The sequence below is a fragment of the Kribbella sp. NPDC004875 genome, from assembly GCF_042873375.1.
Lineage (GTDB): Bacteria > Actinomycetota > Actinomycetes > Propionibacteriales > Kribbellaceae > Kribbella.
Genome location: NZ_JBIALI010000001.1, coordinates 1,796,343 through 1,838,445 on the forward strand (window position 1 = coordinate 1,796,343; position 42,103 = coordinate 1,838,445).

Here is a 42,103-nt window from a genome sequence, read left to right on the forward strand (position 1 = left end):
GCGCGTGTCCTTCAGCGCCAGGCCCGCCGCCTGGATGGTCTCCCGGGCGCGGGCGAGCAGGACCTGCCCGGCCGGGGTGAGGTCGACGCCGCGGCTGTGCCGGATCAGCAGCGTGGTACCGATCTCGCGTTCGAGCTGCTTGATCTGCTGGCTGAGCGTCGGGGTGGAGATGTAGAGGCGTTCCGCGGCACGGCCGAAATGCAGTTCCTCGGCGACGCCGACGAAGTACCGCAACTGCCGAAGCTCCACGCGGCAATTATCCGCGACCGCCGCCCGAGCGGTGACTACGGTACGGCGATCAGCCGGCCGAGGTTGGCGCGGGCGTCGAGCGTCTCGTGGATCCGCGCGACGTCGGCGAGCGGATGGGTGGCGTGCACGACCGGACGCAGCTCGCCGGACTGCCAGCGGCGGATGACCTCGGCGATGTCGGCGCGGGCCTCGTCGGGCCGGGCCTGCTGCCAGCCGTAGAACGAGACGCCGGTGAGCGAGCGCAGGCCGAGGCCGAGCACCGGGACCGACGGGACCTCGGTGGTGATGGCGCCGTACGAGACGATCGTGCCGAGTGGTTTGACCAGGTCGAGGCCTTGGGTGAACACGGTGCCGCCGACCGCGTCCAGGACGGTGTCGACGCCGTCGGGCGCCAGTTCGCGGACCTTGGCCGGCCAGTCGGGATCGGTGAGGTCGACGGGCTCGGCGCCGAGTTCGCGGATGAAGTCGAGGCGCTGCGCGGAGGACGCCGTACCGATGATCGTCTTGGGGTCGTGGGAGCGGGCGAGCTGGACCGCGAGGTGGCCGATCGTGCCGGCGGCCGACTGGATCAGGACGGTGCCGCCGGCCGGGACGTGACCGGCCTCGAGGATGCGGAGGGCGAGCGGCGCGGTCAGCGACATCATCGTGGCCTCGCCCGCGTCGGCGTCCTCGGAGATCGTCGCCAGGAATCCGGCGTCGGCGACGGCGTACTCCGCGAAGGCGTCCACCGTGAGCGCGGAGACGCGCTGCCCGACGGCGACGCCTGGTGGTGTGTCGGGGCCGAGCGCGACGATTCGGCCGGCGACGTCGCCGGTCAGGGTGCCCGGGAGCGGGCGGTCCCACGGCGAGCCGCCGCGGCGGAGGACGGCGTCGATCGCGTTCGCGCCGATCGCCTCGGCCTGGATCAGGACGTGGCCGGGCCCGGGTTCGGGGACGTCGACCTCGTCGAGCTGCAGGACCTCGGGGCCGCCGTGGCGGTGGAAGCGCACTGCGCGCATGATGGGTGCTCCATATCGTGGGTGCTAAAAATAATGGGAGATTCCCACGATATAACCGAGAGTCGGCGTTGCCAATAGAGTTACGGGGTGAAGAAGGGCTCGACGCATCGGCTGTCCGACCGGGTGCTCTGGGCGCTGGGCCGGGCCAGCCAGCAGTCCCAGCGGCTGATCCGGCAGCACATGGCGCAGGCCGGTGTCCGGACGCAGCACTATCACGTGCTCGCCAGCCTGGCCGACGACGGCGAGGCGGCGCAGGCCACGGTCGCGGACCGGATCGGGCTCGACCGCAGTGATCTCGTCACCTTGCTGGACGAGCTGGAGCAGCTGGAGTTCCTGGCCCGCCGGGTCGATCCGGCGGACCGGCGGCGGAAGATCATCGCCATCACGCCGGCAGGCGAGAAGCAGCTGGAATCGATGGACCAGCTGATCTACGCCGCCGAGGCGGACCTGCTGGAGCCGCTGACGGCGGCGGAGCGAAAGACCCTGTTGTCCCTGCTCCGCCGGCTGTCGGGCGACTGAGCGGTCAGGGGATCAGTGCCCCTCGGCCTTCAGGCGGTTGAAGGAGGCCGTGATCTCGGCCTCGGCTTCGGCGCGGCCGACCCAGGTCGCGCCCTCGACGGACTTGCCGGGCTCGAGGTCCTTGTAGACCTCGAAGAAGTGCTGGATCTCGAGCCGGTCGAACTCCGGCACGTGGTGGATGTCGCGCAGGTGCTCCTGGCGCGGGTCACCGGCCGGGACGCAGAGGACCTTGTCGTCGGGGCCCTTCTCGTCGGTCATCCGGAACATGCCGATCGCGCGGGAGCGGATCAGGCAGCCGGGGAAGGTCGGCTCCGGCAGCAGGACCAGCGCGTCCAGCGGGTCGCCGTCCTGGCCCAGGGTGTCCTCGATGAACCCGTAGTCGGACGGATACTGGGTCGCGGTGAACAGGGTCCGATCCAGCCGCAGACGGTTCGTCTTGTGGTCCAGCTCGTACTTGTTGCGGGTGCCCTTGGGGATCTCGATGAAGACGTCGAACTCCATACGGCAGATACTGTCACGGTTCCGACCGACCGAATGACAGGAGCAGCCCGGTGGCCCGACCTGCCCGTGCGGCATTCGTCACGCTGCTGACCACGGCGCTGTGCTGCGGCGGCCTGGTGAGCAGTGCGCGCGCCGTACCCGCATCTGTGCAGACCACCCAGCAGGCGCCCGCCGTCCTCGCACCCGCCACGACGGAGGGGGCAGCGCCGACGGCCGCAGGCGTCGCCAAGGTGCTCGCGGGCGTTCTCAAGGATCCGTCGCTCGGCACGCACCACGGTGTCTACGTGTGGGACGCGTCGCGGAACAAGCCCGTGTTCTCGGTCGGGGCGGCCACGCCGTACACGCCGGCCTCGACGCTGAAACTCCTCACCACGGTGTCGGCGCTGTCGACGCTCGGACCGGACCACACCTTCGCCACCAAGGTCGTGAGCGCGGGCAAGGGCTCGATCGTGCTCGTCGGCGGCGGTGACCCGCTGCTCGCCGTCAAACCGTCCGCAGGCGACGGCTTCCCGGCCCGCGCGACACTCCAGACCCTGGCCGCGAGTACGGCGAAGGCCCTCAAGGCGCAGGGCGTCGCCTCGGTCACCCTGGGGTACGACGCTTCGCTGTTCACCGGACCGGCTGTCAACACGCGCTGGGAAGCCAACTACGTGCCCGAAGGCATCGCGGCTCCTACGTCCGCGTTGTGGGTCAACGAGGGCCGCATCGCGCCCGGTATGGCCAAGCGGTCGACTGCGCCGGCTCAGGCCGCGGCGGTGGCGTTCCAGAAGCTGCTGGTGCAGTACGGGATCAAGGTGGCCGCAACAAAGCCCGCGGTGGCAGCGGCCGCTGCCACGCCGCTCGCGCAGGTGAAGTCGCCGACGCTCGGGCAGATCGTCGAGTACATCAACTTGCACAGCGACAACGACGGCGCCGAGGTGCTGCTCCGGCACGTCGGCATCGCGACCAGCAACGGCGGCTCGTACGTCGGTGGCGTCAAGGGTGTCCGCGCCACGCTCACCAAACTCGGTCTGGACGTCTCCAAGGCCACTATCTACGACGGCAGCGGTCTGACACGGGCCAACAAGGTCCCGCTCGATTTGCTGGCCGGTGCGGTCCGGGTGGCCGTTTCGAAGAGCCATCCGGAGCTGCGGCACCTGTTGACCGGCCTGCCGATCGCCGGGTTCGACGGCAGTCTCAGGGAGCGTTTCACGACTGCAGGAACCAGCACGGGGCTCGGACTGGTCCATGCGAAGACAGGGACGCTCACCGGCGTCCACAGCCTCGCTGGGTACGCCCGGGACCGCACCGGCACGCTGCTGGTGTTCGCCGTCGCCAGCGACAGCGTTCCGGTTCCGAAGACCCTCGACGCCCGCGCCGCCCTCGACCGCACCACCGCGGCCCTGGCCACTTGCGGCTGCTGACAGGCAGCACTTGTTGGTCCATGCCACTAGGGTCGTTGTATGAGTACGGCGGAGGGCGGGACCACGACCGAGATGGTCGACTGGCAGCTGGCGACCGGCGTGGCGCGGAAGCTGCTGCGCCCGGGCCCGGCGGTCAGCCGCGCGGAGGCGGACCAGGTGGTCGCCGAGCTGCGCCGGTTCGCGGCCGAGTCCGAGGGGCATGTGCGCGAGTTCACCGGGCTGCAGGCCACGTCGGCCACAGCGCCGGTGGTGATCGTGGACCGGCCGGGCTGGGTGCAGGCGAACGCGGACGGCTTCCGGACCGTGCTGCAGCCGCTGGCAGACAAGCTCCGCGAGAAGGCGAACGGCGCTGCCGGACTGTCTTCCGCGGTCGGCTCCCGGGTGACGGGGATCGAGGCGGGTGCGCTGCTGGCGTTCCTGTCCTCCCGGGTGCTCGGGCAGTTCGACCCCTTCTACCCGGCGCAGCCCGACCCGGACCGTCCCGGTCTGACCGGCCGCCTGCTGCTGGTGGCGCCCAACGTGGTGCATGTCGAGTCCGAGCTGGGCGTCGTACCGCGGGACTTCCGGTTGTGGGTGTGTCTGCACGAGGAGACGCACCGGGTGCAGTTCACAGCGGTGCCGTGGCTCCGGGACCACCTGCGGTCGGAGATCGCGCTGTTCCTCGACCAGGCCGAGCTGGACGCTTCGGCGTACGCCGCGATGTTCCGGGAGGCAGTGCAGCGGCTGGGACGGTCGGTGCGCGGTGAGGCCGAGCTGAGTCTGGTGGACCTGATGCAGTCCCCGGAGCAGCGTGCCGTGCTGGACCGGCTGACCGCGGTGATGTCGCTGCTGGAGGGCCACGCGGACTTCGTGATGGACGGCGTCGGGCCGTCGGTGATTCCGACGGTGGACACGATCCGGTCGAAGTTCACGTCCCGCCGGCAGAGCGGCAACCCGGTGGACCAGTTGCTGAAGCGGCTGCTCGGGCTGGACGCGAAACTGCGGCAGTACAAGGACGGAGCGGCGTTCGTACGCCGAGTGGTGGACCGCGTCGGCATGGAGGGCTTCAACCGCGTCTGGACCGGACCGAACACGCTGCCGACCAAGAACGAGATCGCGAACCCGGATGCCTGGGTCACCCGACTCCACGGCTGAGCCGCCTGCCGAGTCCGCGGTGGAAGAGCTGGTCGAACGGCGGCGTGGCAAGCTGCACCCCGCTGTCGCCCGGACGCGCGAGGCGGTCCGCGCGACGCTGGCCGAGCTGCCGCAGGGCACGACCGTCCTGGTCGCCTGCTCCGGCGGCACCGATTCACTCGCCCTGGCAGCGGCGACGGCCTTTGAAGCCCCGAAGCTCGGTTTGCGGGCCGGTGCGGTCATCGTGGACCACGGTCTGCAGCCCGACTCGGCCCACGTCGCCGAGACGGCCGCGGACCAGTGCAGGACGCTCGGATTGGACCCGGTCCACGTGCGGCAGGTGACAGTCGGCGCCGAGGGCGGTCCGGAAGCCGCTGCGCGGACAGCGCGGTACGACGCCCTTCGCGACGCCGCCGATGAGCTGGGCGCAGACGTCGTACTGCTGGCCCACACGCGGGACGACCAGGCAGAGACCGTGTTGCTCGGGCTGGGACGTGGGTCCGGGGCGCGATCGCTGGCCGGGATGGCTCCAGTGGCCGGTCTGCTGCGCCGGCCGTTCCTGGAGGTGCCGCGGGCCACTACGGCCGCTGCGTGCATCGCGGGCGGGCTCCGGCCGTGGCATGACCCACACAACGACGATCCGCAGTACACGCGGGTCCGCGTGCGGCACGAAGTACTGCCGGTGCTGGAAGAGGCGCTCGGGCCTGGCGTGGTCGAGGCACTGGCGCGTACGGCGGGACTGCTGCGCGCGGACGCGGATGCTCTCGATCAGCTCGCCGCGGACGTTGCCGAGACCGCGCTGAGCCGTGGAGAAGGCGAAGTGCGCAGCGAGGTCGCAGTGCTCACGGACGAGCCGGCGGCGATCAGGACGCGCGTACTGCGGCAGGCCGCGCTGGAGGCGGGATGCCGGGCCACCGACCTCACCGCGGGGCACGTGGCGTCCGTCGACGCGCTGGTGACCGGGTGGCGTGGGCAGCGCTGGATCGATCTGCCCCAAGGGATCCGCGCGATCCGCAAGGGCGGATTCATCATCCTCGGGCGAGGCACTGGCCGGATTACCGGCCAGGGCCTGGATGTGACAGGCTGAGCGCCGTGGATGCGGCGGACATCGAGAAGGACCTGACCAAGATCCATTACACCGAGGAGCAGATCCTCGCGAAGCTGCGGGAGCTCGCGGCGCGGATCGAGGCCGACTACGAAGGCAAGGACCTGCTGCTGGTCGGAGTCCTGCGCGGCGCGGTGATGGTGATGGCCGACCTGGCCCGGTCGTTCAGCCGGCACATCGAGATGGACTGGATGGCCATCTCGTCGTACGGCTCCGGGACCAAGTCGTCCGGTGTGGTGCGGATCCAGAAGGACCTGGACACCGACATCACCAACCGGCACGTGCTGATCGTCGAGGACATCATCGACACCGGCCTCACGCTCAGCTGGCTGGTCAGTAACCTGGAGTCACGCAAGCCCGCCTCGCTGGAGCTGTGCACGGCGTTCGTGAAGCCGGACGCGGCCAAGATGCAGGTCCCGGTGAAGTACGTCGGCCTGGAACTGCCGGACGAGTTCGTCGTCGGGTACGGCCTGGACTACGCCGAGAAGTACCGGAATCTGCGCTGCGTCGCGACGCTGGCGCCGCACGTCTACTCCTGACCCGGCCTCTCAAGGCAGACTTGGTGACAGCCTGTACAACAGGTCGTACCGTCGTTCGGTGACCCTCGTGGTCGGCAGGCTTGCCCGGCACGAGACACTTGGACTGGTGTTACCGTCACAAGCCCGTATACCCGGGCCTGCCGAGCTAGGAGGGACGGGGCCTCGGCCTCGATCATGGACGTGAAGCGCATCTTCCGCGGACCCCTGTTCTGGATCGTCGTCGCCTTCCTTGGCGTGCTGGTGATCGGGCAGCTCCTGACCGGCTCGACCGGGTACAAGTCCGAACCGACCGGCCAGGTCGTGCAGCTGATCCAGCAGGCCAAGTCGTCGAGCGACAAGACGATCAAGTCGGTGACGCTGATCGACCCCGACCAGGAGATCCGGGTCGAGAAGTCCGACGGGACCAAGATCAAGGCCAACTGGGTGGACGGTCAGGCCGACTCGCTCGGCAAGGACCTGCAGGGGCTCTTCCAGGACGGCAAGATCCAGACCTACAACGTCGAGAACCCGAAGCCGAGCTTCATCGGCCAGGTGTTCTCCACGCTGATCCCGTTCCTGCTGATCGCGGTCGTGTTCATCTTCTTGATGAACTCGATGCAGGGCGGCGGCTCGCGGGTGATGAGCTTCGCCAAGTCCAAGGCCAAGCTGATCACCAAGGACACCCCGAAGACGACGTTCGCGGACGTCGCCGGGTGTGACGAGGCGGTCGAGGAGCTCGGCGAGATCAAGGAGTTCCTGCAGGAGCCGGGCAAGTTCCAGGCGGTCGGGGCGAAGATCCCGAAGGGCGTGCTGCTCTACGGCCAGCCCGGTACCGGTAAGACCCTGCTGGCCCGCGCGGTCGCCGGTGAGGCCGGCGTGCCGTTCTACTCGATCTCCGGTTCGGACTTCGTCGAGATGTTCGTCGGTGTCGGCGCCTCCCGGGTCCGCGACCTGTTCGAGCAGGCCAAGACGAACGCGCCGGCGATCGTGTTCATCGACGAGATCGACGCCGTCGGCCGGCACCGGGGCGCGGGCCTCGGCGGTGGTCACGACGAGCGTGAGCAGACGCTGAACCAGCTGCTGGTCGAGATGGACGGCTTCGACGTCCGCGGCGGTGTGATCCTGATCGCGGCCACCAACCGGCCGGACGTGCTCGACCCGGCGCTGCTGCGCCCGGGCCGCTTCGACCGGCAGATCGCCGTCGACGCCCCGGACCTGCCGGGCCGGACGCAGATCCTCAAGGTGCACTCGCGGGGCAAGCCGATGGCGCAGGACGTCGACCTGGCCGCCGTCGCCCGCCGCACTCCCGGGATGACCGGTGCCGACCTGGCCAACGTGCTGAACGAGGCGGCCCTGCTGACCGCCCGCTCGAACGCACAGCTGATCGACAACCGCGCGCTGGACGAGGCCATCGACCGCGTGATCGCCGGCCCGCAGCGGCGTACCCGCCTGATGTCGGACAAGGAGAAGGTGCTCACCGCGTACCACGAGGGTGGGCACGCGCTGGTCGCCGCGGCCCTGCCGCACTCCGACCCGGTGCAGAAGGTGACGATCCTGCCGCGTGGCCGAGCGCTCGGCTACACGATGGTGATGCCGGACGAGGACAAGTACTCGACCACCCGGTCGGAGATGCTGGACAAGCTGGCCTACATGCTCGGCGGCCGCGCGGCCGAGGAGATGGTCTTCCACGACCCGACCACGGGCGCCAGCAACGACATCGAGAAGGCCAGCGCGCTGGCCCGGGCGATGGTCACGCAGTACGGCATGACCGAGCGGCTGGGTGCGATCAAGTTCGGGCAGGACAGCAGCGAGCCGTTCCTGGGACGGGACTTCGGCAGCCAGCGGAACTACTCCGAAGAGATCGCGGCCGCGGTCGACGAGGAGGTCGGCAAGCTGATCCTGAACGCGCATCAGGAGGCCTTCGACATCCTGGTCGAGAACCGGTCGGTCCTGGACCACCTGGTCGAGGAGCTGCTGGAGAAGGAGACCCTGGACAAGCACCAGATCGCCCGGATCTTCGAGCCGGTCATCATGCGTGAGCGGCGGCCGGCCTGGACCGGCTCGTCCACCCGGGTCCCGTCCGACCAGCCGCCGGTGATGCCGATCCCGACCCGCGCCGAGCAGAACGGCTCGCTGTCCGACGTCCTGCCGGGAGGTTCGGTCGGCCCGGACGAGGCGATCCGCCCGCCGGACTACGGCAGCGGCCCGACCCCGCCGAACAAGCAGTGAGCTGAGGCTCGCAGGAATCGCCGTCACCCGGCCGGGTGGCGGCGATTTCGTTTTCCGGCCGGGTAGCGTGCCAGTGCCGCTGTCGGGAGGAGATCCGGGAATGACGTCACCGAAGTTCGATCACGCACGGGCCGAGAACGCGGTCCGCGAGCTGTTACTGGCGATCGGCGAGGACCCGGACCGCGAGGGCCTGCTGGACACGCCCGCCCGGGTGGCCCGGATGTACGCCGAGATCACCGCCGGACTGGGGCAGCGGGCGGAGGACGTGCTGACGACCACGTTCGCGCTCGAGCACGACGAGATGGTGCTGGTGAAGGACATCGAGGTCTGGAGCGTCTGCGAGCACCACCTGGTCCCGTTCACCGGGGTCGCGCACGTCGGCTACATTCCGAGCCGGGACGGCCGGATCACCGGGCTGTCGAAGCTCGCCCGGCTGGTCGACGTGTACGCGAAACGGCCGCAGGTCCAGGAGCGGCTGACCACGCAGATCGCCGAGTCCCTGGTCGAGATCCTCCAGCCGCGCGGCGTGATCGTGGTGATCGAGTGCGAGCACCTGTGCATGACCATGCGCGGCGTCCGGAAACCGGGCGCCAAGACGATCACGTCGGCGGTCCGCGGCCAGCTCCGGAACCCGGTCACCCGCGCGGAGGCGATGAGCCTGATCGTCGGGTGAGCCGTAGCCCGTGGGTGCCTGCGGTCGTTGAGTTTAAAAGACCAGCCCTATGGACATTCTGTCGCTGAGCGTTTACTTTCCGTAGTGGTGCTTGGCCAACGGGGACCAAGGGCCGGTGTGAGGAGGACAGATGTCAGGGCGTTTCCGGGTCGGCGCCGCACTCGCCGGGGTCGTCGTCCTGACGACCGCCGGGCTGGTCGCGGCGAACTGGGCCACCGCCGACACGCGAGCCAGGAACGGCCCCCAGACGACCACCAAGGCGGACGGAAAACCGCTGGTCCCGGACACCCTCGAAGCGCAGCTCGGGTCCGATTCGGGTGTCGTCGGCAGCTACTACGACGATGCCGGTGAACTGGTGGTCGCGGTGTCCGACCTGTCCACGGCCGCGCTGGTCCGGCAGATCGGTGCGGTCCCGCGGCTGGTCAAGTTCACCGCGAAACAGCTGAACGCCGTCCAGAACCAGCTGAACAAGCTGGCGATGACGTCCAGCGCCGGCAAGGTCCGGTCCTGGTACGTCGACCCGATCTCCGGGACCGTGGTGGTCACCGTGCCGAAGAACGCGCGCGACTCGATCACCGAGCGGTTCCTGTCCCGCGCGCTGGCCAACGGCGGCCGCGTCACGGTGCGCCCGGCGGCCGGCACGATCCGCCCGACCGCGGACGACTTCGGCCTCCGCGGCGGCGTGCAGGTCGACAAGAACACCGGCTACGTCTGCTCGCTCGGGTTCAACGCCCGGACCCGCAAGGGCAACCGGATCTTCCTGACCGCCGGCCATTGCACCTCGGGCAAGCCGTCGTTCTCGCGGAACGGGTACGTCCTCGGCAACACCTACACGTCGAGCTTCCCGGGCCACGACTTCGGTTCCGTCGGCGTCATCGAGGGCTGGGACCAGCAGGGGTATGTCGAGGGCTGGGGCTCCGGCAACGTCGCGGTCAAGGGGATCGCGGACGCCACCATCGGGTCGACCCTGTGCAAGTCCGGGAAGAGCACCGGCTGGACCTGCGGCCGGATCGTCGCCCGGAACGTGACCGTGAACTACGGCAACAACCGCGTGGTCCGCGGCCTGTTCCAGCACACCGCGTGCGTCGAGGCGGGTGACTCCGGCGGCGCGAACATGACCGGGAACTACGCCCAGGGCATCACCAGCGGCGCGGCGCTGATCGACGGTCAGTGCCTGGAGAAGTCCGGCCGCACCAACGAGTCGTACTCGCAGCCGATCGCCGAGGTACTGCGCTCCACCGAGTCCCGGCTGATCCTCGCGAACTGACGCCCCAGTCCCTCGACCGGCCGCCCAATCGGCGGCTGGTTGCCCGGCTGGGGGCGGGGGCTACTACGGTGTGTGGGTGAGAACTCAGTCGTGGAGTCACGTGGACGGGCTGCCGGTGCTGGACCGGTGCCTCGTCATGGGTGTCGTGAACGTGACGCCGGACTCGTTCTCGGACGGCGGCGAATGGTTCGAGCCGAACGCCGCGATCAAGCACGGCCGGGAACTGCTGGCCGAAGGCGCCGACCTGCTCGACGTGGGTGGTGAGTCGACCCGCCCGGGGGCCGAGCGGCCGTCGCCGGAGGAAGAGCTCCGCCGGGTGATCCCGGTGGTCGAAGCGCTGGCCGCCGAAGGCGCGATCATCTCCGTCGACACGATGCGGTCGCAGGTCGCCGCGCTGGCCCTCGACGCCGGCGCCACGATGATCAACGACGTGTCCGGCGGGCAGGCCGATCCGGACATGCTCCCGTTGGTCGCCGAGCGCAGGACGCCGTACCTGTGTATGCACTGGCGGGGTCACTCGATCGACATGCAGAACCGCGCGGAGTACACCGACGTGGTCGCCGAGGTGATCGCCGAACTGGCCGAGCGCCTCGAGGTGATCAGCCAGGCGGGTATCGATCTGAACCGGGTGGCCGTCGACCCCGGGCTCGGTTTCGCGAAGAACGCGGACCACAACTGGGAGATTCTGCGCCGGTTGCGGGAATTCGCCGTACTGGACAGACCGTTGCTGATCGGTGCGTCCCGGAAGACGTTCCTCGGTAGGCTGCTCGCCGACGAGCAGACCGGAGAACTTCGGCCGGCCGTACGACGAGACGACGCGAGTGTGGCTGTTTCCGCCCTGGCCGCCGCAGCGGGTGCCTGGTGTGTCCGGGCGCACGTGGTGGCGCCGAACGCGGACGCGGTCCGGGTGGCGAAGAGATGGGGAACCGTATGACGGACGGACCGCGGCAGGGCGCGGGGGCCGGGTCGGCCGGCGACGGCACGCCCAAGGGCCGCGCCGGTGCCACGGTGGAGGACGTCGTACTGAACGCGAACACCACGTTCTACAACGCCTTCGAGGCCGGCGACCTGGACCTGATGGCGGCGGTCTGGCTGCCGGAGCCCGATCCGGTCTGCATCCACCCCGGCAACGCCGCGATCTCCGGGTACGCCGAGATGATGCGGGCCTGGGCGATGATCTTCGCGAACACGCCGTACATCCAGTTCTTCCTGACCGACGTGCAGGTACGGGTGGACGACGACGTGGCCTACGTCACGTGTACGGAGAATGTCCTGTCGTCCGGCGAGGGTGCACCCGAAGAGGGATTCGCGGGGGGCAAGGCGCTGGCGACGAACGTTTTCCGCCGAACTTCTACCGGCTGGCGGTTGTGGATCCACCATGCCTCACCGGTACTGTCGTCTGGGGGCCGACAGGAGGAGGCGGAATGAGCGGTCCCAGCACGATTCCTCCTGATGTGATCGAGATCCGGGGCATCCGCGGGTTCGGGCGCCACGGGGTGTTCGATCACGAGCGGGCCGACGGGCAGGAGTTCGTCGTGGACGTCCGGCTGGAGCTGGACACCCGGCCCGCGGCGGCGTCCGACGACCTGGCCGACACCGTGAACTACGGGGTGGTGGCCGAGCAGGTGCACAAGGCGATCGAGACCGATCCCGTGGACCTGATCGAGACCCTCGCCCAGCGCATCGCCGATCTCTGTCTCGCCGACGAGCGGGTGACAGCGACGGCCGTGACCATCCACAAACCCTCGGCGCCGATCTCGGTGCCGTTCGACGACGTTGTCCTGACCGTGCAGCGCAGATCCGGAGATTCCCGTGACTGAGACCCCTAGTCCCCACGTCATCGACGCGGACACCCTGAGCGGTGGCCTGAAGCCGATCCGCCAGGTGATCCTGTCGATCGGCAGTAATCTCGGCGACCGTGAGGCGAACCTGCAGGGCGCGGTCGACGCGCTGCGGGACACCCCGGACGTCGTCGTGGTCGAGGTCTCGCCGGTGTACGAGACCCAGCCGGTCGGCGGCCCGGAGGAGTCCGGCCCCTACCTGAACATCGTGCTGCTCGCCGACACCACGCTGGCGGTCGACCTGCTGCTCGAGCGCGCGCACGCGGTCGAGGAGGCGTTCGGCCGGGAGCGCAGCGTGCCGGGCGCGCCGCGGACCCTGGACATCGACCTGATCACCTACGGGCAGAAGACGATCGAGTCCGAGGAGCTGACCATTCCGCACCCGCGGGCACACGAGCGCGCGTTCGTGCTGGCGCCGTGGCTGGACATCGAGCGGGACGCCGTACTGGTGGGCCACGGCCCGGTCGCGGAGCTGCTCGCGAAGGTCGGCACCGACGGCGTGACCAAGCTCGACGTCGAGCTGCAGTAGTGGTGTCCGGCGGTACCGAGCCCGGCCGGGCGCCCGGGGACAAGCAGGAGCCGCCCCGCCCGGGCTCGGTGCGGCCGACGTCGCGCCGGCTGCTGGTCGCGATCGCCGTTCTCGGCGTCGCGGTCGGCGTGACGATCGTCAAGGTGATCGAGTCCGGTGGCGGCGTCGCGCCGACGGTGTCCTGGCTGTCGCTGGTGGCCTGGGCGTTCCTGGCCGCGCTGCTGTTCGCCGCGGCCCGCAACACCCACCAGCGGATCCAGGTACGCCGGGAACGCGTCGAGGCGTCCCGCGCGGTGTTCTTGTTGATGATCGGAAAAGCCAGCGCTTTCGTCGGCGCGTTGTGCACCGGTGTTTACGCAGGGTTCGCGTTAAGCTTCCTGCGAGCGATGGGGTCCAGCGGGCCTCGTAACCGTGTGATCATGGCCGGTGCCGCGGCGGTGGTCTCGGTGTTGGTCGTCACGGCCGGATTGTTGCTCGAACGTGCGTGTCGGATTCCCGAGGACCCCGACGAGACCCCTTAACATGACGACCCATGGGGTCAAGGGGTAGCCGCCGTCGAACCAGGACCACAGTTCTCACCGTTGCCAACGCATCGCTGATCGTTGTCTGCCTGGGCGTGAGTATCGCGCTCTTCTCGCAGAATGCCTGGATTCTCCGGGCGGCAGCAGTGGGCGCCGCACTCGTCGCGATCGCCGGCGCCGTGCTCTTCCGGCACCAGCTCCTGGTCGAGCGGCTGGCGCACTCCGACGAGCGCGCCCAGGTCGCGCAGGAGTACTCGCGGATCACCAGCGCGCGCGTCGTCGAGAACGCCGAGTTCGTCGACCTGATGCAGCGCCGGCTGGACAAGATCGACCAGCGCCTCGACAAGATCGACCAGGAGGTCGCGACCGTGGTCGCGGCCGGCGACAAACACTCCCAGGCCGACGCGCCGACCGTCGTGGACCTCAAGCTCCGCGGCCTGGCTGCCTCCTGACACAACGCCGTACACAACACAGAGCGCCGACGATCCGGGACAGGATCGTCGGCGCTCTGCGCGTTCCCGGACAGCTACTGGCCGTAGGCCTTCGCGGTCCAGCCCAGCGAGCCGAGCGACGCGCCCTTCATGTCGGTCGCGACACCGTCGGACTTGTCGGCGTCGAAGTGCGCCGACGCCCGGCCGTCCGCCGTGATCGCGAGCAGCGGCCGTCCGTTCGGGTGGTCCTCACAGAAGCCGGTGCTGAGGCTGGTGAACGACGCCCACCCGCTCGATCGCAGCGTCTTCCCGGTGATCTTCCCGGTGGCACGGTTGATCGTCCATTCCCTGAGCTCGCCGTTCGTCTTGGTACCGATCAGGACGTCGGCGGTGTTGCTGCCGGTGCCACGGGTGCCCTCATGGACCAGCGTGTTGACGGAACTCCACCCGACGGTGGCGAGCTTCGTCGGCGCCGAGTACGTGAACACACCGTCGACGTACTTCTCCTTGTACCGGTAGAGCGTGGTGCCGGTCACGCGGAACAGGTACGGCGAGCCCGTGGCGAGAATTCGGGTACCGGCGAAGCCGTCGATGAGCTGACTGGCGCTCATCGTCCGAATCATCCAGACGCCGTCCTCGGCCTTGTACAGTTCACGGCTCACCTTGAACAACCATCCATTGGTCGGGTGCGCCGCGATCTCGGTGGTGCGGATAGTCGTGTCGTCGCCGGACGCGCCGAGTTGCTGGTATGCCGAGGGCACCCAGGGGAGCGTGTCGCCGAAGTACTCCGTGGTGCTCGTCTCGCCACCGTCGTACCCGTAGCTGAGCCGTTGTCCGTCAGTGCGGTACGCCGTGGTGTACACGCTGCAGTCCGCCGGGACGTCACCGACCGCCGCGGTGGCGGGGCGGGCGGTTCCGGTGATCGCTGCCGCGGCGAGGCCGGTCGCGGCGACGGCCAGCGCGGTGGCGCCGGCCAGGATGGGTCTACGCATCGAGTGATTCCTCCAGAAGGGTGGGGGCCGGCGGCCGGTTTGGCTTTTGCAACAGGCGCCCCGACCGCGAGCCGAGCGTAGGAACGGCGACCGCCGCGGCTCTGCCCGTACGCGACCCGTACCCGCGGGCCGCGCGAGCCAGGGAGCGCGAGCCGAGGAGAAGGCGAGCTCTGGCCGCGTCCTGGCTCCCGCCCCATACTGCGAGGTGGGAGGGACGAGGTGGGGAGGGATCACGCATGGGGCTGAGCGCGAACTATCCGGCCGTGACGATGAACAACCCGAGCGGGCACGTCACGGTCTACAACGAGGACCATCTACCGATCGGGCAGCTCGGGCCGGCGCCGTTCGAATCGCCGTCGGTGAACGTCACCTGCAAGCGCCGGGCCTGGGACGACCTGTACTGGTACCGGCTGCTGAACCCCGAGGGCTTCCCGTTCCCGGCCGACGAGGCGTACGTGTCCGCCGACGAGACCCACGAGCTCAACCCGGAGCAGCCGTACCCGATCCCGGAGTGCGCGAGCGGCTGTCCGATCAAGATCGGGCAGGCGGTGGGGGCGGGTGTGCTGGCGATCGGCTCCGTCGCCGCGGCGGCCGCCTGGCGGCGCAGGCGCCGTACCTTGGGCACCGCCTGATCAGCCTGCGGGAGGTCGCGTAGGTTCGGGGGTGTGGATCTCGCGAAGCTGCTGAAGGTTGCCGGTGCCGCTGTCGAGCGTGGGCGGGAGGTGACGCGGACGCGTGCCCCGGGGGAGCTGACGTCCAAGGGTGATCGGGACATGGCCTCCGAGGTGGATTTCGCCGTGGAGCGCGAGGTACGGGCGTTCCTCGAGCGCGAGACCCCCGAGATCGGGGTGCTCGGCGAGGAGGAGGGCGGCGCGACCGACGGCACGCGCTGGGTGCTCGACCCGGTCGACGGGACGGTGAACTTCATCCACGGCGTACCGCTGTGGGGCATCTCGCTCGGGCTGATCCACGAGGGTCGCGCGGTCGCGGGCGTGATCGACCACCCGGCGCTGGGTACGACGTACGCCGCCGCCGAGGGCCTCGGCGCGACCTGCAACGGGAAGGCGATCCGGGGCAGCGAGTGCACCGACCTGACCGAGGCATTGGTGGCCGTCGGCGACTATGCGGTCGGTCCCGACGCCGAGCGCGTCAACACCGAGCGACTGGCGTTGACCCAGCGCCTCTACCCGCGTGTTCAACGGCTCCGCATGATCGGGACCGCCGCCACCGCACTGACCTGGACCGCGAACGGCTACTTCGACGCGATGATCATGTTCTCGAACAAGCCCTGGGACACCATGGCCGGCGTAGCCATCTGCCGCGCCGCGGGCGTCACCGTCCTGGACCTCGACGGCACCACCCACACCCCCGACTCCCGAGGCGTCTTCGCAGTCGCCACCGCCATCCGCGAACCCCTACAGGAACTCCTCGACTGAGCTACTTGCCGGCTACTTGTCGATGTCGCCGACGACGAAGAACATGCTGCCGAGGATGGCGATCATGTCGGGGATCATGGTGCCGGGGAGCAGGGCCGGGAGGGCGGAGATGTTGTTGAAGCTGGCCGAGCGGAGTTTCAGGCGCCACGGGGTCTTGTCGCCGCGGGACACCAGGTAGTAGCCGTTGATGCCGAGCGGGCTCTCGGTCCAGGCGTAGGTCTGGCCCTCGGGGACCTTGAGGATCTTCGGCAGCCGCACGTTGACCGGGCCGGCCGGCAGCGTGGCGAGCTTGTCGAGGCAGGCGTCGACCAGGTCGAGCGAGACCTTCACCTGCTCGAGCAGTACGGCGAAGCGCGCGAAGCAGTCGCCCTCGGGGCGGGTCACGACGCGGAGCGCGTCCTGCAGGTCGCCGTACGCGAGGTAGGGCTCGTCGCGGCGGAGGTCGGCGTCCACACCCGAGGCGCGGGCGATCGGGCCGGAGACACCGTACTGGGCGATCAGTTCGGGAGACAGCCGGCCGACGCCGACCGTGCGGGCCCGGAAGATCTCGTTGCCGAGGACGATCTCCTCGATGTCGGGCAGCCGGTTGCGGACCGCGCCGGAGGCGGCGGCCGCACGGCCGAGCCAGCCGTACGGCAGGTCCTCCTTCAGCCCGCCGACCCGGTTGAACATGTAGTGCATCCGGCCGCCGGACAGCTCCTCCATCACCGCCTGGATCGTCTCGCGCTCGCGGAACGCGTAGAAGACCGGCGTGATCGCGCCGAGCTCGAGCGGGTACGAGCCGAGGAACATCAGGTGGTTCAGCACCCGGTTCAGCTCGGCGAGCAGGGTGCGCAGCCAGACGGCGCGCTCCGGGACCTCCAGGTTCATCATCCGCTCGACCGCGAGGACGACGCCGAGCTCGTTCGCGAACGCGGACAGCCAGTCGTGCCGGTTCGCCAGCACGATGATCTGCCGGTAGTCGCGGACCTCGAAGAGCTTCTCGGCGCCGCGGTGCATGTAGCCGATGATCGGCTCGCAGCTGACGATCCGCTCACCGTCCAGCGTCAGCCGCAACCGCAGTACGCCGTGCGTCGCCGGGTGCTGTGGTCCGATATTGAGCACCATGTCGGTCGTCGGCAGGTCCGATCCGGCCCCACCCCGCTCGTAAGCAGGATCGAATCCGGCAGCTCCCGCCCCGACTCCCACCACTTTTTCGGTACTCATGACTCCTATCGTGACAGGCTGGGGGCGTGGACGACCTCTTCGCACCCTCGGATGTCAGCTGGACGCCGGTTTCGCCGAAGCTGGCCACGTTGCGGCGGCTGAACGCGGCGATCGTGGCCGGGATCGCCGGGATCGTGGCGCTGATCGTGCTCGGGCTGACGGTGGGCTGGCTGTACGGCGTCCTCGCGCTGGTCGTCGCGGCGCTCTGTCTCGGCTGGTCGTGGGTCCTGATCGGCCGGAACCAGCGGTCCTGGAAGTACGCCGAGCGCGAGGACGAGCTCCTGGTCACGCACGGGATCATGTTCCGCGAGCTGGTCGTCGTACCGTACGGCCGGATGCAGTTCGTGGACGTGACCGCCGGGCCGCTGGAGCGGGCGTACGGGATGGCCACCGTCGAGCTGCACACCGCGACACCGGCGACCGACGCGAAGATCCCGGGGCTGCATCCGGACGAGGCCGGCCGGCTGCGGGACCGGTTGTCCGCCCTCGGTCAGGCGCAGGCGTGGGGCCTGTGACCGACCAGGCCGTGGAGACCGGCGGTCAGCGGCTCCACCCGCTCACGCCCTTCGTCAAGGGCTGGGGGTACTTCGTCGTCGCGGCCGTCGCCCTGGTCAACAACGAGGGCCTGCGGAGCAACCTGACGTTCGCCGGGATCGGACTGGCGGCGGTACTCGTCGGCGGCATCCTGCTCGGGGCTCTGTCCTGGTGGTTCACGAAGTGGCAGCTGACTGCCGAGGCGATCCGGGTGGACAGCGGGTTCCTGTTCCGCCGGACCCGGATCATCCGGTTCGACCGGATCCAGGCGATCGACGTCGCTCAGCCCTTCGTCGCGCGGATCTTCGGCATGGCCGAGCTGCGGATGGACGTGGCCGGCGGCGGCAAGAGCGACGGCAAGCTGAGCTACTTCAAGTACGACGAGGCGGTCGGCCTCCGCACCACCCTGCTGGTCCGCGCCAAGGGCGAGAAGGCCGCTGAGCAGCAGGAACACGAGCAACAGGTGGAGTCCGAGGCGCCGCCGCTGCTGACCGTCCCGACCGATCGGTTGCTCGGCGCGACGCTGCTGTCGTCCACCGTCGTCGCCAGCGCGGGCGCACTGGTCTGGGTGATCGTCGCGACCATGGTCCTGAACTTCCACATCGGGCTGTTCGCGGCGGTGCCGCTGCTGCTCGGTGTGGTGCAGCCGATCTGGAAGCAGGTCGTCGGCAACCACGGATTCACGCTGTCGGAGTCCAACCACGGTCTGCGGACCAAGCGCGGGCTGTTCGACGTCCAGCGGCAGACCATCCCGCCCGGCCGGGTGCAGGGCCTGCTGATCACCGAGCCGTTGATCTGGCGGCTGATCGGCTGGGCCCGGGTCGAGCTGGACATCGCCGGTGTGGCGGGCCAGAAGGAGGACGGTGACGACCTGCTGGAGGGCGCACAGTTGCTCCCGGTGGGCGACCGGACCGAGATGGCCTACGTCCTCGGCAGAGTCCTGCCGGGACTCGATCTGGCCCGCATCCAGATGCATGTGGCACCGCAGCGCGCGAAGTGGCTGCGTCCGATCGGCTGGCGCTACCTGGCGTACGGCGTCGATGACCAGGTCATGGTCACCACGCGCGGCTGGGTGAGCCGCCGTACGTCGATCGTGCTGCACCACAAGACGCAGTCGGTCCGGTTGGTGCAGGGGCCGCTCCAGCGTCGGCTGGGACTCGCCAACGTGCACGTGGACACCCCAGTGGGGCCGACCAACGCCGTCGCGTTGCATCGCGACCAGGCGGAAGCCGCGGCGCTGCTGGAGGGTCAGGCCGAGAGGGCGCGCGAGGCACGCCGTACCGTGGCGGCGTCGTTCGCTGTCCAGACCCAGCCGAACCCGCCGAGCCCGGACGGGTCCAGCAGCTCGCCTGCCTCGCCCGCTGACGACAACTCCGACAGATAGCGCCGTGCGTCCGTCTGAGCGAGCTCTAGGCTCGGACGGGCGCCAGTAACGCCCAGCGCGCGCAGTGCGTCGCGTTGGCTCACGATGGTGCCGCCGAGCGAGTCGAGCGCCACGTGCGCGGTCACGTCGCACGAACCGTCCAGGACCGGCTCACACTCCCGCCCGTCGCGGAAACCCGTCACCGTCCCGTACGGCGGTCTGTTGTCACGGACATGTCCGTAGTCGATGGCGATCGCCACCGCGCCGCCGGTCAACCGCCGTACGACGTCCTGCCAGGCCTCGTCGCGGGCCAACCCGACCTCGGCGCGATCACCCGGTTCACCAGGCCACCACTCCCGCAGCCAGGCGAGATCGTTGCCTTCGGCAACCGCACCTGGTGTCAGGCCGGCGGTCAGATAACGCGGTACGCCGTCCGCGTCCCACTCGACGAGCTCACAGGGCACGTTGTCGAGCCACTCGTTGGCGATCACCAGTCCGGTCAGGCGATCGGGGAGCTGGTCGTCCAGTTCGATGTCGAGGACCGAGAGGCCGGCGGACCGCAGTACCTGCCCCAGCTCGCCGGAGCCGGCGCCGATGTCGACGACCTGGTCCAGACCGAGCTCATCGGCCAGTCGGGCGATCGCCTGTCCGAACAGCGGAGACACATGCACCGACGTCCGGAAATGCGCTGCCGGGCGCTCGCGGCGGTAGAACCCGTCGGGACCGTAGAGAGCGTGCTGCCAGGCCTGCCGGAAGGTCTCGGTCATCGCCCTACCCATGCGGTTGCTGTGGACCGGACTAATTCTAGGATCAGGCAGCGTGGCGTATCTTCCGGAGCAGCTCGCGGTCCTGTTCGAGGGCGACCCGGCGTTCGACGTGGTCGGAGCGGAACCGCCGTATGTCGTCACTCCCGCGTGGCTCGCGGCGCGGAAGGCCGACATCGCGGAGCTGGTCGACCGGCCGATCCTGGGCCGGGTGTCGGCGAGCAACAAGTTCTTCGTCGAGGGATCGCCGCTGCTGGTCGACACCTTCTACTACATCTTCCGGAGTCTGTGGCCGCCGATCGGCATTCTGGCCGGTGGCGCGCGGAACCTGCACTTCCTGCTGCTGAACGAGTGGCGCGCGGAGAAGCAGGAGGTCGACACCGAGATCGCGAACTGGCGGGAGACCCCGGGGAAGTTCGACATCCCGTTCCCGCTGCGCCAGGACCACGCGTCGCAGGTGGAGGTGATCCAGGGCTCCCGCCGGCTGTTGGACCTGCTGGCCGGGATCCCGGGGCTGGAGGTCCGCCGGAAGGCGATGGCCACCATGCTGGACCGCATCCTGGGTGACCCGGCGCTGCTCGACTTCCACGTCGCCGAGGACCGGCCGGCGGTGACGAAGCGCTGGATCGAGGAGTTCGGCGACGACGACATCCGGCAGGCGTTCCCACACCTGTCCGGCAACCCGCTGGACCTGCTGGTGTACGGGCTGAACCGGCTGCAGGCGGCGTACGACGGAATCGCGGCGGTGACGCCGGAGGCGGAGCGGCCGTTCACCGACGAGGTGGCGTCGCTGCTGCAGCAGATCGGGCGGACCGATCTTCCGGCCGGGCTGTCGTTCTCGGTGCTCGGCCCGTCCGGGACGGCCGAGGTGCAGAAGGCTCTGGATGCGTCCAAGGCCCGGATGGAGCCGGCCGAGTGGCGGCGCCGGCGGCAGGCCTGGATGATCCGGGCGGTCGAGGCAGGGGCGCACGCCGAGGCACGTGAGTACCTGGCCGCGACGTACCAGGTCGGCGCCAGCCTGAACGGGATGCCGGACAAGGCGAAGCCCTCCGACCAGCTGTACCTGGTCTCCGGCTTCTACAAGGGCCTGCGGGACCTGTACGCGTTCCGGCCGCCGAAGCCGGTGGTGGAGGCTGAGGCCGCCGCACCGGACAAGCAGCGCGCGGATGCGCCCGCCTCCGGCGACCCGATCGCCGAGCTGAACGAGATGACCGGCCTGGGGCCGGTGAAGACCCGGGTGCACGAGCTGGTGGCGGAGGCGAAGCTGGCCAAGCTGCGGACCGAGGCCGGGCTGCGGCTGCCGAAGCCGATGGGTCACCTGGTCTTCAGCGGCAACCCGGGCACCGGCAAGACCACGGTGGCCCGGATCCTCGCCGAGGTCTACCGGGACCTCGGCATGCTGTCGTCCGGTCATCTGGTCGAGGTGGGACGGGCCGACCTGGTCGCGTCGTTCACCGGTCAGACCGCGTCGCGCGTCACCGAGGTGGTCGAGCGAGCGCTGGGTGGCGTGCTGTTCATCGACGAGGCGTACTCGCTGTTCACCGGCTCGGACCGGGACTTCGGCCGGGAGGCCGTCGCCACGCTGATCCAGCTGATGGAGACGCATCGCGACAACCTGGTCGTGGTGATGGCCGGCTACCCCAAGGAGATGTACTCGCTGGTCGACAGCAACCCGGGGATCAGGTCGCGGGTCCGGACGTTCGTGAACTTCCCGGACTACACCGACGCCGAGCTGCACCAGATCTTCCTGCAGGCTGCCGAGCAGGCCGGATTCGTCCTCGGTGAGGGCGTGTCCGAGCTGGTGCTCGCCGACCTGCGCAAGGTGCCGCGGGCGCCGGGGTTCGGCAACGCGCGGACGGTCCGGACCATGCTGGAGCGGATCGCGACGCTACAGGCCGTTCGGCTGGCCGCGCTCGAGTCACCGACCATGGAACAGGTCCGGACCATCGAGCGGGACGATGTCGCCGACCTGGCCGAGGAGAGCATCGGCGACCTGCCGAGGCACGAGGACCCGCGCTCCGAGCTGCAGGCAATGACCGGGCTGGCCGGGGTCAAGGAGACCGTCGAGCGGCTGGCCGCGGAGGCACAGGCCGACATGCTGCGGGCCAAGGCCGGGATGCCGCCGGCCGAGCGGTCCCGGCACATGGTGTTCACCGGCAACCCGGGCACCGGGAAGACGACGGTGGCCCGGCTGCTCGCGGAGATCTACCGGGACCTCGGGCTGCTCGGCGTCGGTCAGCTGGTCGAGACCAGTGGCAACGAGTTGATGGGCAAGTACATCGGCCAGACCGCGCCCAAGGTGCAGCGGGCGGTGGACCAGGCGCTCGGTGGCGTGCTGTTCATCGACGAGGCGTACACGCTGGCGGACCGGCACTCGTACGGCGCCGACGCGCTCGCCACGCTGATCCAGTTGATGGAGGAGCACCGCGACGACCTGGTCGTCGTACTCGCCGGATACACCGAGCAGATGGAGGGGCTGTTCCTGCAGAACCCGGGTCTGCGCTCGCGGCTGCCGACGACGGTGGAGTTCCCGGACTACTCGCTGCCGGAGCTGCAGGAGATCTTCGAGTTCCAGAGCCAGAAGGCGGGCTACCTGCTCGGCGACGGTGTGGTGGAGCGGGTCGGCTCGTTGCTGGAGCGGGTCCGGAGGGCTCCCGAGTTCGGCAACGGGCGGGACGTCCGCAACCTGTTCGAGGCCACGGTGTCGCAGCAGTCCGTGCGGATCAACGCGTTGACGGACCCCAGCATCGACCAGCTACGTGAACTGACCGCGGCCGACGTACCGGGGGAGTGGCAGGGCAAGAAGGCGTCGAAGGCCGTGGGTTTCCAGGCCAGGAGCTGACCGAGCTAGCCGAGCGGTACGGCGCCGAACTGGCGCCAGACGCCCTCGGCGTTCTCGCGCCACAAACCCAGCTCGGACAGCTTGACGGTCGGGGCCGGTGCGGCGGCCAGCGCGGCGTTCGCCTCGGCGACGACGTCCGGACCTCCCTGCGCGGACGACGAGATCGTCAGGTGCGGATGCGGGTCGGGAAACTCACCGCCGTACGGCGGACACTCGGGGAAGGCCGCGAACACGGCCTGTAGCAGCGAGCGCACCGTGCCGAACGGCTCCGGCCGCAGCCAGGCGGTGCCGTTCGGGAACTGACCGGCGGTCGGAAAGCTGAGATCGAACGGCTCGACGGACGAGACGGCGGACCGCAACCGGGCGATGTCGGCGTCGGTCGGTTCGGCAACCCAGGGAACCAGCACAGTGACGTGCGGTGGGATGAGCTCCGTCAACGGGACCTGTGGTCTCGCCGTCGACCGGGACACCGAGCGCCAGCGGTCCGTGTACGCCGCCAGCTCGGGCACTGTGATCAGAATCGCCGTCAATTCGCTCCCGGCCGCCCACGCATCACTCACCGCACCATGCTCTCATCACTGAGGGCATGGCTGATGGTTCCGCGCCTACTGCGCGGCACTCGGCACGGCACCTCGCTGCACGTGAGCAAAGGCCACGATGCTCCGCATCGAGACCTTCGCTCCCGCGCACCGAGCTACCGCACCGAGCACCTGCTCGCTACGGCGCGGAACCATCAGCCATGCCCTACGCTGACAAGGAGATCGTCTGGTACCCGGTAGCGGGACTGGAACGAGAAGAGAGTGAGTGATGGAACGGATCGGCTTGATCGGAGCCGGCCGGGCCGGGACCGCCGTGGGAGCAGCCTTGGCGGTAGCCGGACATCCCCTGGTCGGAGTGACCGCGCGGTCGGAGGCGTCCAAGGAACGCGCCGCCCGGCTTCTGCCTGCTGTACCGGTGCTGACCGCTGACGAGGTCACCACCCGCGCCGACGTCGTCCTGGTCGCCGTACCGGACGACCGCATCGGTGAGGTCGCGCGGACGCTGCCGCTGACCAGTGCGCAGTACGTCGTCCACCTGTCCGGAGCACACGGTCTGGCGCCCTTTGCCGGGCTGGCCGCGACGCCGATCGCACTGCATCCCCCGATGACCTTCACAGGCGGACCGGTCAGCCTCGACGGCGTGCTGTTCACCGCCACCGCCCCGGACTCCGCCAGGTACGTCGTCGAGCGCCTGGTGAAGGCGATGAACGCACGGGTCCAGTGGGTCGCCGACGACCAGCGGGCGCGGTACCACGCGGGTATCGTGCACGGCGCGAACCATCTGACCACGCTGGTCGCCCAAGCGATCGACGTACTGCGGGAAGCGGGCGTGGCGGACCCGGCGGCGACACTCCGGCCGCTGCTCACCGCAACCCTCGACAACACGCTGCGATCCGGTCATCATGCGCTCACCGGGCCGATCGCCCGGGGCGATGTCGACACGGTGGCAGCACATCTGACAGCACTGCGAGTACTGCGGGACCGGACGGCGACGACGTACGCCGAACTGGCCCGCGCGACGGTGGAGATGGCAGCGGAGGACGGCCGGCTGGACGCGGAGACAGCCGCTCGGTTCGCCGACGTACTGGCCGAAGCCCGCGACGGGCAGCGGCCGGACCGGACAGGGGAGGCACCGCGATGAGACTCACCCAGACCAAGGCCGAGCTGCGCGCCGCGACCGCGATCCGGCCCCGGGCGGTCGTGATGACGATGGGCGCCCTGCACGAGGGCCATGCCGCGCTCCTCGGCGAGGCCCGCGAACGGGTCGGGCCGGACGGCAGCGTCGTCCTGACGATCTTCGTGAACCCACTGCAGTTCGGGCCGTCCGAGGACTTCGACCGGTACCCGCGGACGCTGGCCAGCGACCTGGCGATCGCGAAGAACGAGGGGGTCGACCTGGTCTTCAACCCGTCGCGGGACGAGCTGTACCCGAACGAGCCGTCGATCACCGTGCACCCGGGGCCGCTCGCCGACGAGCTCGAGGGCGTTTTCCGGCCGGGGCACTTCTCCGGCGTGCTGACCGTGGTGTCGAAATTGCTGCATCTGACCGCGCCGGATCTGGCGCTGTTCGGCGAGAAGGACTACCAGCAGCTGACGCTGATCCGCGAGATGGTGTGCGACCTCGACATGGACGTCGACATCGTGCCGGTGCCGACCGTGCGGGAGCCGGACGGGCTGGCGATGTCCTCACGCAACCGGTACCTGAGCGAGACCGAGCGTGACGAGGCCCTGGTGCTGTACCGCGCGCTGAGCGCCGGCGCGAAGGCCGGGATGAACGGACCGGACGCCGTACTGGCGGCTGCGCAGGCCGAACTCGAGGCGGTGCCGTCGGTGAAGATCGACTATCTGGCGCTCCGGGCACCCGATCTCGGCCCGGTGATCGGCCCCGGCGAGGCCCGGATGCTGATCGCCGCCCGGGTCGGTCAGACCCGTCTCATTGACAACATTTCCATCACCCTTCGATGAAATCGGTTGATACGGTCCCTGAATGACTGTGCTCATGCCACGCCTCCGGCGCGGCGGGTCACGGGGCCTTGGCTCCCGCCCTTCCCTCGTCGCTCCAGTCGCAGTGCTCGATGCCGCGCTGGCGCGCGGCAGGTCGCGGGGTCTGATTCCCGGTCTTCCCTCGTCGCTCCAGTCGCTGCGCTCCCTGCGCTCCTCAGTCCAGACCGGGGACCCCGCGACCAGGCTCCCTCCGCTCCTCAGTCCAGGGCGGGAGGCCCCGTGACCGCACCTGCTGTCCCGGAGCGGCTGGCCGCTTCGGAGCCTGGTTGGACCGACTCTGCCGATGTGGTGGTGATCGGGTCCGGCGTTGCCGGGCTGACTGCCGCGCTCAGGGCCCGCGAGCTGGGCTCCGTGCTGGTGGTGACGAAGGATGTCGTCGCGTCCGGCTCCACGCAGTGGGCGCAGGGTGGCGTCGCCGCCGCCCTCGACCCGGAGGACTCGCCCGAGGAGCACCTGCAGGACACGCTCGTCGCCGGCGCCGGCCTGAGCGACCCGGACGCCGTCCGGGTGCTCGTCACCGAAGGCCCCGACGCGGTGCGCGACCTGATCGACCTGGGTGCCCGCTTCGACACGATGGCCGACGGCGAGATCTCGCTCGGCCGCGAAGGCGGGCACCACCGGAACCGGATCGCCCACGCCGGCGGTGACGCGACCGGCGCCGAGATCGAGCGCGCCCTGGTCGCCGCGGTCAAGCGCGCCAAGGACATCCGGCTGATCGAGCACGCACTGGTCCTCGACCTGCTGACCGCCGAGGACGGCGCGATCGCCGGCGTCACCCTGCACGTGATGGGCGAAGGCCAGCTCGACGGCGTCGGCGCGATCCGTGCGCGGGTGGTGATCCTGGCCTCCGGCGGTCTCGGACAGTTGTACGCGGCAACGACCAATCCGAGTGTGTCGACCGGCGACGGGATGGCGCTCGCGTTGCGGGCCGGCGCGCAGGTCCGCGACCTGGAGTTCGTGCAGTTCCACCCGACCGTGCTGTGGCTCGGCAAGGGCGCGAAAGGCCAGCAGCCGTTGGTGTCCGAGGCCGTCCGCGGCGAGGGTGCGTTCCTGGTCGACCACACCGGCAAGCGGTTCATGCAGGGCCAGCACGAGCTCGCCGACCTCGCACCGCGGGACATCGTCGCGAAGGCGATCACCCGTCAGATGATTGCCACCGGCAAGGACCATGTGTACCTGGACGCCCGGCACTTCGGCGACGAGAAGTGGCGCGTGCGGTTCCCGACCATCCTGGCGTCCTGCCGCTCGCACGGTATCGACCCGGTGCGCGAGCTGATCCCGGTCGCGCCGGCCTGCCACTACTCGTCCGGCGGCGTCCGGACCGACCTGAACGGTCAGACCTCGGTGCCGGGCCTGTACGCGTGCGGTGAGGTCGCCTGTACCGGCGTGCACGGTGCCAACCGCCTGGCCTCGAACTCGTTGCTCGAGGGCCTGGTCTTCGCCCGCCGGATCGCCGCGCACCTCGCCGAGGGGCTGCCCGAGCAGCGGGAGCCGGCCGCGGACCGCCGTACCCCGGGACTGGTCGACGCGGACGTCGTACCGGAGCTGCAGCGGGCGATGACCATCGGCGCCGGCGTGATCCGGAGCGCGTCGGGGCTCGCGGAGGCGGGGGCGACGATCGGCAAGCTGATCGAGCTGCCGTACGACGAGCCCGGGACGCCCGGCTGGGAGGCGACGAATCTGGTGACCGTGGCCTCCGCGCTGATCGCGGCCGCGACCGCGCGCGAGGAAAGTCGCGGCGCGCACTGGCGGGAGGACCACCCGGACCGCGATGATCTGCACTGGTCCGGCAGCCTGGACCTGACACTCGACCGGAACGCTGTGCCGCAGGCCACGTTTGTTCCGCACGAATCCGAGGAGAATGACCGGCATGGATGAGACAGTCGACCGGCAGTGGGTCGGTGACCTCGTGCGGGCGACCATCGAGGAGGACCTGGCCGGTGGCGTCGACGTGACCACCACGGCCACGGTCGACCCGGACCAGGTGTCGGTCGCCGAGCTGGTCGCCCGCGCCGACGGCGTGGTGGCCGGTCTGGAGATCGCCGAGCTGGTACTGCGCCAGGTCGCCGCACCGGACGAGATCGAGATCGAGTACGGCGTCCGCGACGGCGCGTCCGTCCGTCAGGGCGACGTGCTGATGACGGTCCGCGGCAAGACCCGGCAGCTGCTGACCGCTGAGCGCACCACACTGAACCTGCTCTGCCACCTCTCCGGCGTGGCCACGCTCACCCGGCGCTGGGTGGACGCGGTCGAGGGCACCGGCGCGGTCATCCGGGACACCCGCAAGACGATGCCGCTGCTCCGCTCGCTGGAGAAGTACGCCGTCCGCTGCGGCGGTGGGAAGAACCACCGGATGGGACTGTCCGACGCCGCGCTGATCAAGGACAACCACGTGGTCGCGGCCGGTGGCGTCGCCGAGACGTACCGCCTGGTGCGCAAGGCGTACCCGGAGATCGGGATCGAGGTCGAGGTCGACTCGGTCGAGGACGCGCTGATCGCGGTCGAGTCCGGCGCCGAGCTGATCCTGCTCGACAACATGGACGTCCCGCTGCTGCGCGAGGCGGTCGAGAAGGTGGCCGGCCGCGCGAAGCTCGAGGCGTCCGGCGGCCTGACGCTGGACGTGGCACATGCAGTCGCCGAGACCGGTGTCGACTACCTCGCCGTCGGTGCACTGACGCACTCCGCGCCGGTGCTCGACATAGCGCTGGATCTCCAGGAGTCCTGATGTTACTGGCCGTTGCCGTCGAGAACACCAGGTCGTTGGTCGGCCTGGTGTTCGAGGGCACGGTCAAACGGCACTGGTGGGTCGGCACCGATCCACGCCGGACGGCGGACGAGTGGGCCGTGTTGCTGCAGGGGCTGCTCGTCGGTGAGTCGCCGGTGTCCGGGATCGCGGTGTGTTCCGCCGTACCGCATGTGTTGCACGAGTTGCGGGACGTGGTCTCGCGGTACTACCGGGACGTGCCGAGCGTGGTGGTGGAGCCCGGTGTGAAGACGGGCCTGCCGGTGCTGGTGGACAACCCGCGCGAGGTCGGCACCGACCGGATCGCGAACGCGCTCGCGGCGGTGCACACCTACGGCGCGCCCTGTCTGGTCGTCGACGTCGGGACGGCGATCACCATCGACGTGGTCAACCCGGCCGGCGCGTTCGTCGGCGGAGTGATTGCCCCAGGCATCGAAACCGCGACCGACGCGCTCGGGTCCGCGGCCGCGCAGCTGCGCCGGGTCGAGCTGGTCAGGCCGCGCTCGGTGGTCGCGAAGAACACGGTGGAAGCCCTGCAGTCCGGGGCGATCCACGGCTTCGCCGCACTCGTCGACGGACTGGTCGCGCGGATCCGGACCGAACAGTCTCTCGACCCGGACACCCCGGTCGTCGTCACCGGTGCCCTCGCGCCGCTGCTCGCCGGCCAGCTGGGTACGCCGGTGCGCGACGAGCCGTTGCTGACCTTGCACGGTCTGTATCAGGCGTTCGCGCGCAACCACAGCTGAGGGTGATATTCCCCTTGTGCGCCTGAGGGATCAGGCTCACGATGAAGGCAGCTACTTTGGGGGGAAGCCATGAGAGCTGCTTATCGGATCCTCGCCGGCCTGATCGCGGTCGGCGTGCTGGTCCAGGCGATGGCCATCGCGGTCGGCTGGTTCATCGCGCTGAAGGACGTCGACGGCGGCCTGGTGATCGACAAGAACTACGACGGCAACTGGGGCCACAGCGTGCACAGTATCGTCGGGTCGACCATCATTCCGCTGCTCGCGTTGCTGTTGCTGATCGTGTCGTTCTTCGCGCACGTCCAGGGTGGCGTGAGGTGGGCGCTGTACGTCTTCGGCCTGGTGGTGCTGCAGATCGCGTTCGCATTCCTGGCCTTCGCGGTACCGGTGATCGGTGCCTTGCACGGTGCGAACGCCTTGGCCCTGCTGGCGGTCGCCGGAATGGCCTCCAGACGCGCCGCCGGTACGCCGGAGACGGCGGGTCAGCAGTCCAGCCAAGCGCCCGCATAGATGCCTTGGGCCCCTGAACGGCGGCGGCCGTGACGATACGGCCGCCGTCGCGACGTGTCCTGATCGCGGTGCTGGCGACGCTCGTCGTGCTGGCTCCGATCGGGTTCTTCTGGCAACGCAGCCTGGTCCCCGACAACCTGTCGCCGATGACGATGGGGTACGCCGACTTCGGCGGCGGCACCGTCCCCGATCACCTCCACCACGGTGCCGACGTGAGCGAACTGACCGGACCGCCCGTCCAGAAGCCCGATGTCGTCATGGATCTCGTCGCGCGCGAGGAACGCTTCGACGTCCCCGGTCGCGGTTCGATGGACGGCATCACCTTGAACCACACCTCACCCGGTCCCCGGATCGTCGCGAAACAAGGCGATCTGGTGCAGGTCACGCTGCACAACGACAACGTGAGCGACGGCATCACGCTGCATTGGCACGGTGTCGACGTACCGAACGCGGAGGACGGTGTCGCGGGCGTGACCCAGGACGCCGTACTCCCTGGTGCCTCGCACGTGTACCGCTTCGTCGCGAAGGACGCCGGCACGTACTGGTACCACTCGCACCAGATCTCCCACGAGCAGGTGCGGAAGGGCCTGTACGGCGTACTGATCGTGCAGCCCACGTCGACGGACGTGATCGCCGCGATCCACACGTACGACAAGGTCCGCACGGTGAACGGCGAGTACGGCGAACGCCGTGTGGCGGCGCCGGGTCCGGTGACGCGGGTGCGGTTGATCAACACCGACAACGGACCGATGGCGGTCTGGATCGACGGGGCGTCGTACACGGTGGTCGCGGTCGACGGGCAGGACGTGAACGCTCCGACGGTGGTGAGCGGGAGGAAGGTGATCGTCACCGCGGGCGGCCGGATCGATCTCGTCGTACCGACGGTGCGGGCGGTGCGGATCGGGCTCGGGGGTGGGCCGACGACGCTGGTGATCGGGGACGGCGACGCGCCGGCCGGGACCGAGCCGGCGGACCGCGTCGACCTGCTGACCTACGGGTCGCCGAAGCCGCTCGGGTTCGATCCCGCGACGGCGGACCGGTCGTTCCGGTACGACATCGGCCGGCGGTTCGGGTTCTTCGACGGGAAGCCCGGGCTCTGGTGGACCATCAACGGCCACCAGTTTCCCGACGTGCCGATGTTCGTGGTCAGCGCGGGTGACATCGTCCGGATGACGATCAAGAACACCTCGGGTCAGGTGCACCCGATGCACCTGCACGGTCACCACGTCGTCGTGCTGAGCCGGAACGGGGTCAAGGCGACGGGGAGTCCGTGGTGGACGGACTCCTTGAACGTCGAGGACGGCGAGACCTACGAGGTCGCGTTCGTGGCCGACAACCCAGGCATCTGGATGGACCACTGCCACAACCTGCCGCATGCCGCGCAGGGGCTGGTCACCCACCTGATGTACGCGGGTGTCAGTACGAAGTTCCGTCTCGGGGGCGGTCCAGGCATTCAGCCCGAATGAATCGGGCGGCCGACCGTGAGCGCCGTACGCAGGGACTCCGGCAACCCGTTGAACGCCGAGTCGGGCTGTGTGCCGGTGGCGTCGAGGGTCTTGGAGAAGAACGACCGCGCCGCGGCGGCCAGCGCGACATCGAGTACGTCGTCGTCGGTGAGCCCGAGCGACTTCAACTCGTCGACATCGGTCTGGGTGACGCTGTCGGCACCGAGGGCAACCTTGCGCGCGAAGGCCATCACCGCGCGGTCGACCGGGTCGTTCGGCGGCTCGGCGACAAGTGCCTCGACCTCCTCCGCGGTGTAGAACTTGTCGGCCAGCACCTGCCCGTGGGCGAGACAGCAATAGCTCGACCTGAGCGCGCTCGCGGCCGCCAGCGTGGCGAGCTCGTAGCGGCGCAGGTCCATCGACTCCTTGATCGCGCCGTTCAGCTGCTTCCACGCCTCGTACACGGCCGGTCGGGCAGCGAACGTGGTGACGAAGTTCGGCACATGGCCGGCGGCGGCCCGGTTCGCCGCGAAGAACTCCGGGTTGCTGGGCGTACTGATGAAAGCCATCTGGCCCCCCTTTGTGGCTTCTCTCACGGTAGGGGCGCGATACCGATCCGGCAACGGCTGTGAGGAGGCGGCACCTCGTACTGGGTAAGGTTCACCCCGATCGGTTCGAGACAGCATCGTGAGGCGGCTGAGACGAGGTGGTGGGGGTGCGGCGGTTGCTCGCCGTGGCGCTGGCGGTGGTGGCGGGGGCGACCTCGCTGACCGCGTGTGCCTCCGACCCGGCGCCCACCGACGTCGCGGTCGCCTGGGCACCCAAGGGGCGGGCCGCGGTCCTGGTGACCTGGAAGGACACCAACCAGCCGAACCGGATCACGATCGAGGGCGTGCTGAGCGAGAGCCCGTCGTACGTGAAGTACATCCCGGCCGGTGACCCGAACCGCTGGGAGATCCCGACGTCGGCGTTCCCGCCGGACGGCAACTACAAGGTCGCGGTGGCGACTGGGACGTCCCAGGGCGGCGTGACCAGCAAGCCCGCGAAGTCGCCGGTGTTCGACACCGACGGACCGGTGCGGCCGAGCGGGGCGACGGTGGCGGCGCAGGGGCGTGGTGTGCTGGTGAAGTGGTCGGTGCCGATGGCCCCGCAGGACTTCACGCCGAACGACCCGCTGGACGTGAAGGGCAAGAAGACCCAGCGGTACGTGCCGCTGGTCGGGCGGACCGGCCAGCTGCTGAAGCCGATCGGTCCCGCGACCACGGCGAACCGGCAGTTGATCAAGAGCATCAAACCGCCGTACGTGTTCCAGCTCCGCACCCAGAACGAGTGGAGCACCCGGACCGGCGGGCAGGTGCTCGGGCTGACCAGCTCGATCAACGCGGCGGTGCCGGCCCTGGCGCAGTTCAGCGTGCCGATCCGGATCCGTGGCCGGGTGATCCTGCACCAGGTCGGTTGCGACCTCGACGTGCCCTGCACCAGCCAGCGCGCGACTCCCGCCGGCGTACCGGTCGTGGTGCTGACCCAGGTCAGCCCGGGCGCTCGATGGACGCCGGCAGCACGCGGTACGACGACACCCGGTGGGTACTACGACATCGCGGTGCCGACCGGTGGGAGCCGGCCGTACAAGATCACCGTGCCGGTCTACAGCAAGGGCGGGATGATCACGGGCCCGTCGACCAGCAAGCCGGCGTACACGAAGAGCGTCGTGCGGGTCGCGTCGGCCGGATTCGCCGGCGGTACGACGGCGAAGGCGCGCGGGACGACTGTCGTGGTGTCGACGACCGTGAAGCCGGCGATGAACACCACCGTGATGCTGCAGGCCTGGAACCGGCAGACCCGGACCTGGGCGAACCTGAAGGCGGTGGCGATGCGGAACGGGGCCGCCGCGCTGGCCTTCAAGGCCGGGCAGCCGGGGGACTTCGTCTACCGGTTCGTGATCCCGGGCGCGATGATGTTCGGCCGTCCGATGGACGGGACCACCACGGCTCAGCTGGCGCTACACATCCGCTGATTCCGCGGTCGGCGCCTGCTCGGGCGCCGGGGCGCTGTCGCGGCGGCCCTTGCGGACCTTGTGGACGACGTACAGCGCGACCACGACCACCGCGACCGCGATCGCGGCGCCGACCGAGACCCGGCCGAAGATCTTGTCCGCGTTGTCGCCGATCTTGTACGCGACGACGCCGATCGTGGTGGCCCAGGCGATGCCGCCGGCCGCGTTCGCGGCCAGGAACCGCGGGTAGTGCATCCGCAGCATGCCGGCCATCGGGCCCGCGAAGATCCGCAGCAGCGCGACGAACCGGCCGAAGAAGACCGTCCAGACGCCGTACTTGTGGAAGTACTTCTCGGCGCGGACGATCCGGTCCTCGGAGAAGTGGTGGAAGCGGCGGCCGAGCCGTTCGAACAGCCGGCGGCCGGCCTTGCGGCCGATGAAGTACCCGATCGAGTCGCCGATGATCGCGCCGGCCGCGGCAGCGAGGATGACGTACTCGATCTTCAGGTGGTGCTGCTGCGAGGCGAGCAGCGCGGCCGCGATCAGCGTCGTCTCACCGGGCAGCGGCACCCCCATGCTCTCCACGCCGATGACGAGCCCGACCACCAGATACGCGAGGATCGCCACCCCGGACGGGATGGCGATCGCTTGAGCGAGCAGCAGAGGTTCCCCCATGCACCCATAGTGACATCGTGGGACAACCGATTTGGTGAGGGGGCAACTATCTCCGGGGAATCTCAGGGTTGTGACCGTTCCCCGACGGGATCTTCGGGGTCTCGGCCGGTGCCGGGTTCTGTGTCTCCCCGGTGAACGCCTTGGTGACGTTCTGCAACGCGGCGGTGACCTCGGACGGGATCACCCAGAACGTGTTGCCGGGGCTCTTGGCGAGTTCGGGCAGCATCTGCAGGTACTGGTACGCGAGCAGCTTCGGGTCCGGGTCGTTGCGGTGGATCGCGTCGAACACGGTGTCGATCGCCTTCGCCTGGCCCTCGGCACGCAGGATCGCGGCCTGCCGCTCGCCCTCCGCGGTGAGGATCCGGGACTGCCGCTGACCCTCCGCGGCCAGGATCGCGGCCCGCTTCTCCCGCTCGGCCCGCATCTGCTTCTCCATCGACTCCTTGATCGAGGCCGGTGGCTCGATGCCCTTCAGCTCGACCCGGTTCACCCGGATGCCCCACTTGCCGGAGGCTTCGTCGAGTACGCCGCGCAGCGTCGAGTTGATGTGCTCACGCGAGGTCAGCACCTTCTCGAGGTCCAGCGACCCGATGACGTTCCGCAGCGTGGTCACGGTGAGCTGCTCGATCGCCTGGATGTAGTCGAAGATCTCGTACGCCGCCGCGCGCGGATCGGTGACCTGGAAGTACAGCACCGTGTCGATGTGGACGACCAGGTTGTCCTCGGTGATCACGGACCGCGGCTCGAACGAGACCACCTGCTCGCGCAGGTCGATCAGATGCCGGGGCCGGTCGACGAACGGGATCACCACGTTCAGTCCGGGCTCCAGCGTGCGCAGGTACCGGCCGAGGCGCTCGACGTTGCTCGCCCGCGCCTGCGGCACGATCCGGACGGTCCGCAGTACCAGGACGATTGCGAGGATTGCGACGACCAGTCCGACGATCAGTTCGGCCATGGTTCCTCCTGGGGGTGTACGAGGGCGGTGGCCCCTTCGATCGCGAAGACGTCGACCCGGGTGCCCGCGGGGATCTGCAGGTCGGGGTCGTAGGAGCGGGCGCTCCACTCCTCGCCGCCGATCCGGACCCGGCCGGCGTCCCGGTCGCAGGCGGCCAGCACCACGGCCTCCCGCCCGATCAGGGCGGCGACCCCGGTGCGCAGCTTCGGGTGCCCGGTCAGGTGCCGGCGCGCGACCGGCCGGACCAGCGTCACCATCGCGGCAGCGGTGATCGCGAACGCGAGCACCTGGAAGCCGATGCCGAGCCCGAGCGCGGCGGTCCCGGCCGCGGCGAGCGCGGCGATGGCGAGCAGCAGCAGGTCGAAGGTCGCTGTCAGCAACTCGGCCGAGCCGAGGACAGCGGCGACGATCAACCACAGGACCCAGGACTGCATGGCAACCACCCGGCGGCGGAAAGTACCTCTCACTTCGAAGGTACTCCTGGATACGCCCTCCGGTAGCTAACGGTTCAGCCGCCTTGTGGCGGCGCCCCCGTCGGTACGAAGGCCGCCAGGGTCGTGACCGCCCGGGTACCGTCCGGATGCGACGTCGCCGTCCGGCCCTTGCGGTACTCGTCGATGAGGTCTGCCATCCGGCGGGTCAGCTCGGTCGCCTCGTCGTGGGTCAGCCACAGCCGGGTGCGGTTGAAGCTGCTGATCGCGTCCCACGGGTCGTCCGCCGGGAGCTCCTCGAACTGCTCCATCAACCGGTCGACGTTCGCCCGCATCATCGCCTGACTGGCCAGCCGGCCGGAGCCCTCGGACTGCGAGGAGATCGTCAGACCGGTCCCGAGCGCCCGCCACGGACGCTCGCGCCCGTCGCCGGAGGCCTCGGCGCGTTCGATGATGCCCCAGCGCTCGAGCGCGCGCAGGTGATAGCTGGTCGCCGACGGAGTCAGGCCGGCCAGCTCCGCGCACTCGGTCGCCGTCAGCACACGACCGCTGTAGAGCTCGTCGATGATCCGCTGCCGGGCCGGATGTGCCAGCGCCCGGATCGCCCGCGGGTCCGAGATCTCCACTCTCTTCTGCTTCACCACGCCGTCACCTTACTGCTTGACGGCCCGGAATCTGAAGTGTTTACTTCACAACTATGAAGCAAACCCTTCAGACTTCGATCTGGTCGCACCGGGACGTCCGGCTGGTGCTGCCCGCCCGGGCGTTGTCGTACGCGGGGGACTCCATCGCGCTGATCGCGCTGATGCTGCGGGTCTCCGAAGGCCACGGTCCGGCCGCGGTCACGGCGCTGCTGCTCGCGTTCGCCGTACCGACGGTCGCGATGATCCCGTTCGCCGGGCGGATCGTGGACGGGTACGACTCGCGGACGGTCCTGGTCTGGTCCGGGCTGCTGCAGGTCGCGGCCGGTGCCGGGCTGGCGTTCGTGAGCGACCTGGTGCACACGCTGGTGCTGGTGTGTGTGCTTCAGGTCGGTCAGGCCGTGGCCGGTCCCGCGTGGGGTGCGCTGATCCCGCGGATCGTCGGGGAGGAGTCGATCGGCCGCGCCACCGGGACCAGTCAGGCGCTGATCGGCGTCGCCACGCTGGCGGGCTCCGCGGCCGGCGGCGTGCTGGTCGGCTGGTCCGGTAGCCGCGGGGCGTTGCTGGTGGACGCGTCCACGTTCCTGGTCCTGGTGATCGTCGCGCGGCTGGTGCGAACCCGCCGTACGCCGGAGAAGGGGACCGGAGCGGAGCAGGGCGGGGTGATGGCCGGTCTGCGGGCGATCTTCGGTGACGACGTCCTGCGGATCCTGGTGCCGGCGCTCTGGCTGTTCGTCGTGGTCGGTGAGGCGGTCAACGTGGTCGAGGTGTTCCTGATCACCGGTGAACTCGGTCTCGGCCCGGGCCTGTACGGCGCTGCGGGAGCGGCGACCGGAGCGGGAGCGATCGCCGGTGCCTGGTACAGCGGACGGCTGCACAGCGATCGGGCGCGGTCCGGGGGAGTCGTCGCCGGGATGGCGGCGATCGGGGGCTCGTGCGTGCTGATGGGGCTGGCCGGCAACTTCGTCACGCTGATGGTCGGCGCGACCACGATCGGGTTGGGCAGCGGGATGCTGAACGCCGCGACCAGCTCACTGGTGGTCACCAGGTCCGCCGAGAGTGTCCGCGGACGGGTCATTGCAGCTCTCAATGGGACCGTCCGGTCGTTCAGCATTCTGGCTCTGCTGCTGGGTGGTGTGGCGGGTGCGCTTCTCGGTCCGCGAGGGACCTTCGTGGTCTGCGGAGTGGCGTGCGCGGTGGCGGCCGCGGTCGCCGGAGTCCTCGTCGTACGAACAAAGGATTCGGAGCTCGAGGCAGTCAGTCACTAGCCTTTGGGTCATGACTGATGCACACGTGGACCCGGTGAACCCCGACAGCGGGCAGGACGACCTGCCCGAGCAGATGCGGGTCCGCCGGGAGAAGCGTGACCGCCTGCTGGCGGAAGGAGTGCAGCCGTACCCGATCTCGGTGCCGCGGACCCACTTGCTGAAGGACCTGCGGGACAAGTACGACGCGCAGGACCTGGAGCCCGACACGCGGACCGGTGAGCAGGTCTCGGTGGTCGGCCGGGTGATCTTCCTGCGCAACACCGGGAAGCTGTGCTTCGTCCGGCTGCGTGAGGGCGACGGCACCGAACTGCAGGTGATGCTGTCGCTGGCCGACCTGGGCGAGGAGGAGCTGGCCCGGTTCAAGCAACTCGTCGACATCGGCGACCTGCTCGCCGTGCAGGGCGAGGTGATCACCAGCCGTCGCGGTGAGCTGTCGGTGCAGGTGACGGCGTGGCAGATGGCCGCCAAGACGCTCCGCCCGCTGCCGAACGAGCACAAGCCGCTGAGCGAAGAGGCGCGCGTCCGGATGCGGTACGTCGACCTGATCGTGCGCCCCGAGGCGCGCGAGATGGTCCGCGCCAAGGCGGCCGTCCTCAAGGCGCTGCGCGCGACGTACGACGAGCACGGCTTCGTCGAGGTGGAGACGCCGGTGCTGCAGCTCACCAACGGTGGCGCCGCGGCGCGCCCGTTCTCGACGCACCTGAACGCGTTCGACCAGGAGATGAAGCTGCGGATCGCGCTCGAGCTCGACCTCAAGCGGGCGATGATCGGCGGCGTCGACCGGGTCTACGAGATCGGCCGGACGTTCCGTAACGAGGGACTGGACTCCACCCACTCGGCGGAATTCTCGATGATCGAGGCCTATCAGGCGTACGGCGATTACGACACGATGGCCGAGCTCATCCAGGAGCTGATCCGGAACGCCGGTCGCGCGATCGGCCGGACCACGGTCACCGGGCGCGACGGATCGACCATCGACGTGACGCGGCCGTTCCAGCACGCGACGCTTTTCGGGCTGCTCTCCGAAGCGGTCGGCGAGCACGTCGACGTGACCACCGACCTGCCGACGCTGCTGAAGTTGGCCGACCAGCACGAGGTCGAGCTGCAGCCCGGCCGGAATGCCGGCGAGATCGCCGTGGACTTGTTCGAGAAGCTCTGCGAGCACAACCTGATCCAGCCCACCTTTGTCCGCGACTATCCGGAGTCGGCGCGGCCGCTGGCGAAGCCGCACCGGGAAATTCCCGGACTGGTCGAGGCCTGGGACCTGTTCTTCAACGGGGTCGAACTCGGGACCGCGTACTCCGAGCTGAACGACCCGGTCATCCAGCGCGATCGCCTGGAGGCGCAGTCGGTGCAGGCCGCGGCCGGTGACCCGGAGGCGATGGAACTCGACGAGGACTTCCTGCGTGCGATGGAATTCGGGATGCCGCCGGCCGGCGGCATGGGGATGGGCCTGGACCGGTTGGTGATGTTGCTCACCGGGACCGGTATCCGGGAGACGATTCTCTTCCCGTTGCTCCGGCCGGAGTGATTTCCTTGCGCCGGTAGTTGCATAGCACAACGGACCGGTCCGGAAAATCCGGGGTCGAATTCATTCCGGTCCGGCCGGATGTGGATCGGATGAATACTCAAAGTCACGACGACTTCGCGGTGTTGATGAATGACACGAAGCCGGTTTGTGCGGTACAAATCAGGTGCTAACAATTCGGCAGGGGGATTGTGCCCGATGGCGGGCGCGGAAAGGTTGTCATCGATGGCGCAAAGGGTGCAGGTGGTTCTCGAGGACGATCTCGACGGCGGAAAGGCCGACGAGACCGTCACCTTCGGACTGGACGGAACGACGTACGAGATCGACCTGTCCAAGAAGAATGCCGCCAAACTGCGCGACGCCCTGGCTGCCTACGTCGGCTCCGCCCGCCGGGTCTCCGGTCGCCGGGGTGCCGCGGGCCGGGCCCGCGGCCGTGGCCGGTCCGCGTCGGACTCCGCCGACATCCGGGCCTGGGCCAAGGAGAACGGGTACGAGGTCAGCGAGCGCGGCCGGATCTCCGCCGAGGTGCGGGCGGCGTACAACGACGCCAAGTAATTTCCAGCTGTCGACGGTCCCGGCGCCCATATCGGCGCCGGGACCGTCCGCATTCCGGTTGTTTCACAGAGTGGGACCGGGCGTGTCGGGCCTGATGACTGACCTGACAGGTAGTTCGGCGAATTCGCTGGTGGCGAACATGCTGTCGCATCCCGGTCACGCGGGAACACGCTGGTGATCTGTGCGGTTGTTCCCTTGTGATGCCGCCCGGGTGGACGGTGGGAGCGTGATCGGGTGTTCGCCGAGAGCGAGCCTGTCGGCCCCGGGGACTAGCATGCATGTACGGGGGTCGGCCTACACGGCACGTCCGACTCCTCTGAGGCAAGGAGCGCTTTGGCGATGTTTGAACGATTTACGGACCGCGCCCGTCGGGTAGTCGTCCTGGCTCAGGAAGAGGCCAGGATGCTCAGCCACAACTACATCGGGACCGAGCACATTCTGCTCGGCCTGATCCACGAGGGTGAAGGGGTCGCCGCCAAGGCTCTCGAGAGCCTGGGTATCTCGCTCGAGGCCGTACGTTCCCAGGTCGAGGAGATCATCGGCCAGGGGCAGCAGGCTCCGAGCGGGCACATCCCGTTCACCCCCCGCGCCAAGAAGGTGCTGGAGCTCTCCCTGCGCGAGGCCCTGCAGCTGGGCCACAACTACATCGGCACCGAGCACATCCTGCTCGGCCTCATCCGTGAGGGTGAGGGTGTCGCCGCGCAGGTCCTGGTCAAGCTCGGTGCGGACCTGAACAAGGTCCGGCAGCAGGTGATCCAGCTGCTGAGCGGGTACCAGGGCAAGGAGACGACCACCGCCGGTGCGCCCACCGAGGGTGCGCCGAGCAGCTCTCTGGTGCTCGACCAGTTCGGCCGGAACTACACCCAGTCCGCTCGTGAGGCGAAGCTCGACCCGGTGATCGGGCGCGAGACCGAGATCGAGCGGGTCATGCAGGTGCTGTCCCGCCGTACCAAGAACAACCCTGTCCTGATCGGTGAGCCGGGCGTCGGCAAGACCGCCATCGTGGAAGGTCTGGCCCAGCAGATCGTCCGTGGTGACGTCCCGGAGACGCTGAAGGACAAGCAGATCTACTCCCTCGACCTGGGCGCCCTGGTGGCCGGTTCGCGCTACCGCGGTGACTTCGAGGAACGCCTGAAGAAGGTGCTCAAGGAGATCCGCACCCGCGGCGACATCGTGCTGTTCATCGACGAGATCCACACCCTCGTCGGGGCCGGCGCCGCCGAGGGCGCGATCGACGCCGCGAGCATCCTGAAGCCGATGCTGGCCCGCGGCGAGCTGCAGACCATCGGCGCCACCACCCTCGACGAGTACCGCAAGTACGTCGAGAAGGACGCCGCCCTGGAGCGCCGGTTCCAGCCGATCCAGGTGGCCGAGCCCTCGATCGCGCACACGATCGAGATCCTCAAGGGCCTCCGCGACCGGTACGAGGCACACCACCGGGTGACGATCACCGACGCCGCGCTGGTGAACGCCGCCCAGATGGCCGACCGGTACATCTCCGACCGGTTCCTGCCGGACAAGGCGATCGACCTGATCGACGAGGCCGGGGCCCGGCTGCGGATCCGCCGGATGACGGCTCCGCCGGACCTGCGGGAGTTCGACGAGAAGATCGCGACCGTCCGCCGGGAGAAGGAGTCGGCGATCGACGCGCAGGACTTCGAGCGCGCCGCGCGGCTGCGGGACGACGAGAAGAAGCTGATCAACGCGAAGTCCGAGCGTGAGAAGCAGTGGAAGGCCGGCGACATGGACGTCGTCGCCGAGGTCGACGAGGAGCTGATCGCCGAGGTGCTCAGCACCGCGACCGGCATCCCGGTGTTCAAGCTGACCGAGGAGGAGTCCTCGCGGCTGCTGGACATGGAGAAGGAGCTGCACAAGCGCTACATCGGTCAGGAGGACGCCGTGAAGGCGCTGTCCCGGTCGATCCGGCGTACGCGTGCGGGCCTGAAGGACCCGCGGCGCCCGAGCGGCTCGTTCATCTTCGCCGGCCCGTCCGGTGTCGGTAAGACCGAGCTGTCCAAGGCGCTGACCGAGTTCCTGTTCGGCGACGAGAACGCGCTGATCAGCCTCGACATGTCGGAGTACTCGGAGAAGCACACGGCCTCCCGGCTGTTCGGCTCGCCTCCTGGGTACGTCGGCTACGAAGAGGGTGGCCAGCTGACCGAGAAGGTCCGCCGCAAGCCGTTCAGCGTGGTGCTGTTCGACGAGGTGGAGAAGGCCCACCCGGACATCTTCAACTCGCTGCTGCAGATCCTGGACGAAGGTCGCCTGACCGACGCCCAGGGCCGCGTGGTCGACTTCAAGAACACCGTCATCATCATGACCACGAACCTCGGTACCAAGGACATCGCCAGGGCGGTGAGCCTCGGGTTCGCGCAGGCGAACGACACCGGCGGCTCGTACGAGAAGATGAAGGGCAAGGTCACGGAGGAGCTCAAGCAGCACTTCCGTCCCGAGTTCCTGAACCGCGTCGACGAGATCGTGGTCTTCCACCAGCACACGATGGACGACATCGTCCGGATCGTGGACCTGATGGTCGCCCAGATCGAGCAGCGCCTGAAGGACAAGGACATGGGCATCGAGCTCACCCCGGCGGCCAAGAAGCTGGTGGCCGAGCGTGGCTTCGACCCGGTCCTGGGTGCCCGCCCGCTGCGCCGCGCCCTGCAGCGCGACGTCGAGGACGTGCTCGCCGAGAAGATCCTGTTCGGGGAACTGCGCCCCGGCCAGATCGTCCTGGTGGACGCGGCCCCCGAGGGCACGGTGAACGACGACGGCCTGGCCGAGTACTTCACCTTCACCGGCAACCAGAAGTCGACGACCTCCGACCTGGAGCTCACCGACCTCGCCGCCGGCGGCACCCCCGGCAGCGGCCTGCAGGACTCCTAACCCTGCAGGCAGGCCCGGAGACGAACACCCAGTAACCCAGTGGTGGGGGGCCCCCCCCCCCCCCGGGGGGGGGGCCCCCCCCGGGGGGGGGGGGGGCCCCCCCGGGGGGGCCCCCGGGCCCCCCCCCGGGGGGGGGGGGGCCCCCCCCCGCCGGGG

The 42,103-nt window shown here is 69.4% G+C and carries 42 protein-coding genes and 1 pseudogene (1 of these 43 running past the window's edge); 31 read left to right on the forward strand and 12 right to left on the reverse strand.

Going from position 1 to position 42,103, the window contains the following annotated elements; genetic code table 11:
- Together ACFYRH_RS08705 and ACFYRH_RS08710 are read right to left on the reverse strand one after the other, a co-directional pair.
- Positions 1–249 carry the beginning of a LysR family transcriptional regulator gene (locus ACFYRH_RS08705; protein ID WP_387770282.1) on the reverse strand. 642 nt of this gene lie to the left of the window's left edge, so 249 of the gene's 891 nt are visible here — the first part of the coding sequence; its start codon is at positions 247–249; its stop codon lies off the left edge, out of view.
- A 35-nt stretch (positions 250–284) separates the two neighbouring features.
- On the reverse strand, positions 285–1,247 hold the full coding sequence (locus tag ACFYRH_RS08710; RefSeq protein ID WP_387770285.1) for a zinc-binding alcohol dehydrogenase family protein: 963 nt from the start codon (positions 1,245–1,247) through the stop codon (positions 285–287).
- Positions 1,248–1,334: 87 nt separating this feature from the next.
- Between ACFYRH_RS08710 and ACFYRH_RS08715 the strand changes: the two genes are divergently transcribed.
- Entirely contained in the window at positions 1,335–1,766 is a 432-nt protein-coding gene (locus ACFYRH_RS08715; protein WP_387770288.1) for a MarR family winged helix-turn-helix transcriptional regulator, read from the forward strand.
- A 12-nt stretch (positions 1,767–1,778) separates the two neighbouring features.
- Here the strand turns inward: ACFYRH_RS08715 and ACFYRH_RS08720 are convergent, their stop codons facing one another.
- Positions 1,779–2,267 carry an inorganic diphosphatase gene (locus ACFYRH_RS08720; protein WP_387770291.1) on the reverse strand — a complete coding sequence of 163 codons (489 nt, stop codon included), beginning with the start codon at positions 2,265–2,267 and terminating at the stop codon, positions 1,779–1,781.
- A 50-nt stretch (positions 2,268–2,317) separates the two neighbouring features.
- On the opposite strand from ACFYRH_RS08720, the gene dacB reads away from it, so the two are divergent.
- The 13 genes from dacB (at position 2,318) to ACFYRH_RS08785 (ending at position 13,918) form a co-directional block, all read left to right on the forward strand.
- Positions 2,318–3,670: a D-alanyl-D-alanine carboxypeptidase/D-alanyl-D-alanine-endopeptidase gene (gene dacB, locus ACFYRH_RS08725; RefSeq protein ID WP_387770294.1), complete on the forward strand. Its 1,353-nt coding sequence runs from the start codon at positions 2,318–2,320 to the stop codon at positions 3,668–3,670.
- A 39-nt stretch (positions 3,671–3,709) separates the two neighbouring features.
- The gene (locus ACFYRH_RS08730; RefSeq protein WP_387770297.1) at positions 3,710–4,804 is read left to right on the forward strand and encodes a zinc-dependent metalloprotease; all 1,095 of its coding nucleotides are present in this window, start codon (positions 3,710–3,712) and stop codon (positions 4,802–4,804) included.
- A gap of 19 nt (positions 4,805–4,823) precedes the next feature.
- Positions 4,824–5,870, forward strand: a complete 1,047-nt coding sequence (gene tilS, locus ACFYRH_RS08735; RefSeq protein ID WP_387770300.1) for a tRNA lysidine(34) synthetase TilS — start codon at positions 4,824–4,826, stop codon at positions 5,868–5,870.
- A 5-nt stretch (positions 5,871–5,875) separates the two neighbouring features.
- Positions 5,876–6,427, forward strand: a complete 552-nt coding sequence (gene hpt / locus ACFYRH_RS08740; protein ID WP_387770303.1) for a hypoxanthine phosphoribosyltransferase — start codon at positions 5,876–5,878, stop codon at positions 6,425–6,427.
- A 174-nt stretch (positions 6,428–6,601) separates the two neighbouring features.
- A complete protein-coding gene (gene ftsH / locus ACFYRH_RS08745) occupies positions 6,602–8,635 on the forward strand; it encodes an ATP-dependent zinc metalloprotease FtsH (protein WP_387770306.1) in 2,034 nt (677 codons plus the stop codon).
- Positions 8,636–8,735: 100 nt separating this feature from the next.
- Entirely contained in the window at positions 8,736–9,308 is a 573-nt protein-coding gene (gene folE, locus ACFYRH_RS08750; RefSeq protein ID WP_387770309.1) for a GTP cyclohydrolase I FolE, read from the forward strand.
- Between the two features lie 130 nt (positions 9,309–9,438).
- Positions 9,439–10,575 carry a S1 family peptidase gene (locus tag ACFYRH_RS08755; protein ID WP_387770312.1) on the forward strand — a complete coding sequence of 379 codons (1,137 nt, stop codon included), beginning with the start codon at positions 9,439–9,441 and terminating at the stop codon, positions 10,573–10,575.
- Between the two features lie 136 nt (positions 10,576–10,711).
- Positions 10,712–11,509, forward strand: coding sequence for a dihydropteroate synthase (gene folP, locus ACFYRH_RS08760; RefSeq protein ID WP_387771750.1), 798 nt, complete (start codon positions 10,712–10,714; stop codon positions 11,507–11,509).
- Positions 11,506–12,003, forward strand: coding sequence for a nuclear transport factor 2 family protein (locus ACFYRH_RS08765; protein WP_387770321.1), 498 nt, complete (start codon positions 11,506–11,508; stop codon positions 12,001–12,003). Before folP ends, ACFYRH_RS08765 begins: the two co-directional genes overlap by 4 nt.
- Positions 12,000–12,395 carry a dihydroneopterin aldolase gene (gene folB, locus ACFYRH_RS08770; protein WP_387770324.1) on the forward strand — a complete coding sequence of 132 codons (396 nt, stop codon included), beginning with the start codon at positions 12,000–12,002 and terminating at the stop codon, positions 12,393–12,395. Before ACFYRH_RS08765 ends, folB begins: the two co-directional genes overlap by 4 nt.
- Positions 12,388–12,945 (forward strand): 2-amino-4-hydroxy-6-hydroxymethyldihydropteridine diphosphokinase, encoded by a 558-nt coding sequence (gene folK / locus ACFYRH_RS08775; protein ID WP_387770327.1) that lies wholly within the window; start codon positions 12,388–12,390, stop codon positions 12,943–12,945. Before folB ends, folK begins: the two co-directional genes overlap by 8 nt.
- A gap of 2 nt (positions 12,946–12,947) precedes the next feature.
- A complete protein-coding gene (locus ACFYRH_RS08780) occupies positions 12,948–13,466 on the forward strand; it encodes a DUF3180 domain-containing protein (RefSeq protein WP_387770330.1) in 519 nt (172 codons plus the stop codon).
- Positions 13,467–13,561: 95 nt separating this feature from the next.
- Positions 13,562–13,918 carry a hypothetical protein gene (locus tag ACFYRH_RS08785; protein WP_387770333.1) on the forward strand — a complete coding sequence of 119 codons (357 nt, stop codon included), beginning with the start codon at positions 13,562–13,564 and terminating at the stop codon, positions 13,916–13,918.
- 74 nt (positions 13,919–13,992) lie between these two features.
- Here the strand turns inward: ACFYRH_RS08785 and ACFYRH_RS08790 are convergent, their stop codons facing one another.
- Positions 13,993–14,889: a hypothetical protein gene (locus tag ACFYRH_RS08790; protein ID WP_387770336.1), complete on the reverse strand. Its 897-nt coding sequence runs from the start codon at positions 14,887–14,889 to the stop codon at positions 13,993–13,995.
- 236 nt (positions 14,890–15,125) lie between these two features.
- Here ACFYRH_RS08790 and ACFYRH_RS08795 point away from each other — a divergent pair, with 236 nt between their 5' ends.
- Both ACFYRH_RS08795 and ACFYRH_RS08800 read left to right on the forward strand, forming a co-directional pair.
- Complete coding sequence (locus ACFYRH_RS08795; protein WP_387770339.1) at positions 15,126–15,521, forward strand: hypothetical protein; 396 nt, start codon at positions 15,126–15,128, stop codon at positions 15,519–15,521.
- Positions 15,522–15,554: 33 nt separating this feature from the next.
- Positions 15,555–16,325 (forward strand): inositol monophosphatase family protein, encoded by a 771-nt coding sequence (locus ACFYRH_RS08800; RefSeq protein WP_387770341.1) that lies wholly within the window; start codon positions 15,555–15,557, stop codon positions 16,323–16,325.
- Between the two features lie 12 nt (positions 16,326–16,337).
- Here the strand turns inward: ACFYRH_RS08800 and ACFYRH_RS08805 are convergent, their stop codons facing one another.
- Positions 16,338–17,531: an NADH-quinone oxidoreductase subunit D gene (locus ACFYRH_RS08805; RefSeq protein ID WP_387770344.1), complete on the reverse strand. Its 1,194-nt coding sequence runs from the start codon at positions 17,529–17,531 to the stop codon at positions 16,338–16,340.
- A gap of 26 nt (positions 17,532–17,557) precedes the next feature.
- On the opposite strand from ACFYRH_RS08805, the gene ACFYRH_RS08810 reads away from it, so the two are divergent.
- Both ACFYRH_RS08810 and ACFYRH_RS08815 read left to right on the forward strand, forming a co-directional pair.
- Entirely contained in the window at positions 17,558–18,046 is a 489-nt protein-coding gene (locus ACFYRH_RS08810) for a PH domain-containing protein (protein WP_387770347.1), read from the forward strand.
- Positions 18,043–19,449: a PH domain-containing protein gene (locus tag ACFYRH_RS08815; protein ID WP_387770350.1), complete on the forward strand. Its 1,407-nt coding sequence runs from the start codon at positions 18,043–18,045 to the stop codon at positions 19,447–19,449. The genes ACFYRH_RS08810 and ACFYRH_RS08815 overlap by 4 nt, the downstream gene beginning before the upstream one ends.
- A 104-nt stretch (positions 19,450–19,553) precedes the next feature.
- On the opposite strand, the pseudogene ACFYRH_RS08820 reads toward ACFYRH_RS08815, so the two are convergent.
- Positions 19,554–20,207: pseudogene (locus ACFYRH_RS08820) on the reverse strand (SAM-dependent methyltransferase); the annotation flags it as partial.
- A gap of 40 nt (positions 20,208–20,247) precedes the next feature.
- Here ACFYRH_RS08820 and ACFYRH_RS08825 point away from each other — a divergent pair.
- A complete protein-coding gene (locus ACFYRH_RS08825; RefSeq protein ID WP_387770353.1) occupies positions 20,248–23,034 on the forward strand; it encodes an AAA family ATPase in 2,787 nt (928 codons plus the stop codon).
- Positions 23,035–23,039: 5 nt separating this feature from the next.
- Here the strand turns inward: ACFYRH_RS08825 and ACFYRH_RS08830 are convergent, their stop codons facing one another.
- The gene (locus ACFYRH_RS08830) at positions 23,040–23,594 is read right to left on the reverse strand and encodes a 2'-5' RNA ligase family protein (protein ID WP_387770356.1); all 555 of its coding nucleotides are present in this window, start codon (positions 23,592–23,594) and stop codon (positions 23,040–23,042) included.
- A gap of 247 nt (positions 23,595–23,841) precedes the next feature.
- Between ACFYRH_RS08830 and ACFYRH_RS08835 the strand changes: the two genes are divergently transcribed.
- From ACFYRH_RS08835 to ACFYRH_RS08865, 7 genes are all read left to right on the forward strand, one after another.
- Positions 23,842–24,714 carry a Rossmann-like and DUF2520 domain-containing protein gene (locus ACFYRH_RS08835; protein WP_387770359.1) on the forward strand — a complete coding sequence of 291 codons (873 nt, stop codon included), beginning with the start codon at positions 23,842–23,844 and terminating at the stop codon, positions 24,712–24,714.
- Positions 24,711–25,538, forward strand: a complete 828-nt coding sequence (gene panC, locus ACFYRH_RS08840) for a pantoate--beta-alanine ligase (protein WP_387770362.1) — start codon at positions 24,711–24,713, stop codon at positions 25,536–25,538. Before ACFYRH_RS08835 ends, panC begins: the two co-directional genes overlap by 4 nt.
- Positions 25,539–25,796: 258 nt before the next feature.
- Positions 25,797–27,455, forward strand: a complete 1,659-nt coding sequence (locus ACFYRH_RS08845) for an L-aspartate oxidase (RefSeq protein WP_387770365.1) — start codon at positions 25,797–25,799, stop codon at positions 27,453–27,455.
- Positions 27,448–28,302, forward strand: a complete 855-nt coding sequence (nadC, locus tag ACFYRH_RS08850) for a carboxylating nicotinate-nucleotide diphosphorylase (RefSeq protein ID WP_387770368.1) — start codon at positions 27,448–27,450, stop codon at positions 28,300–28,302. The genes ACFYRH_RS08845 and nadC overlap by 8 nt, the downstream gene beginning before the upstream one ends.
- Positions 28,302–29,066 carry a type III pantothenate kinase gene (locus ACFYRH_RS08855; RefSeq protein WP_387770371.1) on the forward strand — a complete coding sequence of 255 codons (765 nt, stop codon included), beginning with the start codon at positions 28,302–28,304 and terminating at the stop codon, positions 29,064–29,066. The genes nadC and ACFYRH_RS08855 overlap by 1 nt, the downstream gene beginning before the upstream one ends.
- 69 nt (positions 29,067–29,135) lie before the next feature.
- Positions 29,136–29,573, forward strand: coding sequence for a hypothetical protein (locus tag ACFYRH_RS08860; RefSeq protein ID WP_387770374.1), 438 nt, complete (start codon positions 29,136–29,138; stop codon positions 29,571–29,573).
- Between the two features lie 29 nt (positions 29,574–29,602).
- On the forward strand, positions 29,603–31,039 hold the full coding sequence (locus tag ACFYRH_RS08865; protein WP_387770377.1) for a multicopper oxidase family protein: 1,437 nt from the start codon (positions 29,603–29,605) through the stop codon (positions 31,037–31,039).
- Here ACFYRH_RS08865 and ACFYRH_RS08870 read toward each other — a convergent pair.
- On the reverse strand, positions 31,027–31,587 hold the full coding sequence (locus ACFYRH_RS08870) for a carboxymuconolactone decarboxylase family protein (protein ID WP_387770380.1): 561 nt from the start codon (positions 31,585–31,587) through the stop codon (positions 31,027–31,029). The two genes, ACFYRH_RS08865 and ACFYRH_RS08870, sit on opposite strands and share 13 nt — an antisense overlap.
- Positions 31,588–31,733: 146 nt before the next feature.
- Between ACFYRH_RS08870 and ACFYRH_RS08875 the strand changes: the two genes are divergently transcribed.
- Positions 31,734–33,032 (forward strand): hypothetical protein, encoded by a 1,299-nt coding sequence (locus tag ACFYRH_RS08875; RefSeq protein ID WP_387770383.1) that lies wholly within the window; start codon positions 31,734–31,736, stop codon positions 33,030–33,032.
- Here ACFYRH_RS08875 and ACFYRH_RS08880 read toward each other — a convergent pair.
- The 4 genes from ACFYRH_RS08880 to ACFYRH_RS08895 form a co-directional block, all read right to left on the reverse strand.
- Entirely contained in the window at positions 33,018–33,686 is a 669-nt protein-coding gene (locus ACFYRH_RS08880; protein ID WP_387770386.1) for a DedA family protein, read from the reverse strand. The genes ACFYRH_RS08875 and ACFYRH_RS08880 overlap by 15 nt on opposite strands.
- Before the next feature lie 46 nt (positions 33,687–33,732).
- Positions 33,733–34,641 carry an SPFH domain-containing protein gene (locus tag ACFYRH_RS08885; RefSeq protein WP_387770389.1) on the reverse strand — a complete coding sequence of 303 codons (909 nt, stop codon included), beginning with the start codon at positions 34,639–34,641 and terminating at the stop codon, positions 33,733–33,735.
- Complete coding sequence (locus ACFYRH_RS08890) at positions 34,629–35,075, reverse strand: NfeD family protein (protein ID WP_387770392.1); 447 nt, start codon at positions 35,073–35,075, stop codon at positions 34,629–34,631. Before ACFYRH_RS08890 ends, ACFYRH_RS08885 begins: the two co-directional genes overlap by 13 nt.
- A 74-nt stretch (positions 35,076–35,149) precedes the next feature.
- Positions 35,150–35,713, reverse strand: a complete 564-nt coding sequence (locus ACFYRH_RS08895; RefSeq protein ID WP_387770395.1) for an ArsR/SmtB family transcription factor — start codon at positions 35,711–35,713, stop codon at positions 35,150–35,152.
- A 56-nt stretch (positions 35,714–35,769) separates the two neighbouring features.
- Here ACFYRH_RS08895 and ACFYRH_RS08900 point away from each other — a divergent pair, with 56 nt between their 5' ends.
- From ACFYRH_RS08900 to ACFYRH_RS08915, 4 genes are all read left to right on the forward strand, one after another.
- Complete coding sequence (locus ACFYRH_RS08900; RefSeq protein WP_387770398.1) at positions 35,770–36,981, forward strand: MFS transporter; 1,212 nt, start codon at positions 35,770–35,772, stop codon at positions 36,979–36,981.
- A 10-nt stretch (positions 36,982–36,991) separates the two neighbouring features.
- Entirely contained in the window at positions 36,992–38,512 is a 1,521-nt protein-coding gene (gene lysS / locus ACFYRH_RS08905; protein WP_387770401.1) for a lysine--tRNA ligase, read from the forward strand.
- A gap of 222 nt (positions 38,513–38,734) precedes the next feature.
- Positions 38,735–39,064 (forward strand): Lsr2 family protein, encoded by a 330-nt coding sequence (locus ACFYRH_RS08910; RefSeq protein WP_387770404.1) that lies wholly within the window; start codon positions 38,735–38,737, stop codon positions 39,062–39,064.
- A 339-nt stretch (positions 39,065–39,403) separates the two neighbouring features.
- Entirely contained in the window at positions 39,404–41,947 is a 2,544-nt protein-coding gene (locus ACFYRH_RS08915; RefSeq protein ID WP_387770407.1) for an ATP-dependent Clp protease ATP-binding subunit, read from the forward strand.
- The last annotated feature ends 156 nt before the right edge of the window (positions 41,948–42,103 follow it).

What these genes read in the sequence shown, in the direction of transcription:
- ACFYRH_RS08915 (WP_387770407.1), top strand. Translation starts at nt 39,404, where the DNA reads ATGTTTGAACGATTTACGGACCGCGCCCGTCGGGTAGTCGTCCTGGCT.
- ACFYRH_RS08790 (WP_387770336.1), bottom strand. Translation starts at nt 14,889, where the DNA reads ATGCGTAGACCCATCCTGGCCGGCGCCACCGCGCTGGCCGTCGCCGCG.
- ACFYRH_RS08710 (WP_387770285.1), bottom strand. Translation starts at nt 1,247, where the DNA reads ATGCGCGCAGTGCGCTTCCACCGCCACGGCGGCCCCGAGGTCCTGCAG.
- ACFYRH_RS08890 (WP_387770392.1), bottom strand. Translation starts at nt 35,075, where the DNA reads ATGCAGTCCTGGGTCCTGTGGTTGATCGTCGCCGCTGTCCTCGGCTCG.
- ACFYRH_RS08860 (WP_387770374.1), top strand. Translation starts at nt 29,136, where the DNA reads ATGAGAGCTGCTTATCGGATCCTCGCCGGCCTGATCGCGGTCGGCGTG.
- ACFYRH_RS08900 (WP_387770398.1), top strand. Translation starts at nt 35,770, where the DNA reads ATGAAGCAAACCCTTCAGACTTCGATCTGGTCGCACCGGGACGTCCGG.
- ACFYRH_RS08910 (WP_387770404.1), top strand. Translation starts at nt 38,735, where the DNA reads ATGGCGCAAAGGGTGCAGGTGGTTCTCGAGGACGATCTCGACGGCGGA.
- folP (WP_387771750.1), top strand. Translation starts at nt 10,712, where the DNA reads ATGGGTGTCGTGAACGTGACGCCGGACTCGTTCTCGGACGGCGGCGAA.
- ACFYRH_RS08730 (WP_387770297.1), top strand. Translation starts at nt 3,710, where the DNA reads ATGAGTACGGCGGAGGGCGGGACCACGACCGAGATGGTCGACTGGCAG.
- ACFYRH_RS08765 (WP_387770321.1), top strand. Translation starts at nt 11,506, where the DNA reads ATGACGGACGGACCGCGGCAGGGCGCGGGGGCCGGGTCGGCCGGCGAC.
- ACFYRH_RS08755 (WP_387770312.1), top strand. Translation starts at nt 9,439, where the DNA reads ATGTCAGGGCGTTTCCGGGTCGGCGCCGCACTCGCCGGGGTCGTCGTC.
- ACFYRH_RS08805 (WP_387770344.1), bottom strand. Translation starts at nt 17,531, where the DNA reads ATGAGTACCGAAAAAGTGGTGGGAGTCGGGGCGGGAGCTGCCGGATTC.
- ACFYRH_RS08855 (WP_387770371.1), top strand. Translation starts at nt 28,302, where the DNA reads ATGTTACTGGCCGTTGCCGTCGAGAACACCAGGTCGTTGGTCGGCCTG.
- ACFYRH_RS08880 (WP_387770386.1), bottom strand. Translation starts at nt 33,686, where the DNA reads ATGGGGGAACCTCTGCTGCTCGCTCAAGCGATCGCCATCCCGTCCGGG.
- panC (WP_387770362.1), top strand. Translation starts at nt 24,711, where the DNA reads ATGAGACTCACCCAGACCAAGGCCGAGCTGCGCGCCGCGACCGCGATC.
- ACFYRH_RS08795 (WP_387770339.1), top strand. Translation starts at nt 15,126, where the DNA reads ATGGGGCTGAGCGCGAACTATCCGGCCGTGACGATGAACAACCCGAGC.
- lysS (WP_387770401.1), top strand. Translation starts at nt 36,992, where the DNA reads ATGACTGATGCACACGTGGACCCGGTGAACCCCGACAGCGGGCAGGAC.
- ACFYRH_RS08720 (WP_387770291.1), bottom strand. Translation starts at nt 2,267, where the DNA reads ATGGAGTTCGACGTCTTCATCGAGATCCCCAAGGGCACCCGCAACAAG.
- folE (WP_387770309.1), top strand. Translation starts at nt 8,736, where the DNA reads ATGACGTCACCGAAGTTCGATCACGCACGGGCCGAGAACGCGGTCCGC.
- ftsH (WP_387770306.1), top strand. Translation starts at nt 6,602, where the DNA reads ATGGACGTGAAGCGCATCTTCCGCGGACCCCTGTTCTGGATCGTCGTC.
- folB (WP_387770324.1), top strand. Translation starts at nt 12,000, where the DNA reads ATGAGCGGTCCCAGCACGATTCCTCCTGATGTGATCGAGATCCGGGGC.
- nadC (WP_387770368.1), top strand. Translation starts at nt 27,448, where the DNA reads ATGGATGAGACAGTCGACCGGCAGTGGGTCGGTGACCTCGTGCGGGCG.
- ACFYRH_RS08835 (WP_387770359.1), top strand. Translation starts at nt 23,842, where the DNA reads ATGGAACGGATCGGCTTGATCGGAGCCGGCCGGGCCGGGACCGCCGTG.
- ACFYRH_RS08885 (WP_387770389.1), bottom strand. Translation starts at nt 34,641, where the DNA reads ATGGCCGAACTGATCGTCGGACTGGTCGTCGCAATCCTCGCAATCGTC.
- ACFYRH_RS08870 (WP_387770380.1), bottom strand. Translation starts at nt 31,587, where the DNA reads ATGGCTTTCATCAGTACGCCCAGCAACCCGGAGTTCTTCGCGGCGAAC.